Annotated in this window: 53 protein-coding genes and 1 pseudogene (2 of these 54 only partly in view); 30 read left to right on the plus strand and 24 right to left on the minus strand. The window is 41.6% G+C overall.

The window, feature by feature from the left end; genetic code table 11:
• On the plus strand, positions 1-1,304 hold the 3' portion of the coding sequence (locus R9C00_08765) for a glycoside hydrolase family 3 N-terminal domain-containing protein (GenBank protein ID WPO37539.1). Its footprint begins 331 nt before the window's first position; only the last 1,304 of its 1,635 coding nucleotides appear in the window; the start codon falls outside the window, past its left edge; its stop codon occupies positions 1,302-1,304.
• 2 nt (positions 1,305-1,306) lie between these two features.
• Here R9C00_08765 and R9C00_08770 read toward each other — a convergent pair whose 3' ends face one another.
• Complete coding sequence (locus tag R9C00_08770; GenBank protein WPO37540.1) at positions 1,307-1,789, minus strand: PaaI family thioesterase; 483 nt, start codon at positions 1,787-1,789, stop codon at positions 1,307-1,309.
• A 304-nt stretch (positions 1,790-2,093) separates the two neighbouring features.
• On the opposite strand from R9C00_08770, the gene R9C00_08775 reads away from it, so the two are divergent.
• Together R9C00_08775 and R9C00_08780 are read left to right on the plus strand one after the other, a co-directional pair.
• Positions 2,094-3,860 carry an SLC13 family permease gene (locus R9C00_08775; protein WPO37541.1) on the plus strand — a complete coding sequence of 589 codons (1,767 nt, stop codon included), beginning with the start codon at positions 2,094-2,096 and terminating at the stop codon, positions 3,858-3,860.
• A 393-nt stretch (positions 3,861-4,253) separates the two neighbouring features.
• The gene (locus R9C00_08780; GenBank protein ID WPO37542.1) at positions 4,254-4,901 is read left to right on the plus strand and encodes a hypothetical protein; all 648 of its coding nucleotides are present in this window, start codon (positions 4,254-4,256) and stop codon (positions 4,899-4,901) included.
• 76 nt (positions 4,902-4,977) lie between these two features.
• Here R9C00_08780 and R9C00_08785 read toward each other — a convergent pair whose 3' ends face one another.
• Both R9C00_08785 and R9C00_08790 read right to left on the minus strand, forming a co-directional pair.
• On the minus strand, positions 4,978-5,691 hold the full coding sequence (locus R9C00_08785) for a hypothetical protein (protein ID WPO37543.1): 714 nt from the start codon (positions 5,689-5,691) through the stop codon (positions 4,978-4,980).
• A 121-nt stretch (positions 5,692-5,812) separates the two neighbouring features.
• The gene (locus R9C00_08790) at positions 5,813-6,625 is read right to left on the minus strand and encodes a ThuA domain-containing protein (protein ID WPO37544.1); all 813 of its coding nucleotides are present in this window, start codon (positions 6,623-6,625) and stop codon (positions 5,813-5,815) included.
• 100 nt (positions 6,626-6,725) lie between these two features.
• Here R9C00_08790 and R9C00_08795 point away from each other — a divergent pair, with 100 nt between their 5' ends.
• Positions 6,726-7,409, plus strand: coding sequence for a pseudouridine synthase (locus tag R9C00_08795; protein WPO37545.1), 684 nt, complete (start codon positions 6,726-6,728; stop codon positions 7,407-7,409).
• A gap of 58 nt (positions 7,410-7,467) precedes the next feature.
• Here R9C00_08795 and R9C00_08800 read toward each other — a convergent pair whose 3' ends face one another.
• The 6 genes from R9C00_08800 to R9C00_08825 form a co-directional block, all read right to left on the minus strand.
• Entirely contained in the window at positions 7,468-8,487 is a 1,020-nt protein-coding gene (locus tag R9C00_08800) for a Gfo/Idh/MocA family oxidoreductase (GenBank protein ID WPO37546.1), read from the minus strand.
• Positions 8,488-8,499: 12 nt separating this feature from the next.
• On the minus strand, positions 8,500-9,828 hold the full coding sequence (locus tag R9C00_08805; protein ID WPO37547.1) for an MFS transporter: 1,329 nt from the start codon (positions 9,826-9,828) through the stop codon (positions 8,500-8,502).
• Positions 9,825-11,222, minus strand: coding sequence for a four-carbon acid sugar kinase family protein (locus R9C00_08810; protein WPO37548.1), 1,398 nt, complete (start codon positions 11,220-11,222; stop codon positions 9,825-9,827). Before R9C00_08810 ends, R9C00_08805 begins: the two co-directional genes overlap by 4 nt.
• A 124-nt stretch (positions 11,223-11,346) precedes the next feature.
• On the minus strand, positions 11,347-12,000 hold the full coding sequence (locus R9C00_08815; GenBank protein WPO37549.1) for a cyclase family protein: 654 nt from the start codon (positions 11,998-12,000) through the stop codon (positions 11,347-11,349).
• A gap of 2 nt (positions 12,001-12,002) precedes the next feature.
• Positions 12,003-13,058: a tartrate dehydrogenase gene (locus R9C00_08820; protein WPO37550.1), complete on the minus strand. Its 1,056-nt coding sequence runs from the start codon at positions 13,056-13,058 to the stop codon at positions 12,003-12,005.
• Positions 13,059-13,119: 61 nt separating this feature from the next.
• Positions 13,120-14,913, minus strand: a complete 1,794-nt coding sequence (locus R9C00_08825) for a DUF5060 domain-containing protein (protein WPO37551.1) — start codon at positions 14,911-14,913, stop codon at positions 13,120-13,122.
• A gap of 303 nt (positions 14,914-15,216) precedes the next feature.
• Here R9C00_08825 and R9C00_08830 point away from each other — a divergent pair, with 303 nt between their 5' ends.
• Complete coding sequence (locus tag R9C00_08830) at positions 15,217-16,260, plus strand: LacI family DNA-binding transcriptional regulator (GenBank protein WPO37552.1); 1,044 nt, start codon at positions 15,217-15,219, stop codon at positions 16,258-16,260.
• A gap of 27 nt (positions 16,261-16,287) precedes the next feature.
• Here the strand turns inward: R9C00_08830 and glmS are convergent, their stop codons facing one another.
• A complete protein-coding gene (gene glmS, locus R9C00_08835; GenBank protein WPO37553.1) occupies positions 16,288-18,132 on the minus strand; it encodes a glutamine--fructose-6-phosphate transaminase (isomerizing) in 1,845 nt (614 codons plus the stop codon).
• Positions 18,133-18,476: 344 nt separating this feature from the next.
• On the opposite strand from glmS, the gene R9C00_08840 reads away from it, so the two are divergent.
• Positions 18,477-20,450, plus strand: coding sequence for a sialate O-acetylesterase (locus R9C00_08840; GenBank protein ID WPO37554.1), 1,974 nt, complete (start codon positions 18,477-18,479; stop codon positions 20,448-20,450).
• 174 nt (positions 20,451-20,624) lie between these two features.
• Here R9C00_08840 and R9C00_08845 read toward each other — a convergent pair whose 3' ends face one another.
• Positions 20,625-21,401 (minus strand): segregation/condensation protein A, encoded by a 777-nt coding sequence (locus R9C00_08845; protein ID WPO37555.1) that lies wholly within the window; start codon positions 21,399-21,401, stop codon positions 20,625-20,627.
• A gap of 87 nt (positions 21,402-21,488) precedes the next feature.
• Positions 21,489-22,601, minus strand: a complete 1,113-nt coding sequence (locus R9C00_08850; GenBank protein WPO37556.1) for a Glu/Leu/Phe/Val dehydrogenase dimerization domain-containing protein — start codon at positions 22,599-22,601, stop codon at positions 21,489-21,491.
• Positions 22,602-22,958: 357 nt separating this feature from the next.
• Here R9C00_08850 and R9C00_08855 point away from each other — a divergent pair, with 357 nt between their 5' ends.
• Complete coding sequence (locus tag R9C00_08855) at positions 22,959-24,734, plus strand: ABC transporter ATP-binding protein (GenBank protein ID WPO37557.1); 1,776 nt, start codon at positions 22,959-22,961, stop codon at positions 24,732-24,734.
• A gap of 130 nt (positions 24,735-24,864) precedes the next feature.
• Here the strand turns inward: R9C00_08855 and R9C00_08860 are convergent, their stop codons facing one another.
• Complete coding sequence (locus tag R9C00_08860; protein ID WPO37558.1) at positions 24,865-25,455, minus strand: hypothetical protein; 591 nt, start codon at positions 25,453-25,455, stop codon at positions 24,865-24,867.
• A 263-nt stretch (positions 25,456-25,718) separates the two neighbouring features.
• On the opposite strand from R9C00_08860, the gene R9C00_08865 reads away from it, so the two are divergent.
• Positions 25,719-26,876, plus strand: coding sequence for a hypothetical protein (locus R9C00_08865; protein WPO37559.1), 1,158 nt, complete (start codon positions 25,719-25,721; stop codon positions 26,874-26,876).
• A gap of 98 nt (positions 26,877-26,974) precedes the next feature.
• Positions 26,975-27,628, plus strand: coding sequence for a hypothetical protein (locus R9C00_08870; protein WPO37560.1), 654 nt, complete (start codon positions 26,975-26,977; stop codon positions 27,626-27,628).
• 3 nt (positions 27,629-27,631) lie between these two features.
• Here the strand turns inward: R9C00_08870 and R9C00_08875 are convergent, their stop codons facing one another.
• Positions 27,632-28,345 carry an FKBP-type peptidyl-prolyl cis-trans isomerase gene (locus R9C00_08875; protein WPO37561.1) on the minus strand — a complete coding sequence of 238 codons (714 nt, stop codon included), beginning with the start codon at positions 28,343-28,345 and terminating at the stop codon, positions 27,632-27,634.
• Between the two features lie 349 nt (positions 28,346-28,694).
• Here R9C00_08875 and R9C00_08880 point away from each other — a divergent pair, with 349 nt between their 5' ends.
• The 4 genes from R9C00_08880 (at position 28,695) to R9C00_08895 (ending at position 32,295) form a co-directional block, all read left to right on the plus strand.
• Positions 28,695-29,453, plus strand: coding sequence for a tetratricopeptide repeat protein (locus tag R9C00_08880; GenBank protein ID WPO37562.1), 759 nt, complete (start codon positions 28,695-28,697; stop codon positions 29,451-29,453).
• Between the two features lie 311 nt (positions 29,454-29,764).
• A complete protein-coding gene (locus tag R9C00_08885; protein ID WPO37563.1) occupies positions 29,765-30,067 on the plus strand; it encodes a helix-turn-helix transcriptional regulator in 303 nt (100 codons plus the stop codon).
• Between the two features lie 49 nt (positions 30,068-30,116).
• Positions 30,117-31,520: an aminotransferase class V-fold PLP-dependent enzyme gene (locus R9C00_08890; protein WPO37564.1), complete on the plus strand. Its 1,404-nt coding sequence runs from the start codon at positions 30,117-30,119 to the stop codon at positions 31,518-31,520.
• 109 nt (positions 31,521-31,629) lie between these two features.
• The gene (locus R9C00_08895; GenBank protein WPO37565.1) at positions 31,630-32,295 is read left to right on the plus strand and encodes a hypothetical protein; all 666 of its coding nucleotides are present in this window, start codon (positions 31,630-31,632) and stop codon (positions 32,293-32,295) included.
• A gap of 105 nt (positions 32,296-32,400) precedes the next feature.
• Here the strand turns inward: R9C00_08895 and R9C00_08900 are convergent, their stop codons facing one another.
• The 5 genes from R9C00_08900 to R9C00_08920 all read right to left on the minus strand — a co-directional run bounded on the left by R9C00_08900 (position 32,401) and on the right by R9C00_08920 (position 35,515).
• On the minus strand, positions 32,401-32,799 hold the full coding sequence (locus tag R9C00_08900; protein ID WPO37566.1) for a hypothetical protein: 399 nt from the start codon (positions 32,797-32,799) through the stop codon (positions 32,401-32,403).
• A gap of 8 nt (positions 32,800-32,807) precedes the next feature.
• Positions 32,808-33,110, minus strand: a complete 303-nt coding sequence (locus R9C00_08905; GenBank protein WPO37567.1) for a hypothetical protein — start codon at positions 33,108-33,110, stop codon at positions 32,808-32,810.
• A gap of 4 nt (positions 33,111-33,114) precedes the next feature.
• Positions 33,115-33,333: a hypothetical protein gene (locus R9C00_08910; protein ID WPO37568.1), complete on the minus strand. Its 219-nt coding sequence runs from the start codon at positions 33,331-33,333 to the stop codon at positions 33,115-33,117.
• 12 nt (positions 33,334-33,345) lie between these two features.
• A complete protein-coding gene (locus R9C00_08915; protein WPO37569.1) occupies positions 33,346-33,741 on the minus strand; it encodes a hypothetical protein in 396 nt (131 codons plus the stop codon).
• Positions 33,742-33,943: 202 nt separating this feature from the next.
• Positions 33,944-35,515, minus strand: coding sequence for a sigma 54-interacting transcriptional regulator (locus tag R9C00_08920; GenBank protein WPO37570.1), 1,572 nt, complete (start codon positions 35,513-35,515; stop codon positions 33,944-33,946).
• 386 nt (positions 35,516-35,901) lie between these two features.
• On the opposite strand from R9C00_08920, the gene nifH reads away from it, so the two are divergent.
• The 11 genes and pseudogenes from nifH (at position 35,902) to R9C00_08975 (ending at position 46,851) form a co-directional block, all read left to right on the plus strand.
• A complete protein-coding gene (gene nifH, locus R9C00_08925) occupies positions 35,902-36,726 on the plus strand; it encodes a nitrogenase iron protein (protein WPO37571.1) in 825 nt (274 codons plus the stop codon).
• 13 nt (positions 36,727-36,739) lie between these two features.
• On the plus strand, positions 36,740-37,066 hold the full coding sequence (locus R9C00_08930) for a P-II family nitrogen regulator (protein WPO37572.1): 327 nt from the start codon (positions 36,740-36,742) through the stop codon (positions 37,064-37,066).
• Positions 37,067-37,083: 17 nt separating this feature from the next.
• Positions 37,084-37,461 carry a P-II family nitrogen regulator gene (locus tag R9C00_08935; GenBank protein ID WPO37573.1) on the plus strand — a complete coding sequence of 126 codons (378 nt, stop codon included), beginning with the start codon at positions 37,084-37,086 and terminating at the stop codon, positions 37,459-37,461.
• 21 nt (positions 37,462-37,482) lie between these two features.
• Positions 37,483-39,123, plus strand: coding sequence for a nitrogenase component I subunit alpha (locus R9C00_08940; protein ID WPO37574.1), 1,641 nt, complete (start codon positions 37,483-37,485; stop codon positions 39,121-39,123).
• 59 nt (positions 39,124-39,182) lie between these two features.
• A complete protein-coding gene (gene nifK / locus R9C00_08945) occupies positions 39,183-40,565 on the plus strand; it encodes a nitrogenase molybdenum-iron protein subunit beta (GenBank protein WPO37575.1) in 1,383 nt (460 codons plus the stop codon).
• A gap of 113 nt (positions 40,566-40,678) precedes the next feature.
• Complete coding sequence (gene nifE / locus R9C00_08950) at positions 40,679-42,007, plus strand: nitrogenase iron-molybdenum cofactor biosynthesis protein NifE (GenBank protein WPO37576.1); 1,329 nt, start codon at positions 40,679-40,681, stop codon at positions 42,005-42,007.
• Positions 42,008-42,011: 4 nt separating this feature from the next.
• Positions 42,012-43,388 carry a nitrogenase component 1 gene (locus R9C00_08955; GenBank protein WPO37577.1) on the plus strand — a complete coding sequence of 459 codons (1,377 nt, stop codon included), beginning with the start codon at positions 42,012-42,014 and terminating at the stop codon, positions 43,386-43,388.
• Positions 43,389-43,453: 65 nt separating this feature from the next.
• Entirely contained in the window at positions 43,454-44,731 is a 1,278-nt protein-coding gene (locus R9C00_08960) for a radical SAM protein (protein ID WPO37578.1), read from the plus strand.
• Between the two features lie 306 nt (positions 44,732-45,037).
• A complete protein-coding gene (locus tag R9C00_08965) occupies positions 45,038-45,361 on the plus strand; it encodes a NifB/NifX family molybdenum-iron cluster-binding protein (GenBank protein WPO37579.1) in 324 nt (107 codons plus the stop codon).
• A gap of 30 nt (positions 45,362-45,391) precedes the next feature.
• A pseudogene (locus R9C00_08970) lies at positions 45,392-45,709 on the plus strand ((2Fe-2S) ferredoxin domain-containing protein).
• Positions 45,710-45,798: 89 nt separating this feature from the next.
• A complete protein-coding gene (locus R9C00_08975) occupies positions 45,799-46,851 on the plus strand; it encodes a homocitrate synthase (protein ID WPO37580.1) in 1,053 nt (350 codons plus the stop codon).
• Here R9C00_08975 and R9C00_08980 read toward each other — a convergent pair.
• The 3 genes from R9C00_08980 to R9C00_08990 form a co-directional block, all read right to left on the minus strand.
• Positions 46,840-47,607, minus strand: coding sequence for a GNAT family N-acetyltransferase (locus tag R9C00_08980; protein ID WPO37581.1), 768 nt, complete (start codon positions 47,605-47,607; stop codon positions 46,840-46,842). The genes R9C00_08975 and R9C00_08980 overlap by 12 nt on opposite strands.
• The gene (locus R9C00_08985; GenBank protein ID WPO37582.1) at positions 47,604-48,053 is read right to left on the minus strand and encodes a DMT family transporter; all 450 of its coding nucleotides are present in this window, start codon (positions 48,051-48,053) and stop codon (positions 47,604-47,606) included. The genes R9C00_08980 and R9C00_08985 overlap by 4 nt, the downstream gene beginning before the upstream one ends.
• Before the next feature lie 76 nt (positions 48,054-48,129).
• Entirely contained in the window at positions 48,130-48,726 is a 597-nt protein-coding gene (locus tag R9C00_08990) for a Crp/Fnr family transcriptional regulator (protein WPO37583.1), read from the minus strand.
• 384 nt (positions 48,727-49,110) lie between these two features.
• Here R9C00_08990 and R9C00_08995 point away from each other — a divergent pair, with 384 nt between their 5' ends.
• A complete protein-coding gene (locus tag R9C00_08995; protein WPO37584.1) occupies positions 49,111-51,171 on the plus strand; it encodes a chondroitinase-B domain-containing protein in 2,061 nt (686 codons plus the stop codon).
• Between the two features lie 63 nt (positions 51,172-51,234).
• On the opposite strand, the gene R9C00_09000 is transcribed toward R9C00_08995, so the two are convergent.
• The gene (locus tag R9C00_09000) at positions 51,235-51,849 is read right to left on the minus strand and encodes a fumarylacetoacetate hydrolase family protein (GenBank protein WPO37585.1); all 615 of its coding nucleotides are present in this window, start codon (positions 51,847-51,849) and stop codon (positions 51,235-51,237) included.
• 295 nt (positions 51,850-52,144) lie between these two features.
• Between R9C00_09000 and R9C00_09005 the strand changes: the two genes are divergently transcribed.
• The 5 genes from R9C00_09005 (at position 52,145) to R9C00_09025 (ending at position 57,498) form a co-directional block, all read left to right on the plus strand.
• Positions 52,145-53,539, plus strand: a complete 1,395-nt coding sequence (locus R9C00_09005) for a DUF4403 family protein (GenBank protein ID WPO37586.1) — start codon at positions 52,145-52,147, stop codon at positions 53,537-53,539.
• Between the two features lie 2 nt (positions 53,540-53,541).
• Entirely contained in the window at positions 53,542-54,144 is a 603-nt protein-coding gene (locus tag R9C00_09010) for a DNA-3-methyladenine glycosylase (GenBank protein WPO37587.1), read from the plus strand.
• Between the two features lie 885 nt (positions 54,145-55,029).
• Positions 55,030-56,109 carry a HAMP domain-containing sensor histidine kinase gene (locus tag R9C00_09015; GenBank protein ID WPO37588.1) on the plus strand — a complete coding sequence of 360 codons (1,080 nt, stop codon included), beginning with the start codon at positions 55,030-55,032 and terminating at the stop codon, positions 56,107-56,109.
• Positions 56,110-56,271: 162 nt separating this feature from the next.
• Positions 56,272-56,931, plus strand: a complete 660-nt coding sequence (locus R9C00_09020; GenBank protein ID WPO37589.1) for a protein-L-isoaspartate(D-aspartate) O-methyltransferase — start codon at positions 56,272-56,274, stop codon at positions 56,929-56,931.
• Between the two features lie 45 nt (positions 56,932-56,976).
• Positions 56,977-57,498, plus strand: coding sequence for an acyl-CoA thioesterase (locus R9C00_09025; protein ID WPO37590.1), 522 nt, complete (start codon positions 56,977-56,979; stop codon positions 57,496-57,498).
• Between the two features lie 112 nt (positions 57,499-57,610).
• On the opposite strand, the gene rpsA is transcribed toward R9C00_09025, so the two are convergent.
• Positions 57,611-57,671: the end of a 30S ribosomal protein S1 gene (gene rpsA / locus R9C00_09030; GenBank protein ID WPO37591.1), read on the minus strand. 1,754 nt of this gene lie beyond the right edge of the window; 61 of the gene's 1,815 nt are visible here — the last part of the coding sequence; its start codon lies off the right edge, out of view; it ends in the stop codon at positions 57,611-57,613.

Consider the following 57,671-nt stretch of genomic DNA (forward strand, 5'->3'; position numbering starts at 1 on the left):
AGCGGATAGGTATCCATGTGAATTTTGCACCCGATGCCGACATTAATAATAACCCTAAAAACCCTGTAATAGGATTTCGTTCTTTTGGGGAGGACAAATATAAGGTGGCAGAAAAGTCAATTGCGTATATGAAAGGGTTGCAAGACGGGGGCGTGATGGCTTGTGGTAAGCATTTTCCCGGTCATGGAGATACTTCTACTGACTCGCATATGGCTTTGCCGGTTTTAGGGCATGATTTAGAGCGCTTAGAAGAAATGGAATTTTATCCCTTTAAAAGGTTGATAGAGGAAGGAGTGGCAAGCATGATGGTCGCTCATTTACAGCTGCCTGCCTTCGAGCCTAATAAAAATTTGGCGTCAACACTTTCCAAAAATATAGTTGATGGCTTGCTAAAGAAACACCTTGGCTTTGAAGGATTGATTTTTACAGATGCCTTAGATATGAAGGGAGTTTCTTCCTTTCATAAACCTGGAGTGGTGGACAAACTGGCTTTTATGGCTGGAAATGATGTTTTACTCTTTTCAGAAAACGTAGAGGCAGCGATAAATGAAATAATAAAGGGTGTTGAGAATGGTGAAATATTAGCATCAGAAATTGATGCGAGGTGTATGAAGATATTGAAAGCCAAAAAATGGTTGGGTGTATTTGACCAAAAGTCGGTTGAAACAGAAGGCTTGCACCAGGAATTGCATACAACTGAGGCATTAGCTCTCAATACCCAACTTTTTGACAAAAGCTTGACAAGAATTACCAATCATAAGAGCTTGCTGCCAATTAAAGCAGCTCAAAAAACATTATCTATTGCTTGGGTAAACGATAAGATGCAGGTTCCAGGGAAGGGAACAGAGCAGCTAATGCATCATCTGCTCATTCCAAATTCTGATAATGAAGAAGCTGGTGACATTACCTCTTTCCAGCAAAAGCTAAAGAAAAGTATTGATATTGAGTGTGTTTGTTTTAAAAATAATGAAATTGAACAGAACCTAGACACCTTGCAAAAGAGACTTTCTAAGGTTGATGTAGTGATTTTGAGCCTACATGGTTTGGAATTAAAACCAATCAATGATTTTGGGATCACTACCGAGTTGCTTACTCTTGTTAAGCTTATTTCGGAAAAGAGCAAAGTCATTATGCTTTTGCCCACAAGCCCGTATGCCTTGGAGAAATTTCCAAACCTCAAAGAATTGGACGAAATACTGGTGGCCTACCAAGAGAATTCTTTTACAATAGACTCTGTCATAAAAGCCCTTAAAGGGGATATAGTCCCAGAGGGTGTTTTGCCAGTATCAATAAAAGGCTTGTAGCGTTAAGCAAAAGGGTTATTAGTGTTGTCTTCTGAGCTATCAAAAACCCTAAGGGCAACTACTTCCGCTTGAGCTGTAAGTTCTCCATCGGCAAAAAGCTCACAGCTTAGTACCGTTTTCTTTTTTTTGATTTCAATGACTTTTGCCCTTAGCTCAATTTGGGAGTAGTTTGGGGTTGGTTTTAAATAACGGACGTTTAGTGTCCCTGTAGCATACCTATAGAAAGGAGAAGAGTCCAGTCCTCGGTTTTCAGCTCGGTAGGCTGCTGCCATAGCAGTGCCCATGCAGTGGCAATCTATCAAAGTGCCTATTACACCTCCGTTTAGGAGGTTTTTCCAGCCTTGGTGTTTCTTTTCTGCTTTCCACTTGCAAACGCTTTCTTCCCCTTCCCAATAACTTTTTATTTGTAGTCCATCGGGGTTTTCGTTTCCACAACCAAAGCAAATATTATCTTGCATATAATCTTGAAAAAACTCTTTTTTCATATTCCTTATGTGTTTTTATATGGATCAATTTGAGGGTGTTGATAGTAATCTTTACCTTATTTCTACATTACGCTTTTGGCAATCGAAAAAGTGTTTAATTTTGCCTACGCTTTAAAGGTAATTTTTTTGAAAAATAGTATACATATGATAAAAGTTAAATACCACCTATTCAACTATAATGTACAAGCTACTTTAATTAAAGTTGAAAAGTGTTGTGCTTCGCTTAGTGTTTGTAGAGCTTGCGTAAACTAATTCTTTTTCAAAAACTACCCTTACCTTATAGAGCATCGCCAATAGTAATCTTATGCCCAATATCGAACAGTCAGTCTTATTGCTGATAGTGCTTTCCATCATCTATTGCCTTTACAAGGATTTTGTAAAGCCTTCAGTAGTATTTTTGGCGGGTGCATTCATTCTAATGCTGTTGGGTATTATGCAACCCGTACAGTTCTTAAGTGGTTTTGGGAACCAATCTATAATGACGATCATGTTGCTGATTTTTATCTCGGCATCGCTTAAGAAAAACTTCAATATCAACGGAGTCTTTAAATGGCTTTTTTTTCCGGCCCAAACATTGCGTTCCTTTTTACTTATGATGATGGCATTTGCCGCAGGGGTATCTTCTTTTATAAATAATACTCCTATGGTAGCCGTTATGACACCTTATGTGTACGATTGGGGTAAAAAGAAAGGGATTCCCCCATCAAAGCTACTTATCCCTCTTTCTTATGCGACCATGCTTGGCGGGATGATTACCGTAATTGGTACTTCTACAAACCTTGTAATGAATGGTTTTTTGGTGCAAAGCAATGAGCAGCCCTTGACTTATGATGATTTTTGGATTCTGGGGTTGTTAGTGACTGTGGCTGGGTTGTTATTTATTCTGTTGTTTGGAAATATTTTGCTGCCATCCAACAAAGATTCTCTTGATCAATTTAAGGAACAATCAAGAGAGTATGTCGCTGAAGTGAAGCTGGCTTTGCATTCATCCCTTACGGGAAAAACGGTGAGAGAAGCACGTTTACGGAGTTTGAAAGGTGTTTATCTTACAGATATCATCCGAAATGGAGAGTTTATTTCCCCAGTTTCCCCCAGAGAGATTTTACAACCACAAGATAGGTTGATATTTGCTGGGGATACCGAGCAGCTTATAGAGCTTATCAAAGAAAATGGCTTGGTAGTTCCACAGCCAAATGGAACCAATGCCAATAGGCAAATCAACGTGATAGAAGTAGTGATTCCCTTTAACTCATCCCTAATTGGTAGGGTAGTAAAAGGGACGCATTTCCGTGAAAAATACGATGCGGCAATTTTGGCTATTCATAGGAATGGTGAGCGATTAAGTGGGAAAATTGGTGATGTAAGACTAGCCGTAGGAGACTTGTTGTTGATTACAATAGGAGACGAGTTCAACCAAAAAAACTCAGCTTTCAACGATTTATATGTTATCTCGGAGCTACAAAAGTTTGCTCCCAAAAACAACTTAAAAACGCGCTTGCTTTTTATATTATCGGGCTTACTGGTTGCGCTGTCACTGGTTGGCATAGTGAATCTTTTTGTATCCCTTTTTTCCATTGTGTTCTTATTGTTTCTCTTCAGAAAGTTCACCCTCGAAGACTTGAAGAATGCTTTGGATCTAGATCTTTGGGCTATCTTAGTTTGTGCTTTGGCATTAGGCGATGTAATGATTGAGACGGGCACTGCCGATTGGCTTACAGGTCATATTGTCGATGTATTAATGCCGTATGGGACTGAGGGACTACTGATTGGTATTTTCGTGATCACCGTATTGCTCACTTCTTTTATTACAAACACAGCAGCAATCTCGATCGCTTTCCCTTTGGCTTATAGCCTAATTCATACCTTAGGTATAGATGGAAAAGCTTTTTATGTAGCCATTACTTTTGCGGCCTCAGCTGCTTTTATGACTCCTATAGGTTATCAAACCAACCTCATGGTGTATGGACCAGGGGGCTACAATTTCAAAGATTATATGAGAATTGGGCTTCCGCTTACCATCCTTTACTCCATCATTTGTTTGGTGTACATTATGAATGTGTACCAGCTTTAGGGGCTCTATATATTGAGGAGATCTCTTAGTTTGATGAATAACAATGTTAAAACCTTATCATCATTTCCTTAGGTAAGTAAATCAGTGTTATTTCCTTTTTTTTGTTTTGGCATTGCCTGTTTTTTTACTCTCCCAAGCGGCTTATAATCTATTTATCTATAGTTTTTTTCTTAAGCTGTTGTTGTTCAGGACTTTTGTAGTCCTTTAAATATCACAAATTCCCTAATGTTTTTTCTTGTAATATTTATGCGAATAGAGTGGTGATTTGTAAAGAAAAGCTTGAAGAATAAAGTTTTATCACCATAGGTAATTCTACATAGATATTTCCCTTTAAATGGCTTTTGGAATAGCCTCGTTTAAAGGGAAACAAACTAAACTTAACAAACTGACTAAATGAGAAACCTCATACTAATTGCCATCCTCTTTGTGGCTAATTATGGATATGCCCAATTTGGAATAGAAAGCCAAGGCTCACCACTATATGCCATCGAACAAGAATTTCAGAAAAAAGGAGAAGTTTACTTATTAGATAAAGACGACTACTCTTCCCCAGATCAGTATTTCCAAACGCTGATAGACCAACCCCTCAACAGGTTTACAAACCTAGAACTCAAGTCTTCTCTTAATCACTCTTCCATTTATCATGCTACGGCTTCGGAAATAGAAACTGTTTATGGCAGTGCTGTTGCTGCAGAACCTGTATTGCATTTCTACGAAGGTAGATTAAGCAAAGTGTTGCTAGAGGCATCAGAAGCAAAAGGAATAGTAAGCGAGGAGCTGTTTAAAAGCTTGAAAAACAAGTTCGGCAAGCCTAATTACAAAGATAAATTTGAAATAGGAGCCAGTGAAGTAAGGGTATATCGCTGGGAAGGCTATAAAGTAAATGTGCAACTATTGGTGCAGGAAGAGGAAGGGGTTACGAGGCAGGCAATAGTGATTGAAGATAAACTGATGACGAAACTTGAAGAAGCTGACAAACAACAGAAGGAGTTCGTACAGCAAGAAATGTTGTTCTCCGATGTTCAAAGCATATTTCGTTGATTCTTGGTAACTGTTTTAATTAATTTTCCATAACTATTTTCTAAAAGCCCTCAACTTTGTTGGGGGCTTTTTTTGTCTAAAGAAGCGTGTTATAATATTCGAATATTCTTATTACATCTTGTCTATTTTTCAGTTTTAACTTTTTTTCTTTCATCATCAATTCTATATCTCTCAGTTTGTCCCCAAAAATGTGTTCGTTTTTTTTCAGGTTTTTATCAAGCAGAAGAACGTTTTTTCCATCCACCGCATAAAACTCTTGCACTATTTTTATATTCTTCTGAACCCTCACATTATAATCATAATAACTAGAGGAATTACTGGTAGAAACATCGGCTGTCCAGCGGGCAAATAGAGGCGTTTTCCCTTCAGACAAAACCTCGTAAATACCAACTAGGGGTACACCGTCAAACTGGTAGTTGTATCCATTTTCAAAATGTCGAATCTCTTTTGTTATTTCATTGTAAAGCTCAAAGCTTTTTATCAGTTTCAAATCAATTTTTTGGACATCATTTCCATCGGTTTTCAGCTCAATCTGGTTGCGCTCAAGGTCATAATTCATGTAATAGCCTTCAAGGGGAGGTAATTTACCTGTAAACTCTATTCTGCCCAACATATACTCCCTGTTCATCATGTTCGTGCCTCTGGTACTGTAGGTTACATAATTGTTCATCAACATACCAGAAGGGCCATAGCGATACCAAGGGTTGCCATAGCGATAGTACTGGGCTTCGGCTACCAAGCCAAACCCAAGAATACATAGTGAAAGAATTGCTATTTTTTTATATTTCATCTCAAGTTGTTTTGGTTTTTCTACTCTGAAGTCATGGGAATAAGTGTATGAAAATTACTTTGAGAAGTAGAGGAGGCTATTTATACTAACTGAAAAAACATCTACAGGGTTCGAACGATTTTTAAAGTCTACCATCCCAAATAACTGCATTTAGTATCATTTGGCTGATGTTCTTGTTTGCATAGTCGTCTGGGGTTTCCCCGGGTTGGAAATAGAAAATCAATCCCTTCTCATGCTTCTTATACCAAGCTGCGCGGTCTTGCATAAAGAGTGCATTGGTTCGGATATCGTAATACTTGAAGCCGCAAAGTACAGTTTTTTCTCTGCCATCAGTGTATTTATGATTGAGATAAGCTTCCGTTTTTTTGAGGGTAATGGCTGGATGTTTTCCTTGTACCGAGGGGAAATCGGAAGGGGTGTACAATACGTTTTTGCCCCATTTTACCTTGTTAGTGGTGATGAAATGATGGGGGTGAAGGTTTACTATTTCTTGGGAGATACCATTTTTCCCGTCGTGGAACCATCCATAGCCTCCACCTGGTTCAACAGGATGTTTTGAGAATTCGGCATGGTCGAGCTGGATTCCCAGAAAGCCGAAGAAGTACTTGTTGTTGGATTTTCCGCTGCTAATGGTATGGTGAAGGGCAATGAACTTACCCCCATTTTTGGTGTAATCTATAATGGCCAGCTCTGTTGGTTCAAATAGTTTACCATGGACAAATCCGATAACAGCATCAAAATTGGAAAAGTCTTTGGGAAGATGGTCTTGGTCAACTGTGGTGATCTTTAGCTTGCCTTCTTCTTCCAAAAACTTTATCAGCACTTCCATCTGGGGCATTTCATCTTGTACTATAAGTACATTTTGGGCTTGTGCCGAACCTAAAAAAAGCACCGCCAATACAGTACTCATAAAAAATAGCTTCATGTTTTTCATTTTCAAATTAGGGTTTTGTGAGTTGTGTTTCCAGTTGAAGCAATTTAGAAAAGACTTTGCCGAATTCATTACTTTTGCCAAATAACCTTTGCCACTCTTTATGAAATTAGAGATTTTATACCAAGATGATAGAATAGTTGCCATCAACAAACCTGCTGGGCTGATGGTACACCGTAGCTCTATGGATACGCTAGAAACAGTATTTGTCCTCCAGCTGCTTCGCGATCAACTTGGGCAACATGTTTTCCCCGTCCATCGCTTAGATAGGAAAACCTCAGGAGTGTTGATGTTCGCTTTAGATAGCGAAACTACCCGTTTGCTGCAAGCTGAGTTGGAGAAAGAGGAAACGACGAAGAAGTATATAGCCATAGTGCGAGGATATTTCCCCCAAGAAATGCATTTGGACTATGCGCTTAGCAACGATAGGGGGAATGTTCAAGATGCGGTTACGGATTTTGAACTCGTAAAAACAACCGAGTTGCCAGTTCCCTTTGGAAAGCATCAAACCTCCCGCTATTCCCTCATTGAAGCCTATCCTAAGACAGGGCGCACTCACCAGATCAGGAAGCATTGCAGTCACTTGCGCCACCCGATCATAGGTGATAGAAAACACGGCTGCAACAAGCAAAATAAACTTTTTACAGAAAAATGGAGGCTAGATGGGATGATGCTACATGCCGAATCTCTTTCCATTGTTCATCCTTATTCTGGAAAGGAAATGCTTTTCACAGCCGGTGAAAATGAGGAGTTTAAAAGAATGAAAAGTGAGTTGAGCTTGGGGTGAGTTTTAGATCACGCTCAGTTCTCACCAAGCGTGATATATGTTTTTGTGAAGTGGTAAGTTAAACTTTTACAGGCTTTCCATTTTCATTCGACTGATAAACCGCCTCTTGGATTTTTAGATTTTTCAAATAATCGAGCGCATTGGTTTCGAATTCTTTTCCGGAGATCAGGCTTTTTACAAAATGTTTCTTCGTAAAATACACGCAATCTCCTGCGAAATTTTTTCTTTCATGGGCGTAACTATGCTCTTTTTCGGGTTCTCCTAGTTTCTGCACGGTAATTTTCCCATCCAATGAAAGGCGAATGGTTCCTCCGTCGCCTTCCAAAAGATACGTGCCGAAAGTATAGCGAGGGTTTTCATGGTTCGATTCGTTGTAGCGGTTGCCATCGAACAAGCCATTTGCACCGTTCTTAAAAGAAAGAAATAGCATTCCCGCATCTTCGCCGGCAATGTGCTGGTTGAGCTTTTTTAGCTTGGCATATACTTCCGTTACTTCTCCAGCAAGGTAACGAAATGTATCGATTACATGGATGCCGGTTTCGTGGATCAGCAGCTTTGGCATGGTTCGGAAATAGGGTTGGCGGGAAAGGTACGCATCGTCTGGCCAACCGTCGCCCATCCGCATTTGGCAGGCAATGTTGAAAAGCCGATCGCCAATTATGCCGCTTTCAAGAAGTTTTTTAATTTCCCTGTGCCAAGGTTGGAAACGGAAATTTTCATGCACCATAAACCGAATACCTGTTTCGCTTACATCCTGCACCAATTTTTCGGCTTCAGCGAAGGTAGGAGCAAGAGGCTTTTGGCAAATTACATGGATTCCCCGTTTGGCAGCTTCCATGGTAAGCGAATAATGTGAAGTAGGTGGGGTTATGATATCTACAAAGTCGGGCTTTTCCTTCTCCAGCATCTCGATAAAGTCGGTATAGCCATTTGGGATGTTATATTTCTCGCAAGTAGCTTTTACTTTTTCTTCGTCCAAATCGCACATGGCAACCAGCTCCACTTCGGGAATCCTATTCCAAGCGTCGTAATGGAACTGACCAAAATATCCTGCACCTATTGCAACTCCTTTTAGCATGTTTTTTATAGTTTAATTTTTTGCAAACAAAGCCTTTTGTGGCTTGATGTTCATCCACATCAAAATGGCAACTACATTGAGCGCCGCTCCTATAAAAAAGAAAGGTGTAACCGAACCTGTCCAGGCTTGCAGGTAAGGAAATGCGAGTGCGGTGAGAAATGATCCAACATTTCCGGCCATGTTCATGGTTCCCGAAACTGCTCCAGAGTTTTTCTTTCCAATATCTACACACAGCGACCAAGAAGGGCTTAAGGTCATATCTGCACCCAAAATTGCGAGCGATAAAAAGACAACAGCAGTGAAGGCGGTGTCCATATATACGCTACCGATCAAGCCGATGGCCGCAAAGGAAAAACCGATGATGGCAGGAAATCTTCTAGAAAGTTGCCATTTGTTTTTGGCATAAATAAAATCGACCATCCAACCCGAAATCCAGTTGCCAAATGCACCGAATAGGAGAGGGGCGGCAGCGTAAAACCCTGCTTCCATCGTATCCAATTCGTACTCTTTTTTGAGGTGGGGAAAAAGCCATGTAAGGGCAAAGAAAAAGGTGAAATTACTACAGAAATATTGTCCCATAGCTAGCCACATATTGCTCGATTTTACCATCGCTCCAAAGGAGAGCTTTTCAGGTTTTTCATCGCTGCTGCTCTGTCGGTTTGCTATAATATATTTTTTTTCAGCTTCAGAAATACCTGAGTGGCTTTCAGGATCGTCCCTGAACAGAAAGTACCAAGCAACTGCCCAAACTACTCCAATAACTCCCAGCACTACAAAAGCCATTCTCCAACCCAAATCGTTAACCATCCAAGCAACTACCGGAAGGGCAAATGCTGCTCCTAAGCGAGAACCTGAAAAGTTGATGCCCGTAACCAGTCCACGTTCTTTGAGCGGAATCCACGAAAACGTAGCTCTTGCCATGCCAGGGAATGCGCCTGCCTCGCCAGCTCCAAATAAAAAGCGGGCAAGCAACATGGAAATAAAATTGAAAGCTGCTCCAGTAAGTGAGGTGAAAATGGACCAAAAAGTTACCACTGCGGCAAGGGTTTTTCTTGGGCCAAGTTTATCGGCTACCATACCAGCAGGAGTTTGAAGTAGGGCGTAGCCAAGGGCAAATGCAGATAATATCCAACCCATTTGCTTATCGCTCAAGCCCAGTTCACTGGTGATAGGCCCTTTAGCTACCGAAATGCAGACCCTGTCAACATAAAGGAGTACAGCCAATAAAAATGTCCCCATTACCAAAAGGTATCGCTTGGGAAAGCCGCTTGGCTTTGTGATTTCTGAAGTCGTTTTTTCCATTTTCCATTTTTGTTTGAAGCTTTTGGCTTCGGTTTTCATATCAATTTTTTTATTGCTGTAGCTACAGCATTATCATCGCCCACATTTCCCGGGAAAACGACATAGGGCACACCCGGGTACTTAGCTTCTGCTCCTTGTTCCCATACGGGTACACCCGGCAAAATCTGTCCGATCGCCTTTGCTTTTTTGATGCCCAAACCTTTTGTTGCGGTGTCGCTTGAAGTGATTCCCCCTTTGGCAAGTACAAATTTGGGCTGAGATTTGAGCCCTTTTACGATGGCTACCAAGCTTTCGGAAATTTTATTTCCTATGTTTAGGCTGCTTGCGCCGTCATTTCCTTTTACTAGTAGCCTACTCGTATAGATTACCACAGTCTGTCCATAAGAAATTTTCTCATCCAGCTCAGCAATTAGCTTGGAAATGTAGTGGGCTGAGTCGCTTTCTAGCAAACGGTTTACATCAACCTCTTTGAAACTGAGGCTTTCCAATTCTTTTAGTTTTTCGAGTTGAGCGGACGTTTTGGGCACATACGAGCCTACTATTACAATGCCCCCATTTTCGTTTTTAAAGGTAAAGTCGTTACGTACCAAAGGTGGTTTTCGTTCTATACCAGCCAAAACGGGAACAATGGAAGCAGCAGTTCGGAACGTGAATTTCTTACCTTCCTTTTCTGCTTTTATGATGGCAATTACAATATTTTCCAAGTCCGAATAAGCTGCTGCATTTACCACGCAAGTCGCCCCATTATTCATAGAAATAAGTTGTTCAACTAGCTTTTCCGGCACAAGTCTCAGGTCGTCTAAGGAAATGCTTTCCACATCCGCAGCCTTAATTTTTCCCTTAGATTTTTCTTCTACCCATTTCGTAAGCTCAGCATTTTTGTAGCCAAAAGCAGCGTCTTGAGCAAAAGGCGTTTCAGATGCGGGTATGAGTTCTTCTCCTTCTTTTACCCAATGGGTATTGTTTATGGTAAATCTTCCTCCTTCAAAAAATGCGGGAATGAGCACCGTGATCGCACGTTCAATTCCAAGTGCTTCGCTCATGGCATCTACTTCGGCTGGGTAATGCCCCCTTAAGGTAGAATCGCCCCGGCTTACCACCATTATTTTGCGCTTCGCAGCTTCAGATGCTTTCTTCAGGTTTGCTCCTATTTCTTCGGCTAGGGCAGTCGCTTCGGGTTCTTGAAGGCTTCGTGAGTTGGTGAGAATGAAAAAAATAGGGCTTTTAGCTTCAAAAAGGCCCTGCAACAAACCAACTTCCCAAGTTGTAATTATATCAACGCCATGCACGGTTTGCGTGCCGGTAGGGTCATCATCCAAAATCACTAGTGTTCTTTCAGATTGACTGTTTAAGCGTTGGATTTTTTCCAATGAATTTGGTTGAACAAACTCTTTGGGTAAACTATCTATAGTTTCTTGGTAATTCACTTTCATATTTATCTAGTCTAACCTTTTGTTGGCGCAATCCTCTGGATTGAGTCCTCGGCAGAGTGACCTACTATTTTGTAAGCTTTAGTCTTGTAGGTATTTCAAATAACCACGACTGAAAGTATCTGATTTACTCAGCAGTCAACCCTTCTTTTTCCCAAGCAATAGCCCTGCAAGGTGCTCCATCTCCTTCCATTATCTTGAGAGGAAGTGCCATAAACTGAACTGATTCTGATGTTATTTTATCCAAATTACAAAGCCCTTCTACTATCACCACATTCCCTCCTAAAAGGATTTCATGGATTTTAGTGACTTCAGGCAAATTATTGACATCTGCAACCGAAGGAGGTTCTACCCCAATTAGTTTAATTCCTGTATCTACTATCCAGTTTGCCAATTCCTCGCTTATGCGCGGCAACAGGTTTCTGTACACTTCCAAGTCATCAATGTATTTGCTCCAACCAGTGCGGAAAAGTAAAATATCATCTTTTTTTGCTTGTGAAGCCGCTTTTTCCAAATCTTCCACCCTTATTAGTTGAGAAGATCCACAGTTAGGGATATCAACTAGCCAAGCTTTGCCCATGCAGCTTTCGACAGGGAGGCGATCGATGGTGAGTGGGCTTACACCAAAATGCAGCGGAGCATCCATATGCGTTCCCGAGTGGGAATACAAGTGAAGGGTTTTTGCATTCCATCCGTCCTCTGTAAGCGTACGGGCAGTGTCAAATGCCACCCCAGGCATTCCGGGGTGGTAAGTGAGTGTAAGGTCAATTATCTCTTTCATTGTTACTTGATCTCAGCTACAATAGCATCTGCTATTTCAGAAGTTTTGGCAGAGCCTCCCAAGTCAATAGTCAAAATGCCTTTTTGCGTGATAGCCTCGATGCCTTTTACAATATTAGCAGCAGCTTCCGCCTCGCCAATATGGTCGAGCAAAAGGGCACCAGACCAGATAGAACCAATTGGGTTGGCTTTTCCTTGTCCGGCAATATCAGGAGCAGAACCGTGGATAGGCTCGAACATAGAAGGGAAATCCCTTTCAGGGTTGATGTTGCCACTTGGCCCTAAGCCAAGGCTACCCATGATCGCACCGCCCAAGTCACTCAAAATGTCACCAATCATATTGGTAGTCAACACTACATCAAATACTTCTGGCTTCAATACAAAGCTAGCAGAGGCATTATCTACATACATTTTAGAATACTCAACATCAGGATACTGAGCGGCAACTTCACCAATTACCCTGTCCCAGTAAGCCAAGCTATGGATCAAGGTGTTAGACTTAGTTACGTTCGTAACCTTGTTTCTTCTTTTTCTGGCAAGCTTAAAAGAGTAGTGAGCTATTCTTTCGATGCCTGCTCTTGTGAAAACACTGGTGTCGGTAGCCAAACCAAAAGGCTCATCACCATGGACGATCTTACCATTCTGTACAAATTCGCCTTCGTTATTTTCTCTAATTACCACAAAGTCGATGTCCTCTTGCTTTTTGAATTTCAATGGGCCGTCGATACCTGGGAGTAATTTAACTGGGCGGTAGTTTACGTATTGGCTAAATCCAGCTCTTACTTTGAAAGTATAAAGCATGGCAGGCAGTGTATCATCTACTGCAGGGTCTCCTACTGCACCAAAGTAAATAGCATCATATCCTTTTAGAATTTCCAACCCATTTTCTGGCATGAATTCACCATGCTCTTTGTAATACCCAGCACCCCAAGGAAAGTGCTCTGTATCTAGTTTAAAGCCATATTTTTCGGCAACAGTATTCATTACTTTCAACCCGGCTGGAACAATCTCGTGTCCTATGCCATCACCATTCACTACAGCAATCTTATACGTTTTCATTTTGAAATTATAGTTGATTATATAAATTAATTCTACCTTATAAGGTGTAAGTTCTTCTTTTTTATGCTTTTTTGAGCAATACTACCCAGTCGTTTTCAGGGCTGCTTGGCGGGTTTCCTATAGAGACAGTTCCGCCTTCTGTTTCAGTCATGCTTCCGGTTTGGAGTGCTCCACCATTTTTAGGATCAAACCATTTAATGGTGTATTTTCCTTCCGCCAATTGGATGTTGGTAGAGCCTGTTCCATTCAAATAAACTGCATAGATTTCTCCTTCTTTGGCAAAGCAATACGCTCCTTCAGCATCTACAAGTCCATCTGCAGTTTCCATTTCCCAGAAAGGAAGGTTTTGGTGGAAAAATTCAAGGGCATATCTTGTTTGGTCCCACATATCATCGCGAGTTCTCCAGTCTTCACAGTTGAGGTCGGCATGGGCAAATTTATAGCCGAAGTACCATTCGGCACCGCCTCCGCCAGCCATCAGGTTGCCCCAAAGTGCTTCATACCTTACTGAATCATGCCCAACGTCATCTACATCAGGCACTACCCCCGAGTTGGCATTGCCAATTTCATCTTGAAATACAACCCATTGCTTACCTGCATTTTTAGATTTTTCTAGCCAGGCAATAGTCTCGCTATGTACATTTTTTGTTCTGCCTAATTGCATAGAAGGTCCGTCTAAGTATTCAAAACCGAGTAGAGGTTCCATGCCATGGTACCTGAATTTTCGTGAAGCATGTGTGTGTACCACTGTGAAATGTTGGTAAGGATCGGTTTCCTTTATATACTGGATCATGTCCTTTTGTTGCTGGGTGTTTTGCCCGTAAGGTGTGAAGTTGGCAGGACCATTTTCTTCCCCTATGTTCCATGTAATAGCTGGGTGGTGGGCAAATCGGGCAACCAATTCTCTTATATAAGTCTTACGCTCAATGTCGGTATAGCCGCTATCCAAAATCATCTCGTTTTCAGTCTCTTGCAATACCAAGTGCATCATCAGTCCAAGGCTGTCCATGTGGGTAAAAACCATTTCCCATTGGTCAAGCTTGCTGCAATCGAAGCGAAAACGCTCGGTATGGGAAGTGTAAGGCCATACGTCTTTGCTATCGCCATCAATATTCATGGTGAGCATGTACACTACGTTCATTCCCTTTCCTGCCAAGTAGTTTAGCGCACCAATTATTCCTTTTCCTTTGCCATTTTGCCAAGTAGGGTCGCCCTCGTTCCAGTCTTGGAGGTGTGCTTCCCATTTCTTTACATAGCTTTTTTTAGGATTGTGCGAATATGTCCCATCAAAATCTTCGGTAGCCAAAAAGTTCTCGGGGCTATCTGCTCCGCCTTTAAGGTAGTATTCGCCACTTTCTTCAAACTTCAAATATCTTTCGCCTACGTACGATAGCAAGCCTTTGCTCCTTAAGTCGCGTTCGCCTTTATCTGAGGTAATTACATTGAATTTTCCACTTTTTCCATCAAAAGCTGTTGCTTCACCAGCAGCTGGGTCGGTGCTTATTACAATGTTTTTTCCTTGGCGGAAAGAAGCAGAATAGCTCCACTCGCCGAGGGCATTTGGAGAAAAACGAACTTTCCAGATGTTTCCAGCTTCGGCACTGGTTTCAGCGGCGTTTCCATCGGCAGCATAAAACCCAGGGATCTGGATGGTTTGAGAACCATTGGTAAACGTCACTACCAAACGGTAATCTGTAAAAGGGTTGAGTTCAGCTTGTTCGCTACTTTCAGGACCTGAAAAAGAGAGCTCGACTTTATGCCACTTTTGGAAAGTGGGGGTATTTTCTTCGGTTTGCCCACACCCTACAAGTAGTAGGATTGGTGTGATAAATAACAGGATTCGGTTCAGTTTCATATTCAGTTTAGAAGGTGAAAATTGTATTATTTGTATATTTTTTCACGAAGTGGCCTTCATGCGTCCAAAAGCTTGTTTGATACTTCTGGTCGGCTTATTCTTAAGGTAAAGTTTATTTGATTGAAAGACCTAGAAAAAGTGCCTGATTTTTCACCAGAAACTTTTGCAAACCTTGCCGAAAACCTTTGCAAAAGTCTTCTTCTTTTCCCAAATTGCTCAAGAAGTTAAGAAGAGCTAATCCTGAAGAGTTCGTGATTTTAGAATTATTTCACGAGAAATGGTAGGCTTAAAATTGTATTATTTATGGAGAAAGCAGAAGTTACGCTAAAGAGCTTGGCAAAAGAGTTGGGGCTTTCCATCTCTACGGTTTCCAGAGCTTTGCGCAATCACCCAGATGTAAATACCGAAACCAAAAAGAAGGTAATGGAGCTTGCTACCGACTTAGACTACGAGCCCAACATACTGGCTTTGAACTTGCTCAAGAAAAGGGCAAATACTATTGGGGTAATTGTTCCTTATATCGGTTATCACTTATACGCAAGAGCTATTTCGGGGATAGAAAATGTGGCGAATAAGGCGGGTTATAATATTATTATCTGCCAATCCAATGAGTCTTTTGGTAGTGAGGCTCAAGATGTGAAAGACTTAATATCGGGGAGGGTAGCTGGCTTTATTATATCTCTATCGAGCGAAACAGAAGAGTTTTCCCATTTCAAAAAAATTATCCAAAAAGGAACTCCCTTGGTGTTTTTCAACAGAGAATGCGAAGAAATTGATACTTCTAAAGTAGTTATTGATAATTATGAAGCGGCTTATGAAGCTACAGAGCACTTGATTTCAGTTGGTTGCAAGCGGGTTGCTTACTTGGGAGGTCCAGATACTGTGCAGATCAGTAACAAACGACTGGAAGGATACAAAGCCGCATTGAAAAAAAACGGACAAGAAATAGATGAAAGCCTTTTTGTCCACTGCGGTTTTAGTAGAGAAGAGACAATGACAGGGGCAAGAAAAATGCTTTTTCATACGAATCCGCCTGATGCTGTTTTGGCTTATAGCGACCAAATGGCAATAAGTATGATGCTGGTGGCTAAAGAAAGAGGCTTGCAAATACCACAGGAACTTTGCGTAATTGGCTTCAATAATGAACCCGTTTGCGAACTGATAGAGCCTGCACTTACCAGCATTTCCCAGCCTAGTTTCCAAATGGGTGAAATAGCAGCTCAAAGGTTGTTGGAGCAAATAAATGCGAGCGAAGAATCCCCTTTTGATCCTCAAAAAGATGTGCTTAAATCCAAATTGATCATAAGAGGCTCTACCAATAGGCATAAAAAAACACCTTCTGGTTAGAAGGTGTTTCGTATATATAGGAAAAAACTATTCTACTGTTACAGATTTAGCCAAGTTACGTGGCTGGTCCACATTACAGCCTCTCATGAGGGCGATATGGTAAGAAAGCAACTGAAGTGGAATCACCGAAACCATTGGCATGATGGCCTCGTGGGTAGAAGGAACTTCAATTACGTGGTCGACCATTTTCGGGATTAATGCATCACCTTTCGTCACCACGGCTATTACTTTCCCCTTCCTAGCTTTCACTTCTTGGATGTTCGAAACAATTTTATCGTATGAACTATCCCTTGTAGCGATTACCACCACTGGCATTTCTTCATCTATCAAGGCGATAGGCCCGTGCTTCATTTCTGCTGCAGGATAGCCCTCCGCATGGATGTAAGATATCTCTTTCAGCTTCAGAGCTCCTTCTAGGGCTACTGGGAAGTTATAGCCACGTCCGAGGTAAAGAAAATTGCTTGCATCTTTAAAAATCGCACTGATTTTTTCAATCTGATCATTCAACTGAAGCACTTTTTCAATTTTAGCCGGAACGCTTTCTAGTTGGTTCAAAAGCTCAATAAACTGGTTATCCGTGATCGTTTTTTTATGCTTGGCAAGAGATAGTGCGAGGATATAAAGAACAGAAAGCTGGGCGGTAAATGCTTTGGTGCTAGCCACACCTATCTCAGGACCGGCATGGGTATAAGCACCTTCATCGGATGCTCTGGAAATAGAAGAACCAACTACGTTACAAACCCCTAAGATAATTGCTCCCTTTGATTTGGCTAGCTCAATAGCGGCAAGCGTATCTGCTGTTTCCCCTGATTGGGAAATGGCAATCACCACGTCGCCTGGGTTGATAATAGGATTTCTATACCTAAACTCAGAAGCATATTCTACCTCTACCGAAGTACGGGCAAGCTCTTCTATCACATATTCGGCTACCAGCCCAGCGTGCCATGAAGTTCCACAAGCAACAATGATGATCCTTTGGGCATTTGCCAAATCATTCATATGCTTCCGGATACCTCCAAGTTTAGCGTATTGTTTACTTGCAATAAGCCTTCCTCTGAGCGAATCGGAAACAGACTTTGGTTGCTCGAAGATTTCTTTGAGCATGAAGTAATCAAAACCGCCCTTTTCTATCGCTTCAAGCTCCATTTCCAAAGTTTGGATATATGGGATATTGGTTACATCTTCTAATGTTTTTACCGTAAGCTCACCGTCTCTGGTCATCAAAGCAATTTCCTCATCTTTGAGGTAAACCACATTTTTGGTGTATTCTATAATAGGTGTCGCATCAGAAGCTAGGAAAAACTCTTGATTGTCCTCACCAATCCCAATAACCAATGGGCTGCCTTTTCTGGCAGCAATAATTTGATCGGGCTCATCTTCAGAAACGATAGCGATGGCATATGCACCAACTACTTTGGTAAGGGCAATTCTCACCGCTTCAAACAAACTACAGTTATTGCTCTTTTTTATTTCCCCAATGAAATGAATCATGACTTCTGAGTCTGTTTCACTCAAGAACTCATGTCCTTTTCCTTCCAGGTCTTTTTTTATAGAAGCATAGTTTTCTATAATACCATTGTGAATGATGGCGAGCTTTTTATCTGAAGAATAGTGTGGGTGAGCATTGCGATCACTTGGTTCGCCATGGGTCGCCCATCTAGTATGTCCGATTCCAATCGTTCCATTTAGGTTTTTTCCTTTCGAGTGAGCTTCTAGGTCGCTTACTTTCCCTTTTTTCTTATAAACAGATAGGTTTTTGTCGATAAGAGCGATGCCAGCACTATCATAGCCACGGTATTCTAGTCTTTTAAGACCTTTTATCAAGATTTCAGCTGCATTTCTATGCCCAATGTATCCGACTATTCCACACATATTGTATTTTCTTTAATTTAATGAGAAGGTTAAATTATTAGTTGTATTAACAGATGGTCAAAACTTGGCTTATTGTACGTTTTTGATCCTTTAGTACCAAGTAACAGACAAATGACTTATCTCGGTGATCAAAACTAAGCATCACAATTGAAAAATTAAGGTTTCATTCAGGAAATTCTGCTTTTCCTGTACTGGCTTTCCGCATTGTTCAAACAGGATGGTTATCTATGGCTTGTTGTTGGCTTTAACAAGGAGGAAACCTTAAAATGTTATGCCATTTACAAATTTCTTTAGTAGTTTCGTTTCATACTACGCAAAATTTTTTATTCAACCCACAAATGAAAATGAACAATACGAAACAATTTTTTTCACCAAGCTTCTTTTTTCTGTTGTTGCTTGCTCAACTTTCCTTTGCCGAGGTACAGCCAGCTCTTCTTTTTAGTGACAACATGGTCATCCAGCGAAATGTGGAAGTACCTGTGTGGGGCTGGGCAGACCGCAAGGAGCGGGTAACTGTTCGCTTTAATGGGCAGGTGCTCAAGGCAAAGCCCAACAAGGCAGGAAAGTGGATGGTGAAATTAGCCCCTACTCCTGCAGGAGGTCCTTATGAAATGGTGATTTCTGGCAAAAAAGGTACTACTACCGTCAAAAATATCATGGTTGGTGAAGTATGGGTTTGCTCGGGGCAATCGAACATGGAATGGGTATTGGAAAACACAAAGAATGCTGAAGCAGAAATTGCATCTGCCAACCACCCCATGATCAGGCATTTCAAAGTACCCAAAAAGGTTAGTCATTTACCTCTTGACAAATTGGATGGTGGCGAGTGGGAGGTATGTAGTCCCAACACTGCGGCATCTTTCACGGCCGTGGGCTATTATTTTGCTAAAGAGCTATTGGGAACAGAAAACGTGGCAATTGGGTTGCTCAATACCAGTTGGGGCGGGACTATTGTTGAAACTTGGATCAGTGCCGAAGCTATCAATACGATTCCAACCTATGGAGAAGTAGTAACAGAATTGCAAGCGAGTAATCTGGGTGAGCTGTTCAATAAAAGAAAAGCTGCTTTAGTAGAAAAGTTGGGCGATTTGCCAACCAAAGATGCTGGTTATGTAAATGGAAAAGGGCTTTGGGCGTCTCCCGAGCTCGACCGGTCAGACTGGAAACCGATAGAACTCCCCGGTTTGTGGGAAGGTAAGGGCTTAGACGATTTGGATGGGGTTGTTTGGCTTTCAAAAGAAATAGAATTAACCGATGAGCAGGTTGAAAATGGCATTACCATTAACTTAGGGCCTATTGATGATCAAGACATTACTTGGGTAAATGGGGTAAAAGTGGGAGAAACACCAGGTCCTTACAATAAAGTACGTACCTATTATGCTGCAAATTCTATACTTAAAACAGGAAAGAATTTGATAGTGGTAAGGGTAAATGATACTGGCGGAGGTGGCGGTATTTACCCTAAGCCAGAAGACTTCTATATTGAGTCGAACAAAGAAAAACTGAGCTTGGTTGGGGAGTGGCAATATAAAGTTGGTGCTGCTGAAATCAATATATCTGCTAACCCTAATAGCAAACCGACACTCCTTTATAATGCAATGGTGAATCCATTAATCCCTTTTGCTTTCAAAGGGGCTATTTGGTACCAAGGTGAATCTAATGCAGGTCAAGCTTACCAATACAGGGAGAACTTCCCGCTAATGATCAAGGATTGGAGGCAAAAGTGGGGCATAGGCGATTTTCCTTTTTTATGGGTTCAATTGGCCAATTATATGGCTCCGCCAACAACCCCTACCGATAGTGAATGGGCCGAACTCAGAGAGGCTCAAACGAAAACACTTTCATTGCCAAACACTGGAATGGCAGTGATTATTGATATTGGAGAAGAGCATGATATCCATCCTCGGAATAAAGAAGATGTGGGGAAAAGGCTTTCTTTAGCAGCAAGGAAAGTAGCGTATGGGGAAGACTTGGTGTATTCAAGTCCCATGTACAAGTCGATGAAAGTTGAAGGAAATAAGATTCGAATCAGTTTCGATCATGTAGGCAGTGGTTTGGAAATAAGAGATAAATATGGATACTTGAATGGTTTTGCCATAGCTGGTGCAGATAAGAAGTTTTACTGGGCAAAGGCCGAAATTGAGGGAAACGAAGTGATAGTTTATTCAGATAAAGTGGAAGCCCCTGTAGCAGTACGATATGGCTGGGCGGATAATCCTGATGACTTGAACTTGTACAACAAAGAAGGCTTGCCTGCGAACCCATTCCGTACCGATGCCTGGGATGGAATTACCAAAGATGTAATTAGGCGTTTTTAAGAAGGGCTGTGTTCAATGTCCATATGTTTTTGCGGGTGTTTTGCCTAAAGCAGGTTTTGTTTTCTTGTGGAAATTCTAATGGGTTGGATGGCTGCTCTCCAAAAGGGCAGCTTTTTTTTTAGCAAAAACTAAGACGCTGTTTGGAAAAATATCTATGAATTTCAAAACAACTTCTTAATTAAATTCCGAACCTAATATTTCTTCACCAAACTTTTCCCCTTTCGAAATCCAAAAGTTGTTGTAGCCTCCGCCAATTTGAATAGCGATGTAGTTGCTAGCCAACATTTCCAAAATTGCTAGGAAATTGAAAATAACAGCAATCTTGTTCGCATCCAAAGAGATGAGCTTTTCGAAAGAAAGGCGCTCTTGTGTTCCAAGCATGTTCAAAATATAGCCTTTTTGTTCTTCTACTTTGTAAGGGTAGGGGGTTACCTTGTGGATGGGCCGTTCTTTTACCTCGCTCATGCGTTTCATTACTTGCTGGTAAACTTTTAAGAGTTTGTAAAGGTCGAGCTCTTCCATTTCAGAGTCTACATTGCTCGTTTCGCTAAGCTTTTTTATTTCTTTCACCACATTGCCCCGCTTTTCTTTTTGGAGCATGGTTTCTTCCCAAGCTTCCAGCTCGCCCAGTACCGACTTGTACTTTTTGTATTCTAACAAGTGCCTCACCAGCTCTTCTCTTGGGTCAATTTCATTACCTTCCTCGTCTTTTTCCACCCTTGGGAGCAACATCTTGGCTTTGATCCGCATCAAGGTAGAAGCCACCAAAATAAATTCGCTGGCTACTTCCATGTTCATCTTTTCTAACTGGTGGAGGTAGTCCAAAAAATCTTGTGTGATGCTAGATATAGGAATATCGTGGATATCCAACTCATCCCTTCTGATGAAAAAGAGCAAGAGATCGAACGGACCTTCAAATAGTGGGATTTTTACCTCAAAATGTTCTTCCAAAGCTTTTTGTTTAATATAAAAATCTGATAAATGAGCCTGGATATAAATGTCATTCCGTGTCAGGCACGGAATGACTTGCTAAAGTATTTAATAAGGAGCTTTCACCTTAGCGATATCGTTAATGCGTTTCATGGCCATATCAATAGCGACTGTTTGCGCATTTTTCTTCTCGCTTACCGATTGGCTTATCACCTCTAGTGATTTTCCATAAATCTTCTCCACATGAGCCTTTGTCCAATCGTGGCTTGCTTTTATAACTTCGGCATACACATTTATTACACCACCAGAGTTGATCAAGAAATCAGGTCCATAGATAATCCCTTTTTTCACGCACAGATCACCGTGGATAGCCTCATCTTCCAACTGGTTGTTGGCACAGCCCGCTATAATGTCGCATTTGAGCCTGTCGAGTGTTTGGTGGTTTACTGTTGCGCCCAGCGCACAAGGCGAGTATATATCTACATCTAGGTCGTAGATTTCATCCATCCCAACAGCCTCTACTTTGTATTTGCTTGTAATCTCTTTTAGCTTATCCTCGTAAAATTCGGAAACATAGATTTTACACCCTTCTTTTTGGAGATAATCGATGATGATTTCTCCCACAGATCCAACCCCTTGTACCGAAACCTTTTTTCCTTCCAAACTATCCGAACCGTAGGCAACTTTAGCGGCAGCTTTCATCCCCATGTACACGCCGTAGGCCGTGTGTGGAGAAGGGTCGCCCATTCCTCCTAGGTACTCAGGCATTCCACTTACGTGCTCCGTTTGCATGCCGATATATTCCATATCTTGGGCGTTCATTCCCACATCTTCGGCAGTAATGTATTTGCCGTTGAGATTGTTGAGAAATTTGCCAAAAGCCCTCAAAAGAGGCTCGGTTTTCGTTTTCCGCGGATCGCCAATGATGACCGCTTTTCCACCGCCGGCATTTAGCCCAGCAATAGCATTTTTGAAGGTCATTCCCCTCGAAAGCCTCAAAACATCTCTCAATGCCTCTTGTTCCGATTGATATGCCCAGAGCCTTGTGCCGCCAATGGCTGGCCCCAGCACCGTGTTGTGGATGCCAACTATAGCTTTTAAGCCTGTGTGTTCGTCGTGGCAATAGACCACTTGTTCGTGCCCCATTTCGGTAAGGGCAGAAAAAACACTTTGTTCGGTTGAAGAAACTTCGTTTGTCACCTTTTCCTCCATTGTCATCATAAGTTGTGTGTGGTTGTTTGTAAATGTGTTAATTTTCTTGAGCAGGTCACTATCTTAAGTTTCTAAGGCTTAAGAACCACAATTTCTCTTGCTCGCATGTGTTGTTTGGTTGAGGTTTGTTTTTGAACAACCTCTTATTTTTATTATGAAACATTTTATGCTGAAATCGGCTTATAAAAAAGTGCATTCAGCTAATGTTTACTATAGCATAGGCCCAAATCTAGAAATAATCGCTATAAAATTAGTTAGTTTTGCTTGCCAAATAGCAAACCGAAGTATCGGCTAAACTTACACATTCTATGTAAATAGCAGTTTGAACTGTGTTTACGCAATTTATATTTTCAAATACCTTCATCAATGAGCAAAGCACCTGAGACGAAAAGCGGAAAAATTTTTGATGCCAAGATCCTGAAAAGGATTTTCCCTTTCGTAAGACCTTACATAAATTGGTTTTGGGTACTCGTATTCCTTACCATTTCCCTCGCAATAGTTGCACCGATCCGCCCCATCCTCATCAAAATGACCATTGATGACTTTGTGATTCCCGGTGATTTTCAAGGCTTGCTCAAAATGACCTATTGGCTTATAGCCACGGCACTTTTGCAGGCATTTATCCAGTTTTCCCATACCTACCTTTCAGGCTGGTTGGGGCAGTATGTGATTCGGGACATGCGGGTAAAGCTTTACAAGCATATTTTGGGATTGAGGCTCAGGTTCTACGACAAAACACCCATAGGGCAGCTCGTGACCCGAACCGTATCCGATATTGAACAACTTTCCGAGATTTTCACCAATGGAGTTGCCGCTATTATTGGAGACCTACTCCAGCTCGTAGTAATCTTGGCCGTAATGCTTTCCATGAACTGGAAACTGACATTGGTTACCATGTGTACGTTCCCTTTTATGATCATCACCACGTACATTTTCAAAGAGAAAATTAAATATGCTTTCAATAGGGTGAGAAATGCGGTTTCAAACCTCAATACCTTCGTGCAAGAACATATAACGGGAATGAGCATTGTGCAAATTTTCAATAGTGAAGAACGCGAGTACAAGAAGTTTGAGAAAATAAATAAAGAGCATTTAAGGGCGAATATCAAAACAGTAATGTATTACTCCATTTATTTTCCTGTAGCGGAAATAGTAGGTGCGGTGAGTACGGGTTTGCTGATTTGGTACGGTACAAAGAGCGTGATTGAGGTAAACATGGATCCGGGCGTTATCGTTGCTTTTATTTTGTTCATCAATTTGTTTTTCCGACCGTTGAGGATGCTGGCGGATAGGTTTAATACCTTGCAGTTGGGTATCGTAAGTTCTGATAGGATTTTGAAATTGCTCGATAACCAAGACCATATTTCAGACGATGGAGAGTACGAAACCGACCACCTAAAAGGCGATGTGAAGTTTGAGGATGTTTCTTTTGCCTACGATGATGAAACCTTTGTGTTGAAAAATATTTCTTTCGAAGTAAAACCTGGGGAAACCGTCGCTTTTGTAGGAGCTACCGGTGCCGGAAAATCGTCTATCATCAACCTTATTTCACGTTTTTATGAGATAAACAAAGGAAGGATTTTGATAGATGAGAAGGATGTGACCGAGTACAAATTGCAAAACCTCCGCAGCCATATTGGCGTGGTGTTGCAAGATGTGTTTCTGTTTTCGGGAAGTATCCGCGATAATATCACCTTGGGAAATAAGGATATCAGCAATGAAAAAGTGATGGAAGCTGCTGAGCTAGTTGGTGCGAAGGAATTCATCGAGCGCTTGCCCGGCGGGTTAGACTACAACGTGATGGAGCGGGGCGCAACCCTTAGCGTGGGGCAAAGGCAACTGATATCTTTTGTGAGGGCTATGGTGTACGACCCCGAAATTATCATCCTCGATGAGGCAACTTCTTCGGTAGATAGCGAAACGGAGGAAATGATCCAAAAGGCAATTGATAAACTGATGAAGGGCAGAACTTCCATCGTAATTGCCCACCGCTTGGCTACCATCCAGAAAGCTGACAAGATCATTGTGATGGACAAAGGCGAAATTATGGAAATAGGCAACCACGACGAGTTGCTAGAGTTGGAAGGCTTTTATTCTCAGCTCTACAAAATCCAGTACAAAGAGGTGGCTCAGGCGAGGTGATTTGGTTGATGTTCAAAATATATAAAACGTCTAGTGCGAGTGTCCACTCGTGCTTAAAAATGATGTTCGGCGTCTTGCTTAACTTTCAAAAACATGCTTAAGTTGATGACATTGAGAGGGATGGTTGCGTTTATGCAAAAATCAACCATCCTATAAAGAAGATGAAAGCAACGAAGCTAATGATGGTCAGAAGGGCGTAAAGGCAGGAGGCTTCTTGTCCATCTTTGAGGTGTTTTTTGATTTCGATAGAGAGTTTTCCCTTAGCGTCTGCAACTCTCCTAAACCGAAGATGGACGGGGCGTTTTATCACGTTCAGGTTGCAGATGCCAGTTAGTCTCCAGATAGTGTGCTCCTCTTCTTGCAAAATATAAAACCAGTATGCGAGCCCTCCCCCTTGGCTTTTTTCAAGATGAAGCTTCCCTCCGTTGTTGAGGTTGATCACTTCTTTTTCCAAGTCCACTTCCTCAACTTCCCTTTCTACAACCTTCACCCCTTTTTCCTTCAATATATCCACCAGCTCATCCGATTTGCCAAAAATAATAATTGCTTCCTTACCATGGCGCAAGGTGTGTAGCTCAAATTCTTGCCTTCTGAAGCGCCATAGCGCCATGTCTGAATAGGGGTATTTTTTGGTTCGTGAAAATTGAAGGTAGTCCTCAGTCAACACAAAAGTTAAGGTTTTCTCTATCTCGAAAATGAAATATTCTTTCTTTATGCTCATTTGGAGTGCCTATTCTCGTTTTAAATGCTATAAAAAAATGTTTGCCTAAATCTGGGTGCTCGTTTCGTTTCCACCGCTTTTTTGATGATCATTGGAAAACTAATTTCCAAAAGTAGTATAATTTACTATTTGACTCTTGATCTATTGGGTGAGGTAGGGATATTATAATTTATAACTTCTACCTTATAACTATTGCTCAATAGATTTATCAATTAAAATCATAAAGAACCTTACTATTTCAAAAGATTCAGAAGCTTATTTATATGCCGTTCTCATTTTTTAATAACTCCTTTCGGATAGCACTTGCCCTTTTTGTGGTCTTCACACCAGTGTTTTATTACTTTTCTACTATCCATCATTTAGATATGTACGGGCACTGCTTGCATATTCAGGCTTTTGTGGAAACAGGAATTTGGCGACCTAATGTTGGCTACTACCTTTTGGTGTGGGCTTTAGCTTTTTTCTCTACCGATTTTTTTATCCTACAATTGAGCACAGGCTTTGTCCTTGCCTTTTTTGTGGCGTGGAAGTTTTGGCTGAGCACAAAGCTACTTGTGGCTGAACTTGGAAAAGAGAAAAAAGCTTTGCTAAACTTTACTATGTTGCTATTGGCTTTTGTGTTTTCCCTGCCCGTTTGGTACAACAACTGGTATTTTGGGCAAATCCCGCCCAACCACTGGCACAACAGTACCACCATTATGCTTTTCCCATTTGCATTGCTGCTGTTTTGGGAAAGCTATCATTTTTTGGAAAATCCTGAGCCTAGCATGCTTCCTTTTTTGGTGTTGCTTACGTTACTCAATGTACTGGTGAAGCCAAGCTTTTTCTTTTGTGTGGCAATGGTCTACCCACTTTTTTTACTTTCTTCCTTTAGGTTTAAGAGAGCTTTTTGGCTGGGGTTGGTTCCTGTGGTGGTAGGAATATTGGGTGTGGGCATTCAGTATTATTTCCTCTATGCCAGCGGCCCAGAAGCAGCCGAGTTGCTTAGCGGAGAGGGTGGAGGGGTGAAAATAGCCCCTTTCCATATCTGGAATTATTATTCTAAGAATATCCTGCTTTCTATTCTTTTTTCTTTCCCCTTGCCTCTTTTCTTTTTTGTTCTTTACAGAAAAAAACTAAGGCAAGAACGTCTGTTCTTTTATGCCTTGGCTTTGCTAGGGGCTGCCGTATTTATCTTTGCCTTCTTTTCCGAAACGGGGAGGAGGGAGTACCACAGCAATTTTATTTGGCAAGCGATAGTGGCGAGCTACGTGTTGCATTGGGTGTGTGTGTTGCTGTTTTTTAAGTGGAGATTGCTCTCCTTAGGTTTCAAAGGGCTGGATAAGCCTGAAAAAGCACTCGTTTATCTTTATGTTTTCCAAGCATTTATTGGGGTGCTGTATGTGATAAGGATGTTGTTGAAACATGGTTCCTATGCTTAGACTAGCATTGATTTGCATAAAATTTAACTTTTTCCTCCGACATCTTGTTCTTATTGGTAAACAATGCCTTTGAATTGAATCCAGAAAATACGCCGATAATGGACAAGAAGGAAGCTCGACGGAAAGGAACAGCCGTGTTTTTGGGTGGATTGTATTTGCCATTAGTCTGTTTGCTAGCAGGGTTCGCGTGGAGCTGTGGGCAAGCTGGAGAAGAAAAAGGTAATAGTAATAAAATAAAAACTGAACAGGCTATGTACTTCAACCAATGGAAAAAAAGACATCTCGACAGTTTGTTTTTGATGTTAGAAACAGCAGAAGACCCAGGATATAATGAGCAATTGGTAGGGGAGATTTGGAAAACGTGGTTGCAAAGCGGGGACGATGCGCTGGACGAGCTGATGCAGCAAGGAATAAAAGCTATTTCGGTTTCGGATTATAAGGAAGCTGTGGAGTTGTTTACAGAAATTATAGAGGAAAACCCAGAGTATGCCGAAGGATGGAACAAAAGGGCAACGGTGTATTACCTCAACGGGGAGTTTAAAAAGTCGATGGATGATATTGCGGTGACCTTGGAGCTAGAACCAAGGCATTTTGGGGCACTTTCGGGCTTGACTACTATCTATATGGAGCTGGGCGAGCAAAAACGAGCATTGGACATCATTGAAAAAATGCTGGGTATAAACCCTTACCAACCTGTACTGAAAAGACAAGCGGATATGATTTATGCCCAGCTAAATATCAAGCGAACTTGATGCTTATTTTACTTCAAGAAGCTCTACTTCGAAGATCAAGGTAGCATTTGGCCCAATCTGCCCGCCTCCAGCACCTTGTGGACCGTAAGCCAAGTCACCTGGGATGTAGAATTTGAATTTAGAGCCAACTTTCATTAGTTGAACACCTTCAGTCCAACCTTTGATTACTCTGTTCAATGGAAATTCTACTGGCTCACCAGCGTCAACCGAGCTATCGAAAACAGTTCCGTCGGTTAGAGTACCGTGATAGTGAACTTTTACAGTGCTTTCAGCAGTTGGTTGAGCACCCGTTCCTTCTGTAAGGATTTCGTACTGCAAGCCGCTTTCTGTTTCAATCACGTTGCTATTGTTAGCCTTGTTTTCTGCTAACCAAGCTTTGCCTTCTTCCAAAGATGCTTGAGCAGCTTTGTTTTGCTCAGCCATCATTTCGGCTTGCTTAGCTTGGAAAAATGACTGAACGATCATTTGACAAGTAGCGTCGTCAAGCATTTTTGTATTAGTAGTATCATATGCATCGTTGATGCCTTTCGCTACAGCTTCGAGGTTAAACCCATCGATGCCTTGTTGAGCAATACTGTTTCCTATGTCAATACCTATTGCATAGCTCACACTGTCGATGTTAGAGCTCAAAGATACATTAGATGGGCCGCCTTTTTCACAGCTAGTAAACATGAATAGCGCTGCAAGGGCTGCAAAAATTGAAATGTTCTTAATCATTAGAATAAATAAATTAGTGATGTATGTGATTTTTCAGTTCAAAAGCTTAGAAGTTGGCAATGTGCCCCCTTTAAAAGCTCCGCAAATATGCGAAAATATGTAAAGGAAATAACTGATTGTCCTCAAAACCTTTGACTTTGTAATAAGTTAGAGAGGAATGGGTAGAAAAATGAAATAAGAAAATTGAGTTAGTCAGTATGTATATGAAAGGTATATTTTGGCTTCTTTCAGGTGCATATATGCTTTTTTAATCAATGTGAATTTCCAATAAAAAGTAAAGAAACTTTCAAAGAGTTGAGCTATAATTTTAGTTGATGTACTTTTGCAAACTACAACCAGAGATAAACTAATGTCACAAAACATCTATTTTTTATCGGGCATTGAAAAATGCAAAAAAGGGGAATTTGCCGAGGCTATTCTCAGTTTCGACAAATCGCTCAAAATGGATCCCAAGCACTTGGAAACCTTTTATAACAGGGGGGTGGCACACCTCAAGTTAGGGGAGTTCGTATTGGCTATCCAAGACTTTGATAGCGCTGTAGGGTTAGCGCCCTTGCGCGCAGATATTTTCTCTGAAAGAGGGGTGGCCTTTCACCTTCAAGGCAACAACCAAAAGGCGTTGGAAGACTTCAACCATGCTCAGCAACTAGAGCCGCAGAACCCTTACCGTTACTCGAGCAGGGCGTATGTAAAAGCGAAGATGGGGGATGTGAGAAGTGCCATTGCCGATTATGAAAAAGCCATAGCCCTCGATCCTGAAGATGAAGTGGCATACAATAATCTGGGCATGCTCCAAGACCAATTGGGCTACAGGGAAAGGGCCAACAACAGCTTTAAGAAAGCTGATAAACTGGCAGGAGTGGAAGACAAGGCAATGGATGGTCCAGAAATCGATGAAATGCTTGCTAAGCACCGAGCCGAAAAAGAAGCTGAGAGGCAAAGACAAGCGCAAGTAGCCCAAGAGAGAAGGGAAGCTTTCAAAGTGGAAACTACTCAAAATACCCTAAGCAAATGGCGTATAGTAAAGGACGTGTTCTCCAAAAGAGAAACCTTTCAAGAGTTTGTAAGTTTTTTGAAAGGCGGGCTGAAGAGGAAAGGAACTGGGTAGATGTTTGAATAATTTAAGATGATAAAACAAGGTCGAGGTGGTGTCAATCCATCTCGACCTTGTTTATTTGCCCTCAAAAGAACCCCCATCTTTTGAACAAATCGAAATTGTACTGTATACTTTGGCAAAACAGGGGAGCGACTAACAATTCCACTGGGCAGAGGTGGAAATTAAGGTAAACAGCGTTGTAGTCCCTTGCGATGGAGTAGACGGGTAGAGAGTGAGTTTTGATAATGGTTGATAAAAATTTTAAGGAAAAAAAATAACATAAATCTACAAATCGGTATTTATAAATGTGTTATGTTTGCCCCATGGATTTAGTAGAGATTAGTAAAGCACTATCAAACCAGACTAGAGTCGATATATTGGATTGGCTGAAAGACCCTGAGGCAAACTTTCCCCCTCATCAGGAATTGGGTCATTTTGACTTTGGCGTGTGCCTTGTATTCATCAAGGAGAAGGCTAATCTGTCTCAGTCAACCATATCGCAGTACATGTCCCAGTTGCAAAGCGTTGGTTTTGTGACAGCGACAAGGATAGGGAAATGGACATATTTCAAACGAAATGAAGAAATTATAAAAGAGTATATTGAGCACCTATCCAAGGAACTCTAATTTTTTACCCTAACAAATTGATAATTCTAAATTTATAAATTTGACAAACATGAAAGAAACCATCCAAAACCAAATGTTTCAAGAGATTAGGGGCAAAGAGTTGTTCCAGCAAGCTCAGCAATATTCTTTCGAATACCTAGAAAGCATTTTTGACCGAAATGTTTATCCTACCGAAGAGGCTTTGGCGAATTTGTCAGTTTTTGACGAAAAGCTTCCTCTTGTTTCAAGCAAAGCCGAAACGGTATTGGAGCAGTTAAACCGATTTGGAAGTCCTGCCGCCACAGCGACTTTGGGGGGAAGGTATTTTGGGTTCGTCACAGGAAGTGCTGTTCCGGTAGGGTTGGCTGCAAAAAGTCTGGGGACTTTTTGGGATCAGGCGCCTGCTTTGAATGTCCTTTCCCCCATAGGTAGCAAACTGGAAGCGGTGGTGGAAAAATGGTTGGCGGAAATATTGAACCTGCCTGAAGGTATTTCTGCGGGCTTTGTGAGCGGGACTTCTGCGGCAAATTTCTGTGCCTTGGCTGCAGCTAGGTACCGCATTCTCCAGAAACATAAGTGGGATATCAACCAAAAAGGGTTGAAAAATGCTCCGGATATTAGGATCGTTACGGGTAAACATGCGCATTCCACAATTTTGAAAGCAGTAAGTATGCTGGGCCTAGGGCAAGAAAATATTGAATGGGTAGAAGTTGACGATCAGGGTAGGATTGTTCCTGAAGCAATTCCTGAGTTAGATGAAAATACGCTGTTGATATTACAAGCGGGGAATGTAAACAGCGGGGCATTTGATGATTTTGAGGCCATTTGCCAGAAGGCGAAACAAGCTGGTGCTTGGATCCATATTGATGGAGCATTTGGTTTATGGGCTGGAGCAGTGGAAGAGTTGAAATACCTGACCAAAGGAATTGAATATGCTACATCGTGGGCGGTAGATGGACATAAAACACTGAACACGCCATACGATTGCGGAATTGTGTTGTGTGCAGATAAAGAGGCTATTACTTCTGCGCTACATGCCTCGGGAAGTTACCTGATAGAAAGTAAAGAAAGGGACGGAATGTTTTTTACACCTGATATGTCGAGAAGAGCAAGGATCATAGAACTGTGGGCGATAATGAAATACCTAGGAAAAAGTGGGATAGATGAAATGGTTCTCACCATGGTGCAAAGGGCAAAACAGTTTGCGAGTGAAATAAGCAAAATAAAAGGCTTTTATGTAGAAAATGATGTAGTTTTCAATCAGGTAGTTGTTCGCTGCGATACGGACGAAATAACAGAAAAAGTCTTGCGTACTATTCAGGAATTGCGTGACTGCTGGTTAGGAGGCTCAGTGTGGTTTGGGAAAAAAGTGATGCGGGTAAGTATTTGTTCGTGGGCTACTACTGAAAAGGATATATCTGTGGCTGTAAAATCATTTGAAAAAGCGCTTGGATTGGTAGATGCTAATCAATAATGAGCAATGTTAAATATTGTTGTAAATAAACAAATACAACTTGTTTTTTTAAATGTTTACAATATTATATTGTTATTTTTGACTTTTATTTTTTCATAACTCAATAATAATGGTGAAAAATAACCTGTTGCTGCTGATTTGTTTAATGCTTTTTGCCTGTGAGGATACAGTTAGGTTTGAAGAAGCTCAACCTGCTAGCTCGAAGAACTTGGGAGAAATACCTAAGAAACTTCGGGGAACATACTTTTCACCTTCAGATAGCATGCACCTGACCATCACTGAACATGCAATGGTAAATTGGATGGAGATAGATGGCGTAATGCTCATAGATTCGCTAGATTTAGAACTCGATTCCACCAAGATCGTGAAGCAAACACCTGATTTTACCCAAGTAATAGGAGATAACTATGAGATAAGCCTGAGCTTCTTTTCTCCTGATTCCGTTCGCGTCCATTATTATTTTAAGGATACCTTGTTTGCAATTACCGATCAGCAAGTGTTGAAAAAGTTTAAGGGGAATTATTTTTTGAACTATGAAAGAGGGGAGAACAGTTGGGAGGTTCGGAGGCTGACTTTGAAAAAGGATGAATTGTTGTTTTCAAGGGTAAAACTCCCTGAGGATATCGAGAAGGTGAAAGAAGTAACCGAGCTCCAAGAAGTGACTTCCGACAGTGGAAAAGTAGTTGGGTACAAGCTAAACCCCGGAAGGAAAGAGCTCAAGAAATTAATGAAGAGCAATTTTTTAGAAATTAGCTCGTACAGGAGGTTAGATTGATTGTCCAAGGCGATGTAATCCATTTTCGGCATCACAAAAAGGCGGACGAGATTAAGTCGATCCGCCTTAAAATTAGATACTGAATACTTGGATAGGGCAAGCTTTTTAAGCCGCGCAAGCTTGGTGGGCAATTCCCTTAAACTCCAATAGCGCTTGTTTTAGGTCGTTGATTTGTTCTTCTGTTGGGTCATTGATTTCGAATTTATCTACCGAGCAAATAGACTGGATACTTTCATACTGAAGAATTCGGTTTTTTAAGCCAGAGTCTATACTGATAACAGTATCTAGTGCATTGAAAAGATCTGTATAGGTATGGTTCTCGGGAAGTGATTTGTTGAAGTCCAAGATGGCCATGATGTACTTTTCCAAAGACATAGAAAGCAGATTGTACACGATTTGTGTTCCAAATCGGTTGCTTTTTGCATCAGGCTTCGAAGCTTTAAGGTATTGGTCTCCTTCTTTGAGCCAAAATTCCCATGTCAATGAATTGTTTTCTGTTGTCATTTTTCTTCCTAGTTTATGAATTTAATTTTGATTTCTTCGTTTTCTTGTGTCATGCTGAACTTGCCCTTGAATAGGAGGCTGTACCCATGTTGTTTACTTGTATCTTCCAGCTTTTCTAGCTGCTCAGGGTATTTTTGCTTATCAAATTCCTCGTTCAAAAAACAGATCAAATTATCGTCTTTTTTATCGTCAAACTGAAATAAATAGGTGCCGTATTCTGCAAAAACAAGGTCGTCGTATGCATACATAATATCCAGACCTGTAGCGTCTTGGATAATCGTTCGTACTTTTTCAATGGGTCTGAATTTCATGGCTTTAGAGTAATTGGTAATACATTCGTAGTTGTAAATAAGGGATAGCTTCATCTTCAGTTTGGCATTTCACTAGCTGCATATTTATAGCATCTTCCAGCTCGTATGCATCAAACTCAAAGGTTTCGAGCAATTCTTGCCTGGAGAAACTGTGGCATTCTTTCCTAAACTCATGGCTTCTGGCAAATTTCCTTACGAACCTGATGGCTTTTCCTATTGACATGATTTCGTCCGTTTAGTTGCAGTCAGAGGCGCATGAGCTACAGGCAGAAGGGGAACAACCCGGAACTCCAAAACCTGCATATCTGTTGTAAGGTTCGAGTTGGTTTTCTACGTATAGCTGAATGTTGTCTTCCAGATTTAGACCCTTTGCCTTAAAGACTTTCAGTTCGCTATCGAGAAATAGGCTCAATGAAAAGAAAGACATATTAGGGCTGATGACTGTATGGATTCCTTTAGCTTTTAGCTCTACTGTGAGGTTTCCTGCATTTTTGATCAGCTGATCTATGGAAACCAAGTCACGGGTTTTGGTGGCACAATCGTAAATACATGCCTTGCTCGCATTTCTGAACTCGTCCACTGTTAAGTGGCTGGTATTTTTGTTCTCAACTACGGGAATAATGACTTTCATTTTTGTAATGTTAAAAGGTTGTACCGCTAATAATCATGGAAGTTATGATTTCTAGATAATGTAGTTTCCAAACCTAGTGCCATTGCGATATAATTGTTTTGTAATCAGGATGTTATGGTTAGAGTAGAATACGGGTTTTTTACATTTATGTAAAGAAATAAAGGCGGGAAAAGGCAGGATAGATAAGTTTACTATTTGGAACTTAGTCTTTGAGGAGCTTGAATTTACTTACGTCGATATCATGTTTGGTGATCCGTAGCCCGAGTTTTCGGTTGGAAATACCAAGTTGCTTGGCTGATTTTAAGACATTTCCCTTGGTAGATGCCAACGTCTCAATGATCAATTGTTTTTCTACCTTATCCAATACATTTTCCAAAGTTCCGCTGCGCACAGTTCCCGAAGACTGGGCAGTCTGTAAAGTAGGAGGTAGGTGCTGAGAATCGATTACGCCATCATCGCTTACAATGGCCGCACGTTCTATGCAGTTTTCCAGTTCTCGGATATTTCCAGGCCAATGGTAGATCATCATCATGTCCAAAGCTGCCGATGAGATGCGCTTGATATTGGTCTCATTTTTTTTGTTGCATTTTTGTATAAAATGATCGACCAAGAGCGGCAAATCGTTGATTCTTTCTCGCAAAGGAGGAATATAGATGGGGAATACGTTTAGTCTATAATATAAATCCTCTCTAAAATCATTTGCCTTTATCGCTTTTTCAAGGTTTCTGTTGGTCGCAGCCACTACCCTGACATTGCAGTTTATGGTTTTCCCTCCACCTATTCGTTCAAATTGCTTCTCCTGGAGTACACGGAGTATTTTTACCTGAGACTGAATGGGCAAGTCTCCAATTTCATCGAGGAAAATAGTGCCCCCTTCCGCCAGCTCAAAACGTCCCTTTTTTTGGAAATCGGCTCCAGTAAATGCCCCTCTTTCATGGCCGAATAGTTCGCTTTCTATCAAGCTTTCAGGCAGCGCCGAGCAGTTTACCTTTATAAGAGGCTTCTTTTTGCGGTTGCTTCCATAATGAACCGCATTGGCTACCAGTTCTTTACCCACACCGCTTTCTCCCCGAATAAGCACGGTAGCTTGAGTACGTGAAACCTGTTGGATCAACTTAAAAAGCTCTTTGAGTTTGGATGAGTTTCCAATGATGTTTTCGTAAGCGAAACTGTTTTTAAGCTCATCGCAGAGTTGCCTGTTTTCCTTTCTGAGCCTGGTGAGTTCTTCAATGCTGCGCTGCCTTCTGCGTACCGCTTGGGTAACCATTGTCCCAATTACGCCTAAGATTCTGATTAGCTCTTCTTTATCGAGAAAAGGATCGTGTTTTCTTACGAGGCTCAATGTCCCTGCAATCCGGTCTTTTACTACAATGGGTACACATACAAAAGAAAGGTCCTCTTGGCTTGAAGTTTTACGTATTCGGGTTTTGTTTACAAACCCAGCTGCATCGCTTATTTTTTCAATGAAAATGGCTTCTCCGGTTTTTATTACATTTCCAGTAATACCTTCTCCTATGAGGTATTTGCCTTTCCTTTTTTCTTCGTCGGAAAGACCATAGCCTGCTTCAATATAAATGCTGGAAAGTTCTCGATTTAATACAGATAAAAGCGTGCGCTCAGCAAACATATAGTTGGCTATTAGTTCCATAATAGGATCTAACGCCTTCTTTATATACATGCTGTTGTTTATGATATTACTGATCTCAAACAAGAGAGGAAGTTCTGAATCCCCGTAACATGCTTTGCCAGCCCGTTCGCAGTAAATTCTGTCCATTTGAAAACACAGGTTTATGACTAAAAACAATGAGAGTTTAAAAAGTTAGTCGCATTTTCATATAATAAAACCTAGTTTTTTTATAAAAATAATAAGAGGAACTTTTAAATGCTATTATTTCAACTAAAAAAAGAACGGTAAAATTGTTTTATTCATAATTAACATGTTTCACTTTTTCCCTTTTTGTAAAAAAAGGTTTTTAAAGTTTACATTTTCGTAAAAATAATATTTCTGGAAAAAGTTCGTTTTGGGATATTTTAAATTTCATAAGTCTCACATTAGTTGATAGTTACCCTTCTTTTTCGGGTTTCTCCCGTCCCTCTTCTCTATTTTGGCATATATGCTGATAAGCAAATACTCGAATCATCACTTAAAATTTTTTAGACATGAGAAAAATTGCGATTTACGGAAAAGGAGGAATTGGAAAATCCACTACTACTCAGAATACGGTAGCAGGTTTGGCTGAAATGGGAAAAAACGTCATGGTAGTTGGCTGTGACCCAAAAGCTGATTCAACAAGGTTATTGCTAGGAGGTTTGGCGCAGAAGACGGTGCTAGATACACTTAGGGAAGAAGGTGAGGATGTCGAGTTAGAAGATATCCTAAAACCAGGTTTTGCCAACACAGCTTGTGTAGAGTCTGGAGGTCCTGAGCCAGGTGTTGGTTGTGCCGGTCGTGGAATCATCACCTCCATCAATATGCTGGAGCAACTAGGAGCTTACGAAGATAGCCATGCATTAGACTATGCTTTTTACGATGTATTGGGTGATGTTGTATGTGGAGGGTTTGCCATGCCGATCAGGGATGGAAAAGCGAAAGAAATCTACATTGTAGTTTCGGGTGAGATGATGGCAATGTATGCCGCTAACAATATTTGCAAGGGTATAGTGAAATTTGCTCAGGCAGGGGAAGTTCGCCTTGGTGGGCTTATCTGTAACAGTAGAAATGTTGACAATGAGCGCCAAATGATAGAAGAGCTTGCCAAGAAGCTTGGTACGCAAATGATCCACTTTATACCAAGAGACAACATGGTCCAAAGAGCCGAAATCAACCGTAAGACGGTAATCGATTACGATCCTGCTCATAATCAGGCTGATGAATACAGAGCTTTGGCAAAGAAAATCGATGCTAACGACATGTTCGTTGTGCCAACACCTCTAAAAATAGAAGAATTAGAGACGTTGTTAATTGATTTCGGGATTCTAAACTAAGGAGGAGTAAACTATGCAAATGATCAGAGCAATTGTGCGACCAGACAAAGTAGGTAAAGTAATGAAATCTCTTTTTGAGGCAGGCTATGTGGCAGTTACCAGAATTCCGGTAGCTGGGAGGGGAAAGCAACGAGGGATAAAGGTAGGAGATGTTACTTATGACGAACTCCCCAAAGAACTCTTGATAATAGTGGTGCAAGATGATGACAAGCAATTTGCGATCAACACCATTATAGAATCAGCGAGGACAGGCGAAAAAGGAGCATTTGGAGACGGTAAAATCTTTGTTTCACCAGTAGAAGAGGCATATACTATTAGTCGGGCGTCAAAAGAATTATAACCTAAAAGCAAATTTCTATGAAAATGATAATGGCTATCATCAAGATAGATAAAGTTAATGAAACGAGAAAAGCGCTTTCTGAGGTAGGAATGCCCTCTTATTTTGCTACAGGGCGTGTGTTTGGCCGAGGAAAGGGTGAATGGGACGCCAAGCTGATGGAAGGTGCAAGGCAAAATGTACCAGAGGCTTTGAGCAGGCTTGGTCCTCATCCGGTGCTGAGACCACATAGGATGATCAACCTAGTAGTTTCAGATAAAAAAGTAAAAGCTACGGTAAATGCGATCATAGAAGCCAACCGAACTGGCAACCCTTGCGACGGGAAAATTTTTGTCCTGCCAATGACGGATGCAATTCGGGTAAGAACTGGGGAAACCGGAGAAGTAGTATTGGACTAACAGAATTTAAAAGAAAAAACAATGCCTACAGAAAATACAAATTTTAACGATCCTGAGGAATTAAAGGAGGAGATATTAAAGAAATATCCCCGAAAGGTGGCCAAAAAAAGAGCAAAGTCCATGATCACCAACGATCCTGATCAAATTCAAGAAATACAATCGAACGTACGGACAATTCCGGGCATTATTACCCAAAGGGGCTGTACCTATGCGGGTTGTAAAGGAGTGGTGTTAGGACCTACGCGAGACGTGATCAACCTGACACATGGACCAATTGGTTGTGGTTTTTACAGTTGGCTCACCAGAAGGAACCAGACCAGGCCGCCTTCAGAAGACCCGAACGATAAGTTGAATGGCGAAAACTACATTAGCTATTGTTTCTCTACCGATATGCAGGATGAAAACATCGTGTTTGGAGGAGAGAAAAAGCTGAAAGCTGCCATTATGGAGGCTTACGATCTGTTCAAGCCAAAAGCAATCTCAGTTTTCTCTACTTGCCCTATCGGTCTGATTGGGGATGATGTTCACCAAGTGGCAAAAGAGGCGAAGAAAGAATTGGGTATCAATGTATTTGGGTTTAGCTGCGAGGGTTACCGAGGAGTGAGCCAGTCCGCTGGTCACCACATTGCCAATAACGGCTTGCTTACTCACGTGGTAGGTCGTAACGACGATGGACCAGAAGGTAAGTTCAAAGTTAACCTGTTGGGTGAGTACAACATTGGTGGAGATGCTTTTGTCCTTGAGGAGATGTTCGAAGAGCTGGGAATTACCCTCGTTTCAACCTTTAGTGGTAATTCGACCATCACCAGTTTTGAGCAGGCGCACACGGCTGATCTCAATATGGTTATGTGTCACCGTTCTATCAACTACATTGCTGAAATGATGGAAACCAAGTATGGTATTCCATGGATAAAAGTCAACTTCATAGGGGCGGAAGCTACAGCCAAAGCTCTTCGCAAAATAGGTGAGTACTTTGAAGACAAAGAGCTCATAGACAAAATAGAGCAGTACATCACCAAAAAGCTGGGCGAGGTGAAAGTAGTGGTGGACAAAGCAAAAGCGGTCACCAGTGGAAAGCTAGCCATGCTTTTTGTAGGTGGGTCGAGGGCGCACTCTTATCAAGAGCTGTTTAAAGAGTTGGAAATGGAGACAATCTCTGCCGGCTACGAATTTGCCCACCGAGATGACTACGAAGGACGGGAGGTATTGCCCAACATTAAAATAGATGCCGACAGCCGTAATATCGAGGAACTTCACGTAACCCAAGATACTGAAAAATTCGAGCTAAGAAAATCGGACGATGACAGGGCGAGGCTCGAAAGCAAAGGCTTTAAGTTCTCGAACTACGACGGTATGATGGCGGATATGAAGAAAAATGCTTTTGTTGTGGATGACATCACTCATTGGGAAACAGAGAAGCTAGTCGAATTCTTCAAACCAGCTGTTTTCTGTGCAGGTATCAAGGAAAAATATGCGGTTCAAAAAATGGGTGTTCCATTGAAACAATTACATAGCTACGATTACGGAGGTCCTTACGCAGGCTTTGAAGGAGCTGTCAATTTCTATACAGACATGGAAAGAATAGTCGGTACAAAGATATGGGATTTGATTACCCCTCCGTGGAAAGGTGAGCCTGAAATTGTAGGTACGGTTGGGGTCTAGCTGCCTCAGCAGTTTGAGCCCAATTAGTCTTTATTCTTCATTTTTTAAAAGAAAAAACTATGTTATTACGCCATACAACAAAAGATGTAAAAGAGCGGAAGGCGCTGACGATCAATCCGGCTAAAACATGCCAGCCGATAGGTGCCATGTATGCAGCATTGGGCATTCACGGATGCCTTCCGCATAGCCATGGTTCGCAAGGTTGCTGCTCGTATCACCGAAGCACTTTGTCGCGCCACTATAAAGAGCCAGTAATGGCAGGGACGAGCTCGTTTACAGAGGGTTCTTCTGTATTTGGAGGGCAGGCAAACCTCTTGCAGTCCATCAATAATATCTTTGAGGTTTACGAACCAGATATTATTGCCGTACACACTACTTGTTTGTCTGAAACCATCGGCGACGATTTGGTTCAGATCATTGAAAAAGCGAGAGATGATGGTAAAATCCCTTTTGGAAAATACGTGATCCATTGCAACACACCAAGTTATGTTGGTTCTCACGTAACTGGCTATGCCAATATGGTAAAAGGGATAGTGAAAGGATTTGCCGAATCGAGCGGAGAAAAGAGTAAAAAGCTCAATATCATTGCTGGCTGGGTGGAGCCTTCAGATATGCGCGAGATAAAACGCATCTGCAAAATGATGGGAGTAGAGGTCATCATGTTCCCCGATACTTCCGATGTAATGGATGCTCCGCAAATTGGAACGCACGAGTTTTACCCAAGGGGCGGTGCAACAATTACCGACCTGATCTCTGTTGGTAACAGCAAACATTCCTTAGCATTGGGAGAATGGGCTACCAAAGATGCTGCTGTTGAGTTGGATAACAGATGTAAAGTGAATTTCAGTGTTGGAGAACTTCCTATCGGCTTAAAAGCAACTGACCGATTTATTCAAGCACTTGCAAAATATGGAGAAGTGAAAGTTCCGACTGAGGTAAACGATGAACGTGGTCGTTTGCTCGATGTCATCACCGATATGCATCAATATTTACATGGAAAACGAGTTGCTTTGTGGGGCGACCCAGATCACCTTATTCCCATGGCGGAATTCCTTGCCGACTTGGACATGAAGCCTGTGTACATCGTGAGCGGTTCAAATGGAAAAGAGTTTAAGGCAAAGATTGAAAAAGCATTGGATGGTAGAGTACCTGAGGCAAAGATCAAAAACGGGGCACAAGCGGATATGTTCCTGATGCACCAGTGGATAAAGGAAGAACCTGTGGATTTGCTCATTGGTAACACTTATGGAAAGTATATCGCTAGGGATGAAAATACGCCTTTTGTGAGGATGGGCTTCCCTATTCTCGACAGGATTGGCCATAGCTATTTCCCAGTGGTAGGCTACATGGGCGGCATCAGGTTGCTCGAGAAAATCTTGAATGCTTTTATGGACAAGCAAGATGCTGAAAGCCCAGAAGAGTCATTTGAACTGGTTATGTAACACACCGTTTTAGTGCGCATGCGATTGATTGAATTATAATTGGTTGTTGTAATTTGAATGCTATCAGAAGCCCAGCCTTCGGGCTGGGGGACTGTAGTTAAACCTCGGAGTCAATGAAAATACTGAAAGATAGAACCGGACAGATAGTTACCAAAGGAAAAGATGAACGCGAGCTTGCGTGTGACAAGGCTAGCTTAGCTGGTTCGGTAAGTCAGCGGGCATGTGTTTTTTGTGGTTCAAGGGTGGTTTTGTATCCTATTGCCGATGCCCTTCACCTCATCCATGGACCAGTGGGTTGCGCTTCCTATACTTGGGACATCCGTGGGGCTTTGTCTTCAGGGCCGCAATTGCATCGCTTAAGCTTTTCCACTGATCTGAAAGAACAACAAGTGGTGTTTGGGGGTGAGAAAATATTGACATCTGCCTTGGTGGAGCTAGTCAATGAATACAAACCGAAGGCTGCTTTTGTCTATTCTACCTGTATAGTGGGGCTAATAGGCGACGATGTGGAAGCGGTTTGTCGGCAAGTAGGCAAAGAGACGGGAATTGATGTGATTCCTGTGCAAGCACCAGGTTTTGCCGGAACCAAAAAAGACGGTTACAAAGTAGCATGTGATGCGCTGATGAGGTTGGTAGGAACCAAAGGAAGTGAAGAAACTATTCCAAACAGCATCAATATCATTGGGGATTTCAACCTAGCGGGAGAGTTATATCTCCTCCGCGATTACTATGAAAAAATGGGTGTCAAAATCGTCTCGACCATTACGGGAGACGGCAGGGTAGATGATATCCGACAGTCGCACAAAGCGGCGCTGAATATCGTCCAATGTTCGGGTTCGATGAGTAATTTGGCCATGCAGATGGAACAAAAATACAAAGTGCCTTACATGAGGGTTTCCTATTTCGGAATTGAAGACATGTCGGGTGCATTGTACGAGGTGGCTCGCTTTTTTGAAAACGAATCTATGATGAACAAGGCAATTGAACTTGTTCGCACCGAAGTAAGTGACTTGATCCCAAAACTTGGCAAATACAAAGAGACATTGGAAGGGAAAAGAGCTGCGATTTATGTAGGTGGCGCTTTCAAAGCTATTTCACTCATCAAAGCACTGCGCATGATCGGGGTACAAACGGTAGTAGTAGGATCTCAGACGGGTAACAAAGAAGATTACAAGATTATGAAGGAGATCAGTGACGAGGGAACGATCCTGGTAGACGATACCAACCCTTTGGAACTTACCCAATTTGTGAAGGAAACGAAAGCCGATATCCTGATAGGAGGAGTGAAAGAACGCCCAATTGCCTACAAACTTGGAATTGGGTTTTGCGACCATAACCATGAACGAAAACTAGCACTTGCAGGATATGAAGGGATGCTCAATTTCGCCAAGGAAATTTACGCCACGGCCATGAGTCCCGTTTTTCAATTTACTAAAAGCTGAAGTTATGAAAGACATCAAACCAAAAGCATTTGTAGCGACAAGGAATGCCTGTAAACTCTGCACACCTCTGGGGGCAAGTGTGGTTTTTAAGGGTGTGGAAGGTTGTGTCCCACTTATTCACGGCTCGCAGGGTTGCGCTACGTACATTCGTCGCTATTTGATCAGCCATTACAAAGAACCAGTCGATATTGCATCGACAAACTTTACTGAACAGTCGGCTATTTTCGGAGGACAGCAAAATTTGTTTGTTGCCCTTAACAATATAATAAATCAATATGATCCGAAGGTGATCGGGATTGCCACCACCTGTCTGAGTGAGACTATAGGCGACGACATGCAGGTCATTCTTCATAAATATAAGAACTCGAAAAGTGGCGAGGATTTGCCAGAGTTGGTATATGTGAACACGCCAAGCTTTAAAGGAACGCATGCCAATGGTTTCCACGATGCTGTAGCGGCTTTGGTCAGGCAATTCGCCCCTTTGTCAGAAGCCTCGCAAACTACTCAAAAAATTACTTTTTTGCCGGGCTATCTGTCCACCGCAGATTTGCGGGTGCTGAAAGAAATATTGGTCGAGCTTAAGTTGGAAAACATCTTCTTGCCCGACTATTCTAACACCTTGGATTACGAGTACAATGGCAAATACATGCGCATTCCCGAAGGTGGCACAACAGTAGACGAGATCAAAGAGACAGGATCTTCACGTGCGACGATAGAGCTCGGATATATTTTGAGCGGTTCTGATACGAAGGCAAAATCAGCGGGGGAATATTTGGAAGAAGAGCATTCGGTTCCGAGGTTCAATTTGGGCTTGCCCATTGGCATAAACGCTACCGACGAGATGTTTGAAACCCTTGAAAAGCTAAGTGGAAACCCCATGCCAGAACGCTACAAAAAGCAGCGAGGAAGGTTGGTAGATGCCTATGTGGATGGTCATAAATATGTGTTTGGAAAAAGGGCAGTGGTGTACGGAGAGGAAGATTTTGTGGTGGGAATGGTCAAGTTTCTGGAAGAAATTGGCATAGAAACCGTGCTTTGTGCGTCGGGTGGGGGAAGTGGTTTGCTAAAGCAAACTATTTACGAAAAAGTAAAACCTAGTAATGACATCATCGTTCACGATAATTTTGATTACGAAGACATTGCTTCAAGCTGCCGCGAGCTGAAACCTGATATCATGATTGGGAATAGCAAAGGGTATTACATCGCACGGGAGTTGGATATTCCACTGGTCAGGATCGGCTTCCCGGTGCATGACCGAATTGGAGGGCAGCGGATCAAACATGTGAGTTATGAGGGTACGCAGGAATTGTTCGACAAGATGGCAAATGCTCTTATCCAATACACGCAAGACAATTCTCCAGTAGGGTACAAATATATGTGAGGAAAGAACGAGGAGCTTGGGCATGATTGCCAATTTTCAGAAGATTAAAACTCAATGCATTAACCATGGAAAAAGTAGAAGAAAAATCGGGTCTTCACCCTTGTTTCGATATAAAAGCAAAATTCAAATATGCTCGGATTCATTTGCCCGTTGCCCCCAAATGTAATGTGCAATGTAGCTACTGCAATAGGAAATATGATTGTGTGAACGAGAGCAGGCCGGGCGTGACAAGCTCTGTTTTGGCACCTTTTCAAGCGGTGAATTATTTGCGTGTCATTTCTCAAAAGATCAAAAATATTTCCACCATAGGAATAGCAGGTCCTGGAGATGCTTTTGCCCAGCCAGAAAAGACTATGGAAACCATCAAGCTTATTCGCAAAGAGTTTCCCGATAAAATCTTTTGTTTGTCTTCCAATGGGGTGAACGTAGCGCCGTATGTAGAGGAGCTGAAAGAAAATAATGTGACCCACGTAACTCTTACCATCAACAGTTTTAGACTGGACACGCTCAAGGTGATCTACAAATGGGTGCGGTTTGGCAAAAAGGTGTACCGAGGGGAAATGGCAGCGCTTACGGTACTGGAGCAACAAACGCTTAGCCTCACCGCTTTGGTGGAGGCGGGGATTACCGTAAAAGTCAATTCGATTATTATTCCGGGAGTAAATGACGATGAGATGGACGAGATTGCCGCGCGGGTAGCTGAACTTGGTGCTGCGACCATGAACTGTATTCCACTCATTCCCACCGAGGGCAGCGACATGGCCGATTATCCCAAACCAACTCGGGAGTCTGTGAGGGAAATTGTGAAAACGGTAGGTAAGCATATTAAGCCAATGACGCATTGTGCTAGGTGTAGGGCGGATGCTGCTGGCATGCTCGGCAGAGATGATAAATCTGCCTACAAATTGATAGACCAGTGCGCAAGCTCAATGTTTCCCGTAAGCGTTCAAAAAGATCGTCCGTATGTGGCGGTGGCTAGCTACGAAGGGCTCATGATCAACAAGCACCTTGGCGAAGCAACCGACCTGATGATTTTCAAGCAAACGAAAACGGGTTATGAGTTGGTGGAAAACAGAAAAACACCTCAGAAAGGTGAGCGAGACATCCGCTGGGTGAGGTTGGCGAAAGTATTGGAAGACTGCGCTTATTTGTTGGTGAATGGAGTGGGAGGAAGACCTGTTGAAGTACTTCACAATCTCGATATTGCTGTGGTGGAAATGTCTGGTTTGATCACAGATGGTTTGGATGCAGTTTACAAAGGAAAAAAATTAAAATCAGTAATAAAAACCCAACTCACCAAGTGCGGCGATAGCTGCGGAGGCAATGGCTCGGGTTGTGGCTGAAAAACGCGTTTCAGGCGGTTCGCTGCTGCGAGTGCTAGTTATAGGTTACTGGTTTTGTAAAAAGTGATCTATGAAGGAAACGTCTCATGTTACTGATTTTTAATTCAGGGGAAATAAAAACGAAAACTTTAAAATGAATGAAATCACGACAATTCTATCATGGGCTAAATGATTACATCAGTGTTTCTTTTTTATGAGAAATCATCTTTTCCCTTATGCTTCACTGTCAATTTATCTAGCAACAAAAAAACTAGTAACCAGCAACTTTTCTTCGAATAAGAAATAGTGTATTAAAAGAAGCTAAATATGAAAGTGGCAATTTGTACTTCAGATGGATCCAATGTGGATCTGCACTTTGGCAAGACGAAAGTCTTCTACATTTTTGAATTTTCTAAAGGGAAAAAGAAGTTGGTTGAAAAGCGGAAGGTGGATAGTTATTGTACCACTGCCAAAAGCCCCGCAGGGCTCAGCCAGCATCCTTTTAGAAAAGAAAAGCTTGATGCGGTTTACGATGTAATCAAGGATTGCAAACAGCTAGTCACCGCTTCTATAGGTGAAACCCCGAAAGGGAAACTGGAAGAAAAGGGGATGGCTGTAACGATTTGTATATGCCCCATCAGTCGGGTTTAATAGGAATAGGTTCAATTTTTTAACTCATTATTTTTTGTCATGAAAAAACCAGATTTACACATTTTGATTTGTAACTCGTACCGAGTTGCTGGTGAAGCCCAAGGCAAGTGTAACAAAAAAGGGGCAACAGATTTGTTGCAATACATCGCTGAAGAATGCTCGGACAGGGGGCTAGATGTAGCTGTGTCAACCACTGCCTGCCTCAATGTTTGTACCCAAGGACCAGTAATGGTAGTTCACCCCCGAAACGAATGGTACGGTGGGGTAAATAGTGAAGAAGTGATCGACGATATTTTGGATTCGATAGAAGAAGGGGAAACCTGCGATAAATATTTGATTTCAGAATAAACGTGATGTGCCGATTACTTGAAGTGCTGATATACTAATGAAGGGTAAACCGGTTCTATTTAGTCAAATACCTAAGTTATTCTGAACCAATGAAAAAGCTAAATCCATATATAATCGATACTACGCTGAGGGATGGTGAGCAAACTCCTGGTGTTGCATTTTCGATAGATGAAAAAATGAAAATCGCCGCTATGCTTGATGAGCTTGGGATAGATGAGGTAGAAGCTGGGACACCGGTGATTGGGGAGGAAGAACAAGAAGCGATATCTACAATTGCCCAAGCTGGGTTTTGCTTCAAAACCTCCAGCTGGTGTAGGGCAAAAACTGAGGATATCGTCCAAGCAGCAAGGCTAGGAGCGCAATGTATCAATATTTCTTTGCCTGTTTCTAGCATCCAGATGGAGACACTGGGCAAAGACCGAAGGTGGGTGATGGGTCAGTTGAAAGAAACCCTAGCCTTGGCAAAAGGCTTGTTCCCCCACGTGACGATGGGCGCACAAGATGCCAGCAGAGCAGAACCCGAGTTTCTCCAACATTACATATGGAATGCGATTGATGCTGGTGCCGACCGGATCAGAATTGCCGATACGGTCGGGATATTGGATCCAATAGAAACTTTTGAATTTATTTCAGGTTTGAAAAAACTGTTTTCCTTCCAACCTATCGAGTTCCATGGGCATAACGATTACGGAATGGCAACCGCAAATGCTGTGGCAGCCATGAAAGCAGGAGCAGATTGCATAAGTGCAACGGTTAACGGTTTGGGTGAGCGAGCAGGAAATTCCGCCTTAGAAGAGCTGATCGCTTATTTGTATTCCAAGCAGGGAGCTGATCGGTTTTGTACGAAGATTCTCAACCAGCTATGTCGCTATGTAGCTGCCTTAAGCGATTCGGCAATTCCCAAGCAAAAAGCCATTACGGGCGGGAACGCATTCAGGCACGAGTCGGGCATTCATACTTCGGCCATCTTGCGAAATGTAAAATCTTACCAAGTCATTAACCCGGCAGATTTTGGGGTAGAAGGTACGCGGATCGCTTTGGGAAAACATTCGGGCAAGGCTTCTTTTGAAGCCTTTTCCCAAAGGAATATCGAACGTTGGAACGAGATTCAGCTGACCGAGCCCTTCTTCTCAGGTGAGTAGGTTGCTTGGAATGGTTTCGCCCAACATATAATTCCTCATATGGAATTGTTCTTTGAAGCCCAGGCGTTCGTAGATTCCTTTGCCCATTGCCGAGGCTTGAAGAACCAAATGCTTGGCTTGGTTTTCTCTTGATTTGTTGATCAATTGCTTCATTATCTGTTCGGCAAAGCCTTTTTTTCTCATTTCGGGAATGACTCCAACGCCGTGGATGCCCGCTACCGCTCCTGTTTGGTAAAGGATGGCAGTACCTACGGGTTGGTTTTTATGAAAAGCGAGGTAGAACGCAATAGAGCCCCAGGTTTTTTCCAGAATGTGCGCGCCTATTTTGTAACCAAACGCTTGGGGGTAAAGTTCTGCCCACAAGTTGGCTTCTTTTCTGGAGGAAATTCGCTGCAAAGAGAAGTCTTCTTGTTCCTCAAAAGCATTTGGGATTTCCATGTGCATACCTACTTGTTCAAAAATAAGCTCAAAGCCATTTTTCTCTAGCAACTTGTACCGCTGGCTTCCATCCAATTCCCAATGGGGAACGATCAACGGTGAAGAAGCAGATCGGATTTGCTCTTTTGCCTTGGCAATGTTGGGCTGGCTGATAGACTGCTTAAACCAGAGCCTGTTGGGCCAGTCGGAGTTTTTTATCTCGCAAAAGTCAAAAGCATCTTCTGACTGATAAGTGGCAAATGAAAAGCTTGCTTCTCTCCAAAAAGAAGTCAAGTTTGAGATATTTGCTTCAATTAAATTTTCTTGTTCTGCTTTCATTTCAAGTTGATTAAGACGATTCCGATGATCATGGAGAGAACTCCAAAAGCTTTTTTGAGGGTAATAGGTTCAATGGGCAAGTTTAACCAGCCAAATTGGCTAGCAACTACGGAAAAAAGGAGTTGCCCGCACAAGCCGAGGGAAATCATGGTAGCGATACCCAGCCTCGGGATGGTGTAATAGTATAAACTTAACCCTATTACGCTGCAAAGACCTCCTACAAACCACATGTAATAGGGGATGTTGGTTAGTTCTTCCCATTTGGGAACTTCCTTTATACTGAGAAGTACGAAGGTGATGGCGAAGATCAAACTGCTAGAAAAAGCGGCGACTGAGGCAAGTAAAGGGCTTTTTAGCAACACGCTTAGCTGGGCGTTCAGACCGCCTTGGGCAGCGAGAAACACCCCTCCCACAAAGGCGATGAGCGATAAAAGATATTGGTTCATGATAGATTGATTTTATTTGAACCAAAGGTAGGAAGGCTGAGCCGGTCCTGCATTTACATATGTTGATTTGGAAGGATTATTTCAAACTTTTCCTAATCCGGCTGAGCTGGGTGGGGGTGATGCCCAAATGGGAAGCGATGTGAAGTTGGGGGATGCGCTTATTGATATTGGGGTGCTTGGCGAGCAATTTCAAGTACCTTTCCTTTGCGTTTTCCATCACTATGGAAACCTCTCGTTGCTCTTTTTCAATCACCCAGTTTTTTTCCAAATAGGCTATGTAATAGTTTTTGAGGTCATCATGTTCGTTGATGAGCTTTCGGTATTCGCCGTATTTTAAGCTGATAAGGAGGGAGTCTTCCAAGGCTTCAATTTCGAACTTGGAAGGTTCGTTGAGCAACATCGATACCGTTGAACCAGCCAAGTCACCTTCTAGGAAAAGGTTTTTGTTGTACGAATTCCCCTCCGAATCCAAGAAAGAAGCCCTCAGCGCTCCTTTGCAAATGAAGAATACTTTTTTGGCTACTTGACTTATCCTTACCACAAGCTCTTCTTTTCTTACCTCTTCAAACAGGGAAATGGATTTGAGCAGCTCCCAAGAAGCATCGCTGATGGGATGGTAACTTTCAAATTTTGACCTTAGGTTGTTGTAGTATTTTTCTTTGTCTGTGAGCATAGGTCTTAAAAGTGACTTTGTTGTAATGGTGCTGAAATATGCTTCGAAATTATTAGAAATGAAAAAGAAGGGCTTGATTACCTATCTTTGGGGCTTTAGAGGGTGTTTAAAATTGTTTCTTCACGTTCCAAATGGCTTGTTTTGCCTTATATGTCGTTACTTTCCTTGTGAATAGCTCCACTATTACCTGCGAAAAGTGCCCAGTCGGTGTCCGATCATCTAAGTCAAAACAATTCCATTTTCACTAGTAAATAAAAACTTTAAACAACCTCTTAAAGAGTTTTGTGATGCTTATAAAACACAAACTAGCTCAGTTTTATAAAACAATAGTAAAACTATGTATGAGGAATAAATAAATTTTTAATAAATCAAAACTATAGAATTATGTCAAAAGTGAGTTTACTGCTGATAGGCATTATGCTGTCAGTAGGGTTGTCTGGGGGGACAATGGCTCAAACTTTGGTAACTGACGTTGGTGAACTTCAGGCTGCCATTGATACGCTATCTTCCGGTTCGGAAATTATATTGAAAAGTAAAATATGGTCAGATGTTAAAATTGACCTAAATGTAGAAGGAACTGCCGAGCGGCCTGTGATTATACGAGCAGAAGCAGCGGGTACAGTTTTTTTTGAAGGAAATACCAAGGTCCAACTTGGTGGGTCATATATCAAATTTGATGGTGTTGTGTTTCGCAATCCATCGGGCTTGGTCGTAAGCGATGATCGGATTGACCCAATTATTGAATTCAGGGATTCTGACAAGAATGTTTGCAACAATTGTACGGTCACGAATATTACCATTGATAGCTACAACGGTACGGAAGCGCAAGCTGAGGCTGTGTTCAAATGGATAATAGTCTATGGTCAAAACAATGAAATTAGCTACAGTTCTTTTGTAGGAAAGTACGGTGTGGGAAGTATCATCAATGATAATAGGGACGATTCGGACCCTGATTTTACCCGCATCCACCACAATTATTTGGCAGACCGGAAGCCAGTTGGCGAAATGAACGATCTTAACGATCAGGATGCGATCCGGATTGGAAATAGTTCTACTTCCTTGTCAGACTCTTACACCCAAGTGTATGAGAATTACTTTGACAATTGGTCGGGTGAGATAGAGATCATTTCCAACAAAAGCGGAAAAAATAAGTATTACAATAACACCTTTCGCAACTACCAGGGCTCACTTACGCTGAGGCATGGCGACAACTGTGAAGTGTATGGGAATTACTTTTTTGCCAGCCAAAATAATACTACGGCTGGCATCCGGGTGATAGGCGAAGGCCACCTAGTCTACAACAATTACATAGAAGGAGTGAATTCTAAAAAAGCAGGTGGTAGCACTTCGGGCGCTACGGGAGGTATCAATATTACTAATGGAAGGCCTGATACCGAACTGAATGGGTATTATCAAGTAAAGGATGCGAAGATTGTGAACAATACCTTTGTGGACTGCGATTTGGCTATTCGGGTGGGGACACAAGTAAAAAGTGATCTTACGCTAGCGCCTGAGAACCTTGAGATAGCGAATAATATCATGCTAAATTCGAGCAGCAAAGCGATAAGCGAAAATACAGCACCAATTGGGAATTCGACCTATACGGGGAATATCACACAAAATGGAGACTGGGACATTACCTTGGGTACAAATGGAAATATAGAATCAGCTTCGGGTTTGCTAGAGCAAGGGACGGATTTTTATAGGCTTGTTGCCGGTAGTGCCGCAATTGATGCTGGGCAAGATTCGTATGCTTTTCTTACCAAAGATATATTAGGAGGGGAAAGACCATCGGCTTTTGATGCCGGAGCCGAAGAGTTTGGTGCAAATGGTGAGCGCAAGCCTTTTGTGGAAGGAGATGTTGGGGTTTTGGTTGGCTTTGGAGCGGGAACTAATGGAGAGATTCCAGCTGAACTTTCGGCTTCGGTTTCCAGCCTTTCATTTGAGAGCGATTCGGCAGAGATTTCATTCAATGTGTTTTCAAATGTGAGTTGGGAAGTAAGCTCAGATGCTACTTGGTTGATCGTGAATCCTGAAAGCGGATCGAATAGCGGTGTGGTTACAGCTACTGTGAGCAAAAACACGGCTCTTGAGGAACGTTCGGCAACCTTGACCATAAGCGAAGTTGGGGGTTCGGAAGAGGTGAAAGTCACGGTGAGTCAGTCGGGAGAGACATCTGATGTAGTAGGGCTTGATAAAAATCAATTAGCTGATTTGGGCTTGTCGGTTTATCCAAACCCGGTAAGAAATGGGCAATTGCGCATCAGTTCGGAGCAAAAACTAATTGAGCATGTTCAGGTTGTGGATTTAGCTGGGAAGGTTCTTGTGGAGCAGAAAATGAAAAGTAAGGAGGTTTTGCTTGATGTAAGCAAGTTGACTTCGGGAATGTATATTGTGATTTTGCCAGGGTTAGGCTCACAACAAATATTGATCAAGAATAATTAAACCTGCTCTAAAAAAAACGAGTTCAAGAAGCTATTTGCCTTTCTTGAACTCGTTTTTTAGTGCTTATTTCACTTTTGTAACCAAAAGCTTTTTTCCTTCCAAGTAACCTTCCATAAGGTCTCCCGAATTGATTTTTTCAACACCATGTGCCGGCGTTCCTGTTAGCAAAATATCTCCAGGGTTGAGCGTCATGTAAGCAGAAACGTACTCAATGAGCTTGGCAAGGCTCGTGATCATAAGCGATGTATTTCCCTTTTGCTTTTCTACTCCGTTCACTGTGAGGGAAAAATTGATGTCGTTAAGGTCGGCAAAGTCTGAAACTGGTTGGAATGCTGCAATAGGCGTAGCTCCGTCAAAGCCTTTTGCCAAAGCCCAAGGTCCTTTGTTAGGCTCGCGGCTCTTCTTCAACACATCTTTTGCCGTAAGGTCATTGGCAACCGTGAGGGCGTCGATGTAATCAAGTGCATCAGCCGCTTTTACACCTTTACATTTTTTTCCTACCCTAAAGGCAATTTCTACTTCGTACCAAACGTCGTCTGAGATAGAAGGGAGGACTAAATCTTCGTCATTCTCTAAGAGCGATGAATCAGGTTTTGTGAAGATCAATGGGGTTACTTCGCCTTCTGGCTTTTCACTCATCTCGTTCACATAGTTTTTTCCAATTCCTATAATTTTCATAATAAAAAAGTTAGTGTTGTAAAATGCCGCAATATACTAGTTAGGGCCGATTAGTTTCAAAAATATTGTTGATCTTTCTCCAAAGAAATTCCTTTTAGAAGAGTGGTCGGTTTTCAAAAAAGTACTTTTGTTTTTCTATACACATAACTTATCTCGCTACTTCTTTTTATATTGGCATAGCCTGATCGTTAAAGTGCTTTGCTGAAAGATACAATAGGTTTTTCTATGTGTGGAATTCATTGGAAATACTGATTTGAGAGTTAAATCTGGAAGCGAAAGCCGAGAAACAAATAAGATGAATAAACTGATAGTTTCGATTGCCATTATCTTGATGGTACTTTCCTTTCCTGCCTGCCAACAGCTCAAACCCGAAAGACCTGAGGCTGAAACCTCTTTGCCTCCTTTGCAAAATGAGCTTTCCCGTATCAATTTTCCTGTGAGCTACGAAGTAAAACGATTGGAAGACCTTATTAATAAAAAACTGAAAGGGACTGTTCATGAAGATCTTAGCTACGATAACAATGGAGGCGACAACTTGAAGCTAGTAGTGAAGCGAGTTGGGCGTATCCAGTTAACAGCTAAAAACAATGTGCTGAAATACAATTTACCTCTCAATGTTTGGTTGCAAAAAAAGGTGTTGGGAAAAGGGAAAGATGGGTATAATGAGAACAAAGGAATGGATTTTACCGTCAATTTGTTTTTAGAAAGCTCGGTGGCGCTTGGGAGAAGTTGGAAATTATATACCGAGACGAAGTTGAAAAAAGTAGTTTGGGAAAAAGACCCTCAGTTGCGTATCTCTTTCATAAAAGTGAATATAAGGGGGATAGTCGACAATTTTTTACAAAAGAATTCAGGCTTACTCACCAAACAGATAGATCAGGCGGTTGGGAACGGAGTGAATGTGAAAAAATCCATTCAAAAGGTGTGGGTGGATATCCAAAAACCGATTCTGATTAATAAAAAAGTCCACAAAGTTTGGTTGAAAGCAGACCCTAAGGAAATTGGAATTGGAAATATCAAAACTAAAGGTGAAACACTTGTTATTCCCCTAAGTATTTCCGCTTTTTTTACCACCATGTATGGCAATTCACCCAAATGGAAAGCGAATAAAAAGCTGCCTTCGCTAAAATTGAATTCGATACCTCCCGCTGGGTTTAATATGGTTGTTTTAGCAAAAATTCCTCACAGTGAGATTAACCTTTTGTTGGCTAGCCAGCTAAAGGGGAAAGAACTTTTGATAGAAGATAATGAGTTGATAATTAATCGTGTAGAGGTGTTTGGGGGTGGTAAAAAACTATTTGTAAGGGTTTCAATAAAAGGAGATGTGAGCGGTGATATTTACTTTCAGGGCACGCCTACCTTCGATGCTAAGGAGACCGCTTTTTTTGTAGATAGCTTTGAGTTTGAGGTGAAAACACAAGAAGCGGTACTGTCCATGGCCGATTGGCTGATGCACGATACCTTGAAAAAGCAAATCAAAGAAGCTTTATATATTTCTTTGGAGGAAGAAGTAAAAATGTTACCCGAACTGATTTATAATGGGATTGAAAAGGGGAAATCTGGAAAGAAGTTCAGTTTGGTAGTAGATAAAATGGATGCGACTGTCAAAGATATTATTGTGACAGAGGGAGATATACAAGTGCTGCTTTTTGCAAATGGGAAAGCAAATTTAGAGTTAGAAGATTTGTAAGCATGACGAAGATTGGTCAGCAATTTTTTGAGGGGAATGATGTGGTGGCTATCGCCAAAAACCTATTGGGGAAGGAGCTTTATTCAAGTTTTGATGGAATAGTTACTGGAGGGGTAATTGTAGAAACGGAAGCGTATTGTGGGGAAACCGATCGGGCTTGCCATGCTTTTGGAGGAAAACGTACACCTCGCACCGAGGTGATGTTTCAAGAAGGGGGTAGGGCGTATGTCTATTTGTGTTATGGCATCCATTCTCTTTTTAATATTGTTACCAATAAGGAAAACCGTGCTGATGCAGTTCTGATTAGGGCGATAGAACCTACGTTGGGGTTAGAAGAGATGCTGCGGAGAAGGCAGATGAAAGAGGTAGAATATCGGCTAACAGCAGGACCAGGTGCCCTGGGGAAAGCTTTGGGGTTTGCTACAAAACACACGGGACTGCCTGTTTTTGGGGAAACAATCTGGCTAGAAGATCAGGGGGGAATGTATAGCGACCATGAGATATTGGCGAGCGCTAGGGTGGGTGTGGCTTATGCTGGCGAAGATGCTTTTTTACCATGGAGGTTTAGAATAAATAAAAATCCTTGGTGTAGTAAAGCAAAGTGAGCACAGATAGAGTTGATATCGTATTTTATGATTTGACTTCAGAAGGAAGTATTCATACCTATCAAAACAAATTCGGGAGTATATTTGGCCTTTGCTCTCTAATGCTGTAAAATATGATTCTCCACAGAGAACTGGCAAGGTTGAACTAACGGTAAAGAAGAGGATTCAAGCTATTTGATCAGCTGTTGGGATAATGGGTTGGGTATTGATCTAGATACTTATGGCGATGGAGTTTTCGGGGTTTACTAACGTTTCCATGCTAAGGAGCTTGGCTTGTACCTTGTGAAGATATTAAAGGCAAATATTTATGATTTCGCTTATGTCAAACTATTATTAATAGCTAGTGAGGCATAGCAGGGGTATAATAATTGGGTTTTTACTTCATTCTACAAGCTTATAGATAGATTCTCGTTTCATTTAAGTGTAGTTTTCATTTGGTACACCTTAAGTTAATAACCATAAATGCTAAAGAGAATTTGGTACAAAATAGCTGAAATAGGCTTGGGAAGGTTGGGGGATAAGGAAGAAGAGGGGAATGTTATCCTGATAAACAGGGTTTCAATTCTTACTGCTTGTGCTACTTTTCTTTTTTTAATAGTCTTTTTTGTATTCCTGCCTGGGAGGGGTTGGAATACTACTCGTTTATTAATATTAGGAGCAGGCATCTTTTTTTTAGCAATTCCTTTGATTAACTATTTTGGACGGTACTTTCTTGCCAAAATTGTAATTATTTGGAGTCCTATATTATTCATTATTGTTGTTACTATTCTGCATAAAACACTATTTCCTCAAAATGTAACTCTTATGTCTTTTTTCCACTACAGGTTTTTAGCCATTTCGTGTAGTGTATTTCCTTTCCTGATCTTCAATTCGAGGCAAAAAAAAATGATCTTTATAAACCTACTACCAAGCTTTATAGTACTGGCTTTTGGAGAGTATATTCATGAATATTTTGGTGTGGGGCTAAGTGATTTTGGCATTATGAATAAAGATGCAATAGTTTTTGAGATTGTTATAGTTATATCCTATTTTTTTTTACTCGGGTTTGTTTATAGCCTTCGCTCCGTATCAGATAGATATCAGAAAAAAGTGGATAATCAAAATAGGGACTTAGCGCAGGTAAATACGGAGGTTATGATACAGTCTGAAGAACTGGCTTTGAGTAATGAGAACTTGATTGAAGCGAACCATATTATTGAGGAGCAAAATAAGATGTTGGAAGAAATGGTTGAAGAAAAAACTTCTCACTTGAAAAGTGTTAATGAACAACTTACACTCCAGAACAATGAATTGTCAGAGTTTTCATTTACTGTTTCTCATAAATTAAAGTCCCCTGTAGCTACTATATCGGGACTAATAAATCTCTTCGATAGGAATGATATGTCTTCTGAAAATAGTGAGCTAGTTGAGTATATTGAACGCTCCTGTACTTCTATGGATGAATTATTTCATGAGATATTGAACCTTCGGTCAGAGTTGAATCAAAAGTATAGCAGGTTTGGGTTGGCAAAAAAGTTTGATGAACTGGTTATGAAACTAACCGAAGGAGAGGAGGTAGAGGGGCTTGACATAAAATTAAATGACAAAACTATCAATGGAACTCTCTTTACTAACAAATTAAAGTTTGATAGTATATTGAGCCACCTAATCAGCAATGCTATTAAATACCGCTCTAATTGCCGTGAACCCAAAGTAGAGGTTACAGTTTTGGAAGATGAACACAATTATTACCTTTCGGTTTGGGATAATGGATTAGGGATTGATTTAGAATTATATAGAGAGAAAGTATTTGGAATGTTTCAGCGCTTCCATACCCACACCGATGGCAAGGGGCTTGGTTTGTATTTAGTAAAAGCGCAAGCAGAATCAATGGGAGGTTCGGCTACTGTCAGCAGTAAGCTGAACGAGTTCACCAAGTTTGATATTAGGTTCAAAAAAAGCCAAAAGGTACTAGCCGAAAACTAGAACAACATCATTTTCATTTATAGCCCAGTAAGCCTTTCTATTCCTTCATTCTAGCCGCTTTTTTTTCCTAACTTAGTGCATATTTATCACTCATTTGCAACTGTATATTGTGCAAGTTAGGCATAAGAGTGTGATTACGAGGATCAATTAACCGATAATCAGATGGGCATATTGTTGGAAGATAATTATAAACACAAGGGGCTGAGGAATTCGTTGGTAAATAACTTGAGAAAAAAAGGAATTTATGACGAGCATATTCTGAATGCGTTTATGGAAGTACCCCGTCATTTTTTTCTCGATTCGGCATTTGAGAATCATGCCTATGAGGACAAAGCCTTTGGAATAGGTGAGGGGCAAACCATTTCTCAACCCTACACCGTTGCAGTGCAAACTAGCCTTTTGGACATAAAAAAATCGGATAAGGTTCTGGAGATAGGAACTGGTTCAGGGTTTCAAGCGTGTATTCTTGCTGAGATGGGTTGCCAGTTGTTCACCATCGAATATAACCGCAAGCTATATTCGAAAGCTCGAAAAATGCTGGACAGACTGGGATATTCTTCCCATATTACTTGTGGAGATGGCTCGAAAGGCTTGCCGCTTTATGCCCCATTCGACAAGATTTTGGTGACTGCGGGTGCACCCATGGTACCCAAGGCATTAGTTGAGCAATTGGCGGTTGGTGGAGTATTGGTAATCCCTGTGGGAGATCGGCAAATCCAGAAAATGTTGAAGATCACCAAGGTGGAAGAGGGTAAAATAAAGAAAGAAGAGTATGGGGACTTTAGCTTTGTAAAGCTTAGAGGGAAGCAGGGCTGGCAATAATTGATCTATAACAAGTTAAGAAAGAGACTAACTGAAAAAAATAAAATGAGCAAAATAGTAAAAACACCTTTGGAGTCATTGGTGAACATGATGGAAATGGTAATGCCCAATGACACGAACCCACTTAATAATTTGATGGGAGGGAGGCTTATGCATCATATGGACATTGCAGCGGCAATTTCGGCACAAAGGCATTCCAATAGCGTAGTGGTAACTGCATCGGTAGATAATGTGTCCTTTGATCATGCCATTCCCATGGGGAATATAGTTTCGTTTGAATCGAAAGTTACCCGTGCTTTTAAAACGTCGATGGAAGTGTATATTAAAGTGGTTTCGGAGAATATCCCGAAGGGTCATAAAACTTTTACCAACCATGCATTTTTCACCTTCGTGGCAGTGAATTCTGAGGGTAGGCCCGTTGAAGTACCTGCTATAAAACCAGAAACGGAGGAAGAGAAGAAGTTTTACGAAGATGCTCTTCAAAGGCGTCAGTTGCGCTTGATTATGGCGGGAAGGTTAAAGCCTACTGAGGCTCCAGAGTTGAAAGCTCTTTTTGTGAAACCGTAGGTTGAAGAAAGAAATATGATAACTAGAAGGACTAGCTTTTTAGAAAACGAGTAAAATAAAAGCCCCACTCAATTGAGTGGGGCTTTCGTATGTTATAAGCTTAGGTTACGAATTACTCGTCACCTTTCTTTTTGCTCATGTCCTCTTTCAATTGTGAAAGAACGTCCAAGTCA

This window comes from Flammeovirgaceae bacterium SG7u.111, assembly GCA_034044135.1.
Classification (GTDB): Bacteria; Bacteroidota; Bacteroidia; order Cytophagales; family Flammeovirgaceae.

Excerpts from the sequence above, each read along its gene's own strand:
- R9C00_08770 (WPO37540.1), bottom strand. The coding sequence starts at position 1,789 with ATGAAAAAAGAGTTTTTTCAAGATTATATGCAAGATAATATTTGCTTT.
- R9C00_08775 (WPO37541.1), top strand. The coding sequence starts at position 2,094 with ATGCCCAATATCGAACAGTCAGTCTTATTGCTGATAGTGCTTTCCATC.
- R9C00_08780 (WPO37542.1), top strand. The coding sequence starts at position 4,254 with ATGAGAAACCTCATACTAATTGCCATCCTCTTTGTGGCTAATTATGGA.
- R9C00_08785 (WPO37543.1), bottom strand. The coding sequence starts at position 5,691 with ATGAAATATAAAAAAATAGCAATTCTTTCACTATGTATTCTTGGGTTT.
- R9C00_08790 (WPO37544.1), bottom strand. The coding sequence starts at position 6,625 with ATGAAAAACATGAAGCTATTTTTTATGAGTACTGTATTGGCGGTGCTT.
- R9C00_08795 (WPO37545.1), top strand. The coding sequence starts at position 6,726 with ATGAAATTAGAGATTTTATACCAAGATGATAGAATAGTTGCCATCAAC.
- R9C00_08800 (WPO37546.1), bottom strand. The coding sequence starts at position 8,487 with ATGCTAAAAGGAGTTGCAATAGGTGCAGGATATTTTGGTCAGTTCCAT.
- R9C00_08805 (WPO37547.1), bottom strand. The coding sequence starts at position 9,828 with ATGAAAACCGAAGCCAAAAGCTTCAAACAAAAATGGAAAATGGAAAAA.
- R9C00_08810 (WPO37548.1), bottom strand. The coding sequence starts at position 11,222 with ATGAAAGTGAATTACCAAGAAACTATAGATAGTTTACCCAAAGAGTTT.
- R9C00_08815 (WPO37549.1), bottom strand. The coding sequence starts at position 12,000 with ATGAAAGAGATAATTGACCTTACACTCACTTACCACCCCGGAATGCCT.
- R9C00_08820 (WPO37550.1), bottom strand. The coding sequence starts at position 13,058 with ATGAAAACGTATAAGATTGCTGTAGTGAATGGTGATGGCATAGGACAC.
- R9C00_08825 (WPO37551.1), bottom strand. The coding sequence starts at position 14,913 with ATGAAACTGAACCGAATCCTGTTATTTATCACACCAATCCTACTACTT.
- R9C00_08830 (WPO37552.1), top strand. The coding sequence starts at position 15,217 with ATGGAGAAAGCAGAAGTTACGCTAAAGAGCTTGGCAAAAGAGTTGGGG.
- glmS (WPO37553.1), bottom strand. The coding sequence starts at position 18,132 with ATGTGTGGAATAGTCGGATACATTGGGCATAGAAATGCAGCTGAAATC.
- R9C00_08840 (WPO37554.1), top strand. The coding sequence starts at position 18,477 with ATGAACAATACGAAACAATTTTTTTCACCAAGCTTCTTTTTTCTGTTG.
- R9C00_08850 (WPO37556.1), bottom strand. The coding sequence starts at position 22,601 with ATGATGACAATGGAGGAAAAGGTGACAAACGAAGTTTCTTCAACCGAA.
- R9C00_08855 (WPO37557.1), top strand. The coding sequence starts at position 22,959 with ATGAGCAAAGCACCTGAGACGAAAAGCGGAAAAATTTTTGATGCCAAG.
- R9C00_08860 (WPO37558.1), bottom strand. The coding sequence starts at position 25,455 with ATGAGCATAAAGAAAGAATATTTCATTTTCGAGATAGAGAAAACCTTA.
- R9C00_08865 (WPO37559.1), top strand. The coding sequence starts at position 25,719 with ATGCCGTTCTCATTTTTTAATAACTCCTTTCGGATAGCACTTGCCCTT.
- R9C00_08870 (WPO37560.1), top strand. The coding sequence starts at position 26,975 with ATGGACAAGAAGGAAGCTCGACGGAAAGGAACAGCCGTGTTTTTGGGT.
- R9C00_08875 (WPO37561.1), bottom strand. The coding sequence starts at position 28,345 with ATGATTAAGAACATTTCAATTTTTGCAGCCCTTGCAGCGCTATTCATG.
- R9C00_08880 (WPO37562.1), top strand. The coding sequence starts at position 28,695 with ATGTCACAAAACATCTATTTTTTATCGGGCATTGAAAAATGCAAAAAA.
- R9C00_08885 (WPO37563.1), top strand. The coding sequence starts at position 29,765 with ATGGATTTAGTAGAGATTAGTAAAGCACTATCAAACCAGACTAGAGTC.
- R9C00_08890 (WPO37564.1), top strand. The coding sequence starts at position 30,117 with ATGAAAGAAACCATCCAAAACCAAATGTTTCAAGAGATTAGGGGCAAA.
- R9C00_08895 (WPO37565.1), top strand. The coding sequence starts at position 31,630 with ATGGTGAAAAATAACCTGTTGCTGCTGATTTGTTTAATGCTTTTTGCC.
- R9C00_08900 (WPO37566.1), bottom strand. The coding sequence starts at position 32,799 with ATGACAACAGAAAACAATTCATTGACATGGGAATTTTGGCTCAAAGAA.
- R9C00_08905 (WPO37567.1), bottom strand. The coding sequence starts at position 33,110 with ATGAAATTCAGACCCATTGAAAAAGTACGAACGATTATCCAAGACGCT.
- R9C00_08910 (WPO37568.1), bottom strand. The coding sequence starts at position 33,333 with ATGTCAATAGGAAAAGCCATCAGGTTCGTAAGGAAATTTGCCAGAAGC.
- R9C00_08915 (WPO37569.1), bottom strand. The coding sequence starts at position 33,741 with ATGAAAGTCATTATTCCCGTAGTTGAGAACAAAAATACCAGCCACTTA.
- R9C00_08920 (WPO37570.1), bottom strand. The coding sequence starts at position 35,515 with ATGGACAGAATTTACTGCGAACGGGCTGGCAAAGCATGTTACGGGGAT.
- nifH (WPO37571.1), top strand. The coding sequence starts at position 35,902 with ATGAGAAAAATTGCGATTTACGGAAAAGGAGGAATTGGAAAATCCACT.
- R9C00_08930 (WPO37572.1), top strand. The coding sequence starts at position 36,740 with ATGCAAATGATCAGAGCAATTGTGCGACCAGACAAAGTAGGTAAAGTA.
- R9C00_08935 (WPO37573.1), top strand. The coding sequence starts at position 37,084 with ATGAAAATGATAATGGCTATCATCAAGATAGATAAAGTTAATGAAACG.
- R9C00_08940 (WPO37574.1), top strand. The coding sequence starts at position 37,483 with ATGCCTACAGAAAATACAAATTTTAACGATCCTGAGGAATTAAAGGAG.
- nifK (WPO37575.1), top strand. The coding sequence starts at position 39,183 with ATGTTATTACGCCATACAACAAAAGATGTAAAAGAGCGGAAGGCGCTG.
- nifE (WPO37576.1), top strand. The coding sequence starts at position 40,679 with ATGAAAATACTGAAAGATAGAACCGGACAGATAGTTACCAAAGGAAAA.
- R9C00_08955 (WPO37577.1), top strand. The coding sequence starts at position 42,012 with ATGAAAGACATCAAACCAAAAGCATTTGTAGCGACAAGGAATGCCTGT.
- R9C00_08960 (WPO37578.1), top strand. The coding sequence starts at position 43,454 with ATGGAAAAAGTAGAAGAAAAATCGGGTCTTCACCCTTGTTTCGATATA.
- R9C00_08965 (WPO37579.1), top strand. The coding sequence starts at position 45,038 with ATGAAAGTGGCAATTTGTACTTCAGATGGATCCAATGTGGATCTGCAC.
- R9C00_08975 (WPO37580.1), top strand. The coding sequence starts at position 45,799 with ATGAAAAAGCTAAATCCATATATAATCGATACTACGCTGAGGGATGGT.
- R9C00_08980 (WPO37581.1), bottom strand. The coding sequence starts at position 47,607 with ATGAAAGCAGAACAAGAAAATTTAATTGAAGCAAATATCTCAAACTTG.
- R9C00_08985 (WPO37582.1), bottom strand. The coding sequence starts at position 48,053 with ATGAACCAATATCTTTTATCGCTCATCGCCTTTGTGGGAGGGGTGTTT.
- R9C00_08990 (WPO37583.1), bottom strand. The coding sequence starts at position 48,726 with ATGCTCACAGACAAAGAAAAATACTACAACAACCTAAGGTCAAAATTT.
- R9C00_08995 (WPO37584.1), top strand. The coding sequence starts at position 49,111 with ATGTCAAAAGTGAGTTTACTGCTGATAGGCATTATGCTGTCAGTAGGG.
- R9C00_09000 (WPO37585.1), bottom strand. The coding sequence starts at position 51,849 with ATGAAAATTATAGGAATTGGAAAAAACTATGTGAACGAGATGAGTGAA.
- R9C00_09005 (WPO37586.1), top strand. The coding sequence starts at position 52,145 with ATGAATAAACTGATAGTTTCGATTGCCATTATCTTGATGGTACTTTCC.
- R9C00_09010 (WPO37587.1), top strand. The coding sequence starts at position 53,542 with ATGACGAAGATTGGTCAGCAATTTTTTGAGGGGAATGATGTGGTGGCT.
- R9C00_09015 (WPO37588.1), top strand. The coding sequence starts at position 55,030 with ATGATCTTTATAAACCTACTACCAAGCTTTATAGTACTGGCTTTTGGA.
- R9C00_09020 (WPO37589.1), top strand. The coding sequence starts at position 56,272 with ATGGGCATATTGTTGGAAGATAATTATAAACACAAGGGGCTGAGGAAT.
- R9C00_09025 (WPO37590.1), top strand. The coding sequence starts at position 56,977 with ATGAGCAAAATAGTAAAAACACCTTTGGAGTCATTGGTGAACATGATG.